This is a genomic window from Chryseotalea sp., assembly GCF_057350905.1.
The window spans coordinates 1-57,671 of sequence record NZ_JBMRCF010000012.1; the positions used below are offsets into that span (position 1 = coordinate 1).

General features: G+C 41.3%; 48 protein-coding genes, 1 tRNA gene and 1 pseudogene (1 of these 50 running past the window's edge). 32 read left to right on the plus strand and 18 right to left on the minus strand.

All coding sequences use genetic code 11. The annotated features are described in order from the left end of the window. The 7 genes and pseudogenes from ACO1XM_RS15395 to ACO1XM_RS15425 all read left to right on the plus strand — a co-directional run. Positions 1–199 (plus strand): annotated as a pseudogene (locus tag ACO1XM_RS15395) (hypothetical protein); the annotation flags it as partial. Next, positions 196–1,092, plus strand: a complete 897-nt coding sequence (locus tag ACO1XM_RS15400) for a hypothetical protein (protein ID WP_486230564.1) — start codon at positions 196–198, stop codon at positions 1,090–1,092. The pseudogene ACO1XM_RS15395 and the gene ACO1XM_RS15400, both read left to right, overlap by 4 nt. Further along, the gene (locus ACO1XM_RS15405; protein ID WP_486230566.1) at positions 1,079–2,473 is read left to right on the plus strand and encodes a hypothetical protein; all 1,395 of its coding nucleotides are present in this window, start codon (positions 1,079–1,081) and stop codon (positions 2,471–2,473) included. Before ACO1XM_RS15400 ends, ACO1XM_RS15405 begins: the two co-directional genes overlap by 14 nt. A gap of 35 nt (positions 2,474–2,508) precedes the next feature. Continuing rightward, entirely contained in the window at positions 2,509–3,831 is a 1,323-nt protein-coding gene (locus tag ACO1XM_RS15410; RefSeq protein ID WP_486230568.1) for a hypothetical protein, read from the plus strand. Next, positions 3,828–5,045: a hypothetical protein gene (locus tag ACO1XM_RS15415; RefSeq protein WP_486230570.1), complete on the plus strand. Its 1,218-nt coding sequence runs from the start codon at positions 3,828–3,830 to the stop codon at positions 5,043–5,045. The genes ACO1XM_RS15410 and ACO1XM_RS15415 overlap by 4 nt, the downstream gene beginning before the upstream one ends. A 13-nt stretch (positions 5,046–5,058) precedes the next feature. After that, positions 5,059–8,319, plus strand: coding sequence for an RHS repeat protein (locus tag ACO1XM_RS15420; protein WP_486230572.1), 3,261 nt, complete (start codon positions 5,059–5,061; stop codon positions 8,317–8,319). A gap of 22 nt (positions 8,320–8,341) precedes the next feature. Next, a complete protein-coding gene (locus ACO1XM_RS15425) occupies positions 8,342–13,759 on the plus strand; it encodes a DUF6443 domain-containing protein (protein WP_486230574.1) in 5,418 nt (1,805 codons plus the stop codon). Between the two features lie 881 nt (positions 13,760–14,640). Here ACO1XM_RS15425 and ACO1XM_RS15430 read toward each other — a convergent pair. Next, positions 14,641–14,714, minus strand: a tRNA-Ile gene (locus tag ACO1XM_RS15430). Positions 14,715–15,150: 436 nt separating this feature from the next. Here ACO1XM_RS15430 and ACO1XM_RS15435 point away from each other — a divergent pair. Together ACO1XM_RS15435 and ACO1XM_RS15440 are read left to right on the plus strand one after the other, a co-directional pair. Further along, positions 15,151–15,549, plus strand: a complete 399-nt coding sequence (locus tag ACO1XM_RS15435) for a hypothetical protein (RefSeq protein ID WP_486230576.1) — start codon at positions 15,151–15,153, stop codon at positions 15,547–15,549. Positions 15,550–15,617: 68 nt separating this feature from the next. Beyond that, on the plus strand, positions 15,618–16,331 hold the full coding sequence (locus ACO1XM_RS15440; RefSeq protein ID WP_486230578.1) for a GNAT family N-acetyltransferase: 714 nt from the start codon (positions 15,618–15,620) through the stop codon (positions 16,329–16,331). A gap of 7 nt (positions 16,332–16,338) precedes the next feature. Here ACO1XM_RS15440 and ACO1XM_RS15445 read toward each other — a convergent pair whose 3' ends face one another. From ACO1XM_RS15445 to ACO1XM_RS15465, 5 genes are all read right to left on the minus strand, one after another. Further along, positions 16,339–16,782, minus strand: a complete 444-nt coding sequence (locus tag ACO1XM_RS15445) for a DUF2214 family protein (protein ID WP_486230580.1) — start codon at positions 16,780–16,782, stop codon at positions 16,339–16,341. A gap of 142 nt (positions 16,783–16,924) precedes the next feature. Continuing rightward, positions 16,925–17,242, minus strand: coding sequence for a DMT family transporter (locus ACO1XM_RS15450; RefSeq protein WP_486230583.1), 318 nt, complete (start codon positions 17,240–17,242; stop codon positions 16,925–16,927). A gap of 36 nt (positions 17,243–17,278) precedes the next feature. Further along, on the minus strand, positions 17,279–18,265 hold the full coding sequence (locus ACO1XM_RS15455) for a cation diffusion facilitator family transporter (protein WP_486230585.1): 987 nt from the start codon (positions 18,263–18,265) through the stop codon (positions 17,279–17,281). Continuing rightward, entirely contained in the window at positions 18,265–19,242 is a 978-nt protein-coding gene (locus ACO1XM_RS15460; RefSeq protein WP_486230587.1) for an SMP-30/gluconolactonase/LRE family protein, read from the minus strand. Before ACO1XM_RS15460 ends, ACO1XM_RS15455 begins: the two co-directional genes overlap by 1 nt. Next, entirely contained in the window at positions 19,243–19,491 is a 249-nt protein-coding gene (locus ACO1XM_RS15465; RefSeq protein ID WP_486230589.1) for a CBU_0592 family membrane protein, read from the minus strand. It abuts the gene before it with no gap. Between the two features lie 39 nt (positions 19,492–19,530). On the opposite strand from ACO1XM_RS15465, the gene ACO1XM_RS15470 reads away from it, so the two are divergent. Further along, the gene (locus tag ACO1XM_RS15470; RefSeq protein WP_486230591.1) at positions 19,531–21,261 is read left to right on the plus strand and encodes a M3 family oligoendopeptidase; all 1,731 of its coding nucleotides are present in this window, start codon (positions 19,531–19,533) and stop codon (positions 21,259–21,261) included. Between the two features lie 192 nt (positions 21,262–21,453). On the opposite strand, the gene ACO1XM_RS15475 is transcribed toward ACO1XM_RS15470, so the two are convergent. The 4 genes from ACO1XM_RS15475 to ACO1XM_RS15490 all read right to left on the minus strand — a co-directional run bounded on the left by ACO1XM_RS15475 (position 21,454) and on the right by ACO1XM_RS15490 (position 24,761). Next, complete coding sequence (locus ACO1XM_RS15475) at positions 21,454–21,894, minus strand: MarR family transcriptional regulator (protein WP_486230593.1); 441 nt, start codon at positions 21,892–21,894, stop codon at positions 21,454–21,456. Between the two features lie 64 nt (positions 21,895–21,958). Beyond that, positions 21,959–22,534, minus strand: coding sequence for a YceI family protein (locus ACO1XM_RS15480; protein ID WP_486230595.1), 576 nt, complete (start codon positions 22,532–22,534; stop codon positions 21,959–21,961). 143 nt (positions 22,535–22,677) lie between these two features. Further along, the gene (locus tag ACO1XM_RS15485) at positions 22,678–23,376 is read right to left on the minus strand and encodes a tRNA1(Val) (adenine(37)-N6)-methyltransferase (protein WP_486230596.1); all 699 of its coding nucleotides are present in this window, start codon (positions 23,374–23,376) and stop codon (positions 22,678–22,680) included. Beyond that, positions 23,376–24,761 carry a serine hydrolase domain-containing protein gene (locus ACO1XM_RS15490; protein ID WP_486230597.1) on the minus strand — a complete coding sequence of 462 codons (1,386 nt, stop codon included), beginning with the start codon at positions 24,759–24,761 and terminating at the stop codon, positions 23,376–23,378. Before ACO1XM_RS15490 ends, ACO1XM_RS15485 begins: the two co-directional genes overlap by 1 nt. Before the next feature lie 35 nt (positions 24,762–24,796). Between ACO1XM_RS15490 and ACO1XM_RS15495 the strand changes: the two genes are divergently transcribed. Together ACO1XM_RS15495 and ACO1XM_RS15500 are read left to right on the plus strand one after the other, a co-directional pair. Continuing rightward, positions 24,797–25,591: a M23 family metallopeptidase gene (locus ACO1XM_RS15495; protein WP_486230599.1), complete on the plus strand. Its 795-nt coding sequence runs from the start codon at positions 24,797–24,799 to the stop codon at positions 25,589–25,591. Next, the gene (locus ACO1XM_RS15500; RefSeq protein ID WP_486230601.1) at positions 25,551–26,360 is read left to right on the plus strand and encodes a TIGR02757 family protein; all 810 of its coding nucleotides are present in this window, start codon (positions 25,551–25,553) and stop codon (positions 26,358–26,360) included. Before ACO1XM_RS15495 ends, ACO1XM_RS15500 begins: the two co-directional genes overlap by 41 nt. 112 nt (positions 26,361–26,472) lie before the next feature. Here the strand turns inward: ACO1XM_RS15500 and ACO1XM_RS15505 are convergent, their stop codons facing one another. Next, positions 26,473–27,492 (minus strand): cyanophycinase, encoded by a 1,020-nt coding sequence (locus ACO1XM_RS15505; RefSeq protein ID WP_486230603.1) that lies wholly within the window; start codon positions 27,490–27,492, stop codon positions 26,473–26,475. Beyond that, complete coding sequence (locus tag ACO1XM_RS15510) at positions 27,489–28,058, minus strand: hypothetical protein (protein ID WP_486230605.1); 570 nt, start codon at positions 28,056–28,058, stop codon at positions 27,489–27,491. Before ACO1XM_RS15510 ends, ACO1XM_RS15505 begins: the two co-directional genes overlap by 4 nt. Positions 28,059–28,194: 136 nt before the next feature. Between ACO1XM_RS15510 and ACO1XM_RS15515 the strand changes: the two genes are divergently transcribed. The 20 genes from ACO1XM_RS15515 (at position 28,195) to ACO1XM_RS15610 (ending at position 50,528) form a co-directional block, all read left to right on the plus strand. Beyond that, entirely contained in the window at positions 28,195–29,496 is a 1,302-nt protein-coding gene (locus ACO1XM_RS15515) for a cytochrome c3 family protein (RefSeq protein ID WP_486230607.1), read from the plus strand. Positions 29,497–29,536: 40 nt separating this feature from the next. Beyond that, entirely contained in the window at positions 29,537–32,635 is a 3,099-nt protein-coding gene (locus ACO1XM_RS15520; RefSeq protein ID WP_486230609.1) for a TAT-variant-translocated molybdopterin oxidoreductase, read from the plus strand. A 37-nt stretch (positions 32,636–32,672) separates the two neighbouring features. Next, positions 32,673–34,079, plus strand: coding sequence for an NrfD/PsrC family molybdoenzyme membrane anchor subunit (gene nrfD / locus ACO1XM_RS15525; protein WP_486230611.1), 1,407 nt, complete (start codon positions 32,673–32,675; stop codon positions 34,077–34,079). Between the two features lie 9 nt (positions 34,080–34,088). Next, positions 34,089–34,619 carry a DUF3341 domain-containing protein gene (locus tag ACO1XM_RS15530; RefSeq protein ID WP_486230613.1) on the plus strand — a complete coding sequence of 177 codons (531 nt, stop codon included), beginning with the start codon at positions 34,089–34,091 and terminating at the stop codon, positions 34,617–34,619. A 16-nt stretch (positions 34,620–34,635) separates the two neighbouring features. Further along, on the plus strand, positions 34,636–35,271 hold the full coding sequence (locus tag ACO1XM_RS15535) for a c-type cytochrome (protein WP_486230615.1): 636 nt from the start codon (positions 34,636–34,638) through the stop codon (positions 35,269–35,271). Between the two features lie 30 nt (positions 35,272–35,301). Beyond that, a complete protein-coding gene (locus tag ACO1XM_RS15540) occupies positions 35,302–36,654 on the plus strand; it encodes a quinol:cytochrome C oxidoreductase (RefSeq protein ID WP_486230617.1) in 1,353 nt (450 codons plus the stop codon). 12 nt (positions 36,655–36,666) lie between these two features. Continuing rightward, a complete protein-coding gene (locus ACO1XM_RS15545) occupies positions 36,667–37,758 on the plus strand; it encodes a cytochrome c oxidase subunit II (RefSeq protein WP_486230619.1) in 1,092 nt (363 codons plus the stop codon). Positions 37,759–37,772: 14 nt separating this feature from the next. Then, positions 37,773–39,656, plus strand: a complete 1,884-nt coding sequence (locus ACO1XM_RS15550) for a cytochrome c oxidase subunit I (protein WP_486230621.1) — start codon at positions 37,773–37,775, stop codon at positions 39,654–39,656. A gap of 64 nt (positions 39,657–39,720) precedes the next feature. Beyond that, complete coding sequence (locus ACO1XM_RS15555; RefSeq protein WP_486230623.1) at positions 39,721–40,761, plus strand: COX15/CtaA family protein; 1,041 nt, start codon at positions 39,721–39,723, stop codon at positions 40,759–40,761. Next, positions 40,739–41,629 carry a heme o synthase gene (gene cyoE / locus ACO1XM_RS15560; RefSeq protein ID WP_486230625.1) on the plus strand — a complete coding sequence of 297 codons (891 nt, stop codon included), beginning with the start codon at positions 40,739–40,741 and terminating at the stop codon, positions 41,627–41,629. The genes ACO1XM_RS15555 and cyoE overlap by 23 nt, the downstream gene beginning before the upstream one ends. A 65-nt stretch (positions 41,630–41,694) precedes the next feature. After that, complete coding sequence (locus ACO1XM_RS15565) at positions 41,695–42,276, plus strand: cytochrome c oxidase subunit 3 (protein WP_486230628.1); 582 nt, start codon at positions 41,695–41,697, stop codon at positions 42,274–42,276. A gap of 17 nt (positions 42,277–42,293) precedes the next feature. Beyond that, a complete protein-coding gene (locus tag ACO1XM_RS15570) occupies positions 42,294–43,031 on the plus strand; it encodes a cytochrome c oxidase subunit 3 (protein ID WP_486230630.1) in 738 nt (245 codons plus the stop codon). 22 nt (positions 43,032–43,053) lie between these two features. Beyond that, on the plus strand, positions 43,054–43,404 hold the full coding sequence (locus ACO1XM_RS15575) for a cytochrome C oxidase subunit IV family protein (protein ID WP_486230632.1): 351 nt from the start codon (positions 43,054–43,056) through the stop codon (positions 43,402–43,404). Positions 43,405–43,476: 72 nt separating this feature from the next. After that, positions 43,477–44,022, plus strand: a complete 546-nt coding sequence (locus ACO1XM_RS15580; protein WP_486230634.1) for a hypothetical protein — start codon at positions 43,477–43,479, stop codon at positions 44,020–44,022. Between the two features lie 4 nt (positions 44,023–44,026). Next, positions 44,027–44,539, plus strand: a complete 513-nt coding sequence (locus tag ACO1XM_RS15585; RefSeq protein WP_486230636.1) for a DUF420 domain-containing protein — start codon at positions 44,027–44,029, stop codon at positions 44,537–44,539. 10 nt (positions 44,540–44,549) lie between these two features. Further along, positions 44,550–44,804 carry a hypothetical protein gene (locus tag ACO1XM_RS15590; RefSeq protein WP_486230638.1) on the plus strand — a complete coding sequence of 85 codons (255 nt, stop codon included), beginning with the start codon at positions 44,550–44,552 and terminating at the stop codon, positions 44,802–44,804. 25 nt (positions 44,805–44,829) lie between these two features. Further along, a complete protein-coding gene (locus ACO1XM_RS15595; protein WP_486230640.1) occupies positions 44,830–45,141 on the plus strand; it encodes a DUF983 domain-containing protein in 312 nt (103 codons plus the stop codon). 29 nt (positions 45,142–45,170) lie between these two features. Beyond that, on the plus strand, positions 45,171–48,773 hold the full coding sequence (locus tag ACO1XM_RS15600; RefSeq protein WP_486230642.1) for an ATP-binding protein: 3,603 nt from the start codon (positions 45,171–45,173) through the stop codon (positions 48,771–48,773). Between the two features lie 23 nt (positions 48,774–48,796). Continuing rightward, a complete protein-coding gene (locus ACO1XM_RS15605) occupies positions 48,797–49,426 on the plus strand; it encodes an HAD family hydrolase (RefSeq protein WP_486230644.1) in 630 nt (209 codons plus the stop codon). Then, positions 49,395–50,528, plus strand: coding sequence for a site-2 protease family protein (locus ACO1XM_RS15610; RefSeq protein ID WP_486230646.1), 1,134 nt, complete (start codon positions 49,395–49,397; stop codon positions 50,526–50,528). Before ACO1XM_RS15605 ends, ACO1XM_RS15610 begins: the two co-directional genes overlap by 32 nt. Before the next feature lie 181 nt (positions 50,529–50,709). Here the strand turns inward: ACO1XM_RS15610 and ACO1XM_RS15615 are convergent, their stop codons facing one another. The 6 genes from ACO1XM_RS15615 to ACO1XM_RS15640 all read right to left on the minus strand — a co-directional run. Further along, the gene (locus ACO1XM_RS15615; protein WP_486230648.1) at positions 50,710–52,455 is read right to left on the minus strand and encodes a T9SS type A sorting domain-containing protein; all 1,746 of its coding nucleotides are present in this window, start codon (positions 52,453–52,455) and stop codon (positions 50,710–50,712) included. Positions 52,456–52,672: 217 nt separating this feature from the next. Further along, positions 52,673–53,506 (minus strand): PASTA domain-containing protein, encoded by an 834-nt coding sequence (locus ACO1XM_RS15620; RefSeq protein WP_486230650.1) that lies wholly within the window; start codon positions 53,504–53,506, stop codon positions 52,673–52,675. 8 nt (positions 53,507–53,514) lie between these two features. Continuing rightward, entirely contained in the window at positions 53,515–54,597 is a 1,083-nt protein-coding gene (locus ACO1XM_RS15625; protein WP_486230652.1) for a D-alanine--D-alanine ligase family protein, read from the minus strand. A gap of 25 nt (positions 54,598–54,622) precedes the next feature. After that, positions 54,623–56,773, minus strand: coding sequence for a M43 family zinc metalloprotease (locus tag ACO1XM_RS15630; protein ID WP_486230654.1), 2,151 nt, complete (start codon positions 56,771–56,773; stop codon positions 54,623–54,625). Between the two features lie 281 nt (positions 56,774–57,054). Then, positions 57,055–57,312, minus strand: coding sequence for a NifU family protein (locus tag ACO1XM_RS15635; protein WP_486230656.1), 258 nt, complete (start codon positions 57,310–57,312; stop codon positions 57,055–57,057). Further along, a protein-coding gene (locus ACO1XM_RS15640; protein WP_486230658.1) for an Mrp/NBP35 family ATP-binding protein crosses the window boundary here: on the minus strand, positions 57,312–57,671 show its 3' portion. Its footprint extends 735 nt past the window's final position; only the last 360 of its 1,095 coding nucleotides appear in the window; its start codon lies off the right edge, out of view; the stop codon is at positions 57,312–57,314. Before ACO1XM_RS15640 ends, ACO1XM_RS15635 begins: the two co-directional genes overlap by 1 nt.

Genomic DNA, 57,671 nt, shown 5'->3' on the forward strand with positions numbered 1-57,671 from the left:
GCCCACCCTCACCGAAATAGAAAACTACATTAAAATCAACAAGCATTTACCTGAAGTGCCATCTGCCAAAGAGATGGAGACTAACGGTATTAATCTCAGTGAGATGAATATGTTGTTGCTGAAGAAGGTGGAGGAGCTGACCTTGCATTTGATTGAACAACAAAAAGAGATTAACCTATTGAAATCAAAAATAAAATGAGAGTAAAACTAACCTTGATTCTATTTGTCTTTATTACAAGCAGTACTATTGCACAATGGAATCCAAACAATCAAACAACGGGTAATATTTATTATAACGGGGGGAATGTGGGGATTGGTACGGATGTTCCAAATAGTCAACTTCATTTAACATCAAATGCTGATCATGCTTTTAAGATCAGTCGTTCGAATGGGATGTACGGTTTTCGGATTTTTAGAAATGCTCAACAAGGCATTATATTATTTCAAAATACTGACGATAGTAATAATCCCGGCACGAGAATCAGGCTAGATGAGGGAGGCGGTGGATGGAAAAATGTATTGATTAATCCTGATGGAGGTAATGTTGGTATTGGTATATTAGAACCTTCTCAAAAACTTGATATTGGTGGAAGATTAAAAATTAGATCAGATGGTTATGCTTCTGCCGGAGTTTGGTTTACTGGTAGTGACGGGGTTCAGCACGCCTTCGTAGGACAAACTGACTTAGTTGGAACAAGTCCAATAGGTTTTTTTCATAGTGGAGATTGGAGATTGCTGGTTAATAGTAATGGCTATGTAGGCATCGGCACCACCAACCCTACCCAAAAACTCACCGTCAACGGCACTGTTTACTCCACTGAAGTTAAAGTAGATGTTAACGCGGGCACCGGCCCCGACTATGTTTTCGAACCAACTTATCAATTGCCCTCACTCACCGAAATAGAAAACTATATTAAAGCCAACAAACATTTACCAGAAGTCCCCTCTGCCAAAGAGATGGAAACGAATGGCATTAATCTGAGTGAGATGAATATGTTGTTGCTGAAAAAGGTGGAGGAGTTGACCTTGCATTTAATTGAGGCAAATAAGAAGATTGAATATTTAACCAAGCGGATAGATGAAAAGAATTAGTTACTACATTCTGCTGATTATCATTACTGGCAGTTCTGCATTCAGCCAAGTGTTAACCATCCCATTAGGCACTGCTGTCCAGACTACCGCACCTGATGGGGAGGTGCATGTGAATGGTTACACAAAACTCCTGAATCCAGATGGAAGAGTATTGGAAATTACCAGAGACAATAATGATGCTTTTTTGACATTTCACGATCCTGGCGATGCCTGGTATTCTATGGGTATTGATAGATCAGATGGATTCAAATTCAAACTCAATTATGGAGGCGATTTATTTGCTGAAAACCAGTTTACCCTTACAAATGATGGTAAGTTCGGATTTGGTACAAATTCACCAACAGCTAAAATTGAAACAGGCTTAATACCAGTAAATGATCCAGCCTTTAAAACCATGGATTTTCAAATTGTTCCTGATTTGAGTGGGGGTGGATGGAATAATATTTCTCAAGCCAGTGATATCGGGCTTATTTTTAAAACTGGAAAATCATTGGTGATAGCACCACATGCACCAAGCCTTAGTGGATTACGCATTACTGCTACTGGTGATGTTGGCATTGGAACATCATCACCAGAAGGCCTTCAGGTTAGTCTCCCGCTTAGTGGAGAAACATCCAGAGCTGAGGATAATGTAAGGATAGGAGTATTGGGAAATACCCCTAGAATCATTTTAGATGATGCGGGTCATACTCCATTCCAAATAGATAATGCTGCTGGCAGATTCAGAATATTTACACCAGGAGTTGAACGATTTACAGTCACTGCAAATGGCAACGTTGGGATTGGAGGGGTGATAACTCCCACTGCCAAACTTGATATAGAAGAACCGGCTATAGAAACAGCGGCAGTAAGAATTTCTAATATTTTAATAGTGCCTAATTTAATAAACGGCAGCTATAATGGAATTTCCAGAGACGGAGATGCAGGTATTATTTTAACCAACAATCAATCATTTGTTATTGCACCTCACAAAAATGCAACAAGCGGGCTAAGAGTTAATTCCAATGGCAATGTTGGAATAGGAACTTCCAACCCCACTCAAAAACTCACTGTCAACGGCACTGTTTACTCCACCGAAGTTAAAGTAGATGTTAACGCGGGCACCGGCCCCGACTATGTATTCGAACCGACTTACCAATTGCCCTCACTTACCGAAATAGAAAACTACATCAAAGCCAACAAACATTTACCCGAAGTGCCATCTGCCAAAGAGATGGAAACGAATGGCATTAATCTGAGTGAGATGAATATGCTGTTGTTAAAGAAGGTGGAGGAGTTGACGCTCTATCTTATTGAAGTACAAAAAAATAATATTGATCAACAAAAACAACTTGCTGAGCAAAGTAAAGAAATTGAATTTTTAAAATTAAAAATAAAGTAATGAAAATAATTGTTTTAGGTGCATACCTTTTTTTTATGACCATAAGTGTTAGTGGGCAATGGAATATTAGTGGAACTCATGCTTACAATACCAATACTGGTAATGTAGGTATAGGTGAATCTGCGCCTCAAGCTAAATTAAGTGTACTTGAAAATAGTGGACTTAGTACAAGTATGGGTAGTCATAGATTATTAGCGCGATTTTCCATGACCGGAAATGTTAATCACTTAATGATAAATGAGTGGCTATATCGCGATGCAGATGGAGATGATTGGTTTACGGCAAGAGTCCATAATGGCATTTCAGTTGATGCAAGTTTCTTAACACCAGGCGTTGACACAAGAACGTGGTGGGAGAGAGATCCATACAACAACATACAATCCTGGGGACATGGCAACCAAACTTACATGACGATAAATCAAGGTAATATTGGGATTGGAGTAGGTAATCCTGGCTTTAAACTATCGATCAGCGCTGTTGAAGATCAAACGGTATTAGGAGAAAATAAGAAATCTGTTATTAGAATAATGAATGGGTTTGGCGGAGGTTTTGGAAGAAGATCTGAAATTCAATTTGGATTGTCTCAATCATCAAATGAATCCTTAGCCGTTATTGCCGCGGAATATTCTACATGGAATAGCTTTGTTGGTGGAGATTTATTATTTGCTACAACACCTAACAATTCAGCTGAAATGCTTGAGAGAATGCGGATTAATAGCAATGGAAATATTGGAATTGGTACCAGTGCTCCTGTGGCCAAGCTGACTTTAGGAACTAACACAGGAACCATAACCTCTTCAAATGGGATAGCATTAGGAGGAGACCAGAATAATATTGAATTCTTAAACTCAAGTTTTGGAGCTGGATTTGGTGCAAAGTTGTATGGACTTGATCAAGGAAATGGGTTAACTAGTTTTAGATTAGCTGTTCGTGGTAATTCAGCGACATGGACAGATGCATTGTTTGTTCATGCAGGTACTAACGGTGTTGGAGGAGGAAATACTGGATACATAGGTATAGGCACCACCAACCCCACACAAAAACTCACCATTAACGGAACAGTCTACTCCACCGAAGTTAAAGTAGATGTTAACGCGGGCACCGGCCCCGACTACGTTTTTGAACCTACTTACCAATTGCCCACCCTCACCGAAATAGAAAGCTACATCAAAGCCAATAAGCATTTACCTGAAGTGCCTTCTGCTAAAGAAATGGAAACGAATGGCATTAATCTGAGTGAGATGAATATGCTGTTGTTAAAGAAGGTGGAGGAGTTGACGTTGCATTTGATAGAGCAAAATAAAATTATTACTGCTCAAAATAATAGAATCATAACTCTTGAGGAAAAGATAAAATGAAAAAACTACTAATAACATTTTTTTTGATCACAGGATGTACGTCTTGGTTGTGTGCGCAAACAAGCTTCTATGACGTGTTGCCAGGAGATGGCAATGGTTTAAGATTTTGGTCTAGCGATAATTTTAAGATACACATGGGTACAGGAGCGGAATACATGTATGGGCCTGTTACAGATTATAGTATCAAAATCAATATGCCTAACATAGTTGGATGGGGTTGGACATGGGGTGTTCCAGGATTGACTCCTGTGGCTGCGATAAATACAAGTGGTGATATGCAAGTTTCTGGTTCATTTAAAGCTCTAACCAATGTACAAGTAGGAAATAAATTTATGGTGGGAAATGCTCTTAACAATACGCTATCGTCTGCTGGTATTGTATTGGGCGAAGATAAAAACAATCTTGAGTTTCTAAACTCAAGCTGGGGTAATGGTTACGGAGCAAAATTATATGGTACTAATGACGGTGATGGGTTAACAAGTTTTCGATTAGCTGTTCGCGGCAATTCAACAGTATGGAGTGATGCCTTATACGTGAGAGCTGCGGATAACGGTAGTGGTGGCGGTAGGCTAGGGTTTGTAGGTATAGGCACTATTGATCCAAAAGCCAGATTAGAAGTTCATGAACCAACCTCATTGGGTGAAAGTGTAGGAGATCATCAGCTTTTATTCCGGGTGAGTGGCCGTGGTCATAATACGATTATGCATAATCAATGGTTGCTTAGAGATGCACCTGGGAGTCAATGGTGGTATACCCGGTTACATGATGGAATATCTGTTGACGCTTCCTTTTTAACGCCTGGTGCTAATACGTTAACATGGTGGGAAAGAGACCCCAATGGTAATATTCAGTCATGGGGTAATGCTGATCAAACTTATTTAACAATTAACCAGGGATATGTAGGCATCGGCACCACCAACCCTGATGCTAAACTCGCGGTGAAGGGCACTGTTCATGCGGAAGAAGTAAAAGTAGACCTCAACGTGCCCGGCCCCGACTACGTTTTCGAGCCTACCTACCAATTGCCCTCCCTCACCGAAATAGAAACCTACATCAAAGCCAACAAGCATTTACCTGAAGTACCTTCTGCCAAAGAGATGGAGGCAAATGGTATTAATTTGAGTGAGATGAATATGCTGTTGTTAAAGAAGGTGGAGGAGTTGACCTTGTATGTGATTGAGTTGAAAAAAGAGGTCGAACAATTGAAAAAATGAACTATTCAAATTTATGAAAACTATAAAAAGTATTTTACTTCTCTCACTACTCTGTAGTTCCAGTTTTGCTCAAACCGCTAATACTGGAGGTATAAGCTTTCCCTCTCCCAATGCCGCTAGTTTTGGCTTGTATACAGATGTTCCAGTAAGCAAATTTACAGGCACCCCTGATATCAGTATACCTATTTATGAGATAGTACAAGGTGATTTTAAAATGCCAATTATTTTAAGCTATCATCCTTCCGCAGTTAGGGTTCATAGCCATCCTGGTTGGACAGGCCTGGGCTGGTCACTTATGGCAGGAGGGGCAATTTCAAGAACTACCTATGGTCAAATTGATGAAAGGACTCATAAGTCAAACGATCAGGGAACTGGATTTTACTCAAATTATTCAAAATTAGCTGGAAGTGATACAGATTGGCTTAGTGCATCTCGATTAACACAATATGCAAATGATTACTACCCCAGTCTAGATCCAAGGCTGGAAGCAATGCCTGACGAATTTAGTTTTAATTTTTTGGGTTACTCCGGAAAATTCTTCATGGGACATGATGGACAATGGAAAGTGGTATCAGATGATCAAATAAAAGTTGAATTTAATCCAGGATGGGGTGAAGGATTTATAAGAGAGAGTGGGTTACGAGCCAATATTCTAGATCGTATTAATGCGTATGGTGCTTATAGTACAAAGTATAATTGGTCAGATAGATACTTTAATAAATTTACATTGGTAACACCAGATGGCGTCAAATTTGAATTTGGAGGTGTTAATGCGACTGAATACTTAGTGCCTTATAAATCCCAAGAGTATGCAGGCCCTGAGCCAATTACATGGTTTTTAACAAAAATAACAATTCCCACTGGTCAGGTTATCCAGTTAAACTACGAACCAGGGGATATCATTACATCAATGTCAAAACAGTATCTTTATTCATCCTCATCAAGAGACGCTAAGCAATCAGGATGGTCAAATTTTTCAAAAAATTTTCCAATCCAATGTAGTAATTCTACAGGGCCGACTGAGATAAATGATGGTGTTATAATGTTTCCGGTTTATCTAACTTCGATTACATACCCAAAAGGGTCTATTTACTTTGATAAACAGCAAACGAATGAGTTAACTTGGCCAACAAATTTTGACATAGATGCAGGAATTGGTCAAGGAGGAACTTGGGGTGCGCTACCTGTATACTTTAAGCCACTTACTACGCCTGGTGTAACGGGTTTTGGTAATCAGCGAAAATGGTACAAACTGAATCGTATTCGTATAACAGACATGACTGTCGTTGCAAGTTCTTCATTGAAGCATTTTGAGTTTTCTTATGATGATCAACCAACCTCTCGGTTAAAACTTCTTAGCCTTAAAGAAATATCTTATGCTTCTGGCGCCCCTGTTGAAAATCCTCCGTACTTATTTACATACAACCCCAGAAAATTACCAGGTTATGATGAAATAAAAAGCAATGATCACTGGGATTTTTACAATGGCCTACCAACTTCAAATTTTTCCCTAGGTAGTTCAGCAACAGATTTTCAGCAATTTTATAAATCTCGTGAACCAGATATAAGTGGAGAGTTTCTGAAGGCAGAAATTCTTGAGCAAATTCAATACCCTACGGGAGGTGCAGTTAGTTATGAATATGAACCACACACCTTCTCTAAAGTAGTGGATAGAGAAAACCCGTCTTTTCCTGTTATTGACGTTGGCTCCAACAAGATTGCTGGCGGTCTTCGAGTTAAGCGTATATCTCATTATAATAATATTACAGATTCCAGACCTGCCCTCATCAAGGATTATTATTATGTCAGAAATTACACTTCTCAAAGCGTTGCTGAGCAACTCTCTTCCAGTGGAGTACTTGGTGGCTATCCAAAATACTATTGGGAAAATTATACAGGCAGAGATAGTGAAGGTGTGTTATTTCAATACAGTATTTTTTCTTCAGGAGCGGTAAGATCATTTGGTTACAATATCTCAGGAAGTCACATAGGATATTCTGAAGTAGTGGAGACTTCAAGAAGTACTGGAAATGCAGTGAATGGATTTACAATTTACAAATTCAGTAATTTTGATGTTGATATCTGGTCTGAATCACACCCTGATGAAATAGGGGTTTCAAGTGACCCTTCACGAAGTGTGTACTCACCTTATTCGGACAACCAATTTAAGAGAGGTAAACTGCTCAGCGAGGAAATTTATAGTTCAGATTTTAATAATCCTGTTAGACGAACAAGGTATAAATACCAAATCTCTAATTCTCAGTACGTCAGACGAGTGCTTCAAGACCCATTTGATTTGTGCACAAGCACAACCGCAGGTGCACAAACTTGTTATGTAACAGCTTTTAAAACATACATGACAAGGTATAATCTAATTTCAAAGGAGACTACAGAATATGATGGCACAGAAATGTTTTCAACTGAAACGGATTACACTTATAATACTCAAAATTTTTTGCATAGTGAAACAGTGAATAATAGTGACGGAACCTACTTAGAAAATACTTACAAGTATCCCTTAGATTTTACAACAGATCCCAATGTTACAGGCAGCGATTGGAAGGTGTTGGGATTAAATAAGCTTATTAATAGTTATATCATTAATGTGCCAATTGAGTCAATACAAAAGAAAGATGGATTACTTATAGCTGGATCATTTACAGGCTATAAAGTCTTTAACAATACTGCATTACCTCATATGAGGTGGAATATAGAGTCATCCAACGCTTTGCAAGTAGGAAGTGTAATTAGTAATGGTTCAGGACTTGATAGCGATAAATTTAATCCATCAGGCCTTCAGGGAAGTAGTGGGAATTTTACACTAAGTATTGATGAACATTATTCATCACAACCTATTGTATTTAATAAGTACGGTACTAATGGTAATTTACTCGAAGTATACAGCAATGAGAACACTGTCACTTCCTACTTATGGAGCTACATGAATACGTTTCCGGTAGCAGAAATTATAGGGGCAGATTATAATCAAGTCACGGCTGCAGCAATAGCAAATTCAATAGACTTAACTTTTACAAGTAATGATTTATTATCTGATGTGCTGCTCAGAACAAGAATGAATGCGATCCGCACTTCCTTACCAAATGCTCAAATGGTCAGCTATACCTACAACCAATATGGTATTACCTCAAAAACGGATGCTAATGGACAAATCATCTTCTATGAATACGATCAACGAGGAAGACTGGCAGCGGTAAAGGATAATGAAGGTAAGATTTTGCAGGTTTTTGATTACCATCAATCAGGTCAAAACTAGTAGTAACTATAAGACTCAAGAAATGAAAAAAATCAATATTCTATTCTTTATATTCTTACTTTTTGTAGGTGTAAGTTTTAGGTCATTCGCACAATGCGTAGCGCCATCCACTTATAGTGCCTATAATACATGTGGAAACCCTAGTGCACCTGTAACAATTGGTGCTACAAGTAATGTTAACTGTCCGCAATCAATTGCGCATAGATGGTATACCAGTGAAACAGGTAGTAATTACATTTCAGGTACAATAGTTTCAGTAGGTACTTGTGCAGTTTTTCAGACACAGGTACAAGCAACAGTTACAACTACTTATTGGGTAAGTCTTGTAATCAACGGATGTGAAAGTCCAAGATCAAAAGTAACAGCCACTATTGCAAATAATACTACACCAACTCTTAAGCTGTCGCCATCTGTTAGTTATAATGGTTCAGAATTTTCTGGGGCAGTTGTGTGTACATCAGCTGGCATTGGTAATGCTACTTTAAAAGCATCTGCCAGTCTTTATGAAAATAGTAATGTTTTAAGTAGCGTATACGAATGGTATGACAGCCCCTCAGGAGGCACTCTATTGCACACAGGTGCAACGTTCAATACAACAATTAATCAGAGCTCTACAGTTAATGGAGTGAAGACATTTTATGTTGGTGGAACACTTAAGAATGAGATTGGGTGTGGGTTTCCGATAAATCCCCGTCAAGCAATTTCAGTTAAATTAGTCGACTATCAAGATTGGACTAACCGAGTTTCTACCTTTACACCCCTGCAGGAATTCACTGATGCCAATGCAACCAAAAGCAGTACCGCAACGAAGGTAATTACTAAAACAAGCTATTACGATGGATTGGGAAGACCCGCTCAACATGTCATAAAACAAGGATCACCAACTTACAAAGACATTGTGTTGCCTGTGTTCTATGATGACTTTGGGAGAGAATCAAGAAGCTACTTACCTTTTACTTCCCCATCGGCAACTGATGGTTCTTACAGGCCTAAAATCATTGATGAGAGTGGCAACTACACAGGCATTGCAACCAACTTTTATAACAATCCTTCGGATGATATTGCTGATGATACTAAACCATATTCAGCAGCCATTTTTGAAGCCAGTCCTTTAAATAGAATTAGAAAACAAGGTGCACCAGGGCTTAACTGGCAACCGTTGCCAGGAGCTATGCAATATTCAAATTACAGCCAATCTTTTGGTTATGCTGGTTTTCTCGTTACACCCTCAGGTGGTGGGGGAAGTGTGTCCGTTCAGATAACGAATAATGTGCTAACCGTTACCTTTAGCGCAGGTTTCTCATCTTCTAAATTAAAGACGGGATATGTTCAAGTTATCCAGAGTAATTCGTATATCCACGACATTGATTTGGGACTAATTGCGATGGGGAATTATCGCGCATCAATTAAAGGCGGTTACATTTTTATTGAGTCGACTGGTTCAACAGATGCATTTGTAACAGGTTTCGGAATGACCAACTATGGGGCTAATACAACTTTTGTAATAGATTTAGTAGGGATTGACAGATCGGTGAAACATGAATTTAAGTTGAATAAGGTAAATGAAATACTCAATTGGAACTATAATGAACAAACAAAGCTGATTGAAGCAGGAACTACGGGTGCTCCAAATTATTTTCCCACGAATAAGGTATTTGTATCCAGAACATTTGACGAACACAATAAGCTTTCAATCGAATACAAAGACAATGAAGGGCGTACGCTTTTAAAACGTATGCAGATTGGAACAAATGCAACCCCCATTGATGATATAAATTTTGCAAGCACGTATTACATCTATGATGATTTCGGTAGCTTGGTTTGTGTATTACCTCCCGAAGCTACTACCAGACTAAGTAGTGAATACTTTCATGGTGGATCTGATAATACTTCAAAAGAAGCTTTTCTTAAACGATGGGCATTTCAATACAGATATGATGCAAAAAAGAGGCTTATAGTAAAATCTGTTCCAGGGGTAGAACCTGTTTTTATGGTTTATGATAATCGTAACAGGTTGGTGTTAAGTCAAGATGGCAACCAAAGGTCGCTTGCATCAAAAGAGTGGACGTTTACAAAATACGATCACTTAAACCGCCCGGTAATGACTGGCAAGTATTTTAATAATAGTGACAGGGAGGCAATGCAAAGCAATGTAAACAACTATTACGCGAATTTAACTGCAGGCAAGGCATGGTTTGAAACCTACATGGCAGGGTCAACGGGTAACGTACTTGGCTACGACAATGCATCTTTTCCTCAGGTAACGGATAATGCCAGTTATTATAGTGTTACATTCTATGACGCTTACGATGCCTTTAAAAATCCGGCAGCATACGCTTATCAACAACAGTCGCTTTCGGGGCATCCTGCTTTAAACTTTCTTAATGTAAGAGGTCTTATTGTTGCACAACTATTAAAGAATTTGACTACAGGAGAATGGATGCGATCTGTCAATTATTATGATTCAAAGTACAGACTGATTCAAAATATAAGTGACCATCAGAAGGGAGTTTTGCGACTCAGCAATACATACGATTTTAACGGAAGTATAACACACTCAATCAGAAAGTATACAATCAACAATGTTGACACCCAGATCAGAGAAAGCTTCACCTATGATCATATGAAAAGATTGCTTGTTAAAAAGCATAAGGTGAATAACGCTCAGGAAGTTGTATTGTCAGCTAATTATTATAATGAGCTAGGTCAACTGGTTAGTAAAGGACTGCATGCCGCCCAATATCCTCCTGTTGATAATGAAATAGGGGAGACAGGTATTGTGCATAGCGCGGTGATTGAAAGGAGCACTTATAATGCTGCTGAAAAAGCACTGGTTGCCACAAGCAGTGTAAGACTTACAAATGGTTTTCATGCACCTGCAGGCTCAGTCTTTAGCGCTCGAATCGGATTTACACAACAGGAAGCCGCAGATGCGATTAAACCGGAATTTAACCAGGTTGTAGATTACCGTTATAATATACAAGGTTGGCTTACGCGCATGAATAATGCTGACGTGAGTGTCTTAGCTGATGGCAATACCACGAGGGACTATTTTGGAATGGAGATGGCGTATGAAAATGCTATTAATGGGATATCAACAACCCCTACGCACAATGGTAATCTTTCAGCGATACAATGGAGTCAGGGATATGGAGCTGGAGTAAAAAAGCAAGCGTATACATTCCAGTATGATAACATGAACAGGCTGCAAAATGCTACCCATTATGAACGTACAGCCGGGATATGGCAGAACAATAACCAAGCCTTTTCAGAAAGCCAGACCTATGATTTGAATGGTAACATTAAAACATTGATACGAAAAGGTGTGAATGGCAGTAATCTTGATAACCTTGCTTATGGATACACCGGCAACAAGTTAGATTATGTGCATGATAGCCATGATGCCAACGCTGGTTTTATTAATGGAAACACAGGTAATGACGACTATAGCTACGATAGCAATGGAAATCTTATAAGAGATAAAAACAAAGGGCTTATGCTTGATGGTAACATAAGCTACAATCACCTGAATTTTGTAAAGGAAGTTGTAAAAGGTACTGAAAGGATAGTCTATACGTATAATGCTGCCGGGAAAAAGATGGCACAAGAACTCTTTGCAGGACCAACTCTGGTAAAAAGAACTGACTACATTGGAGAATTGGTGTTAGAGAATAATGCCATTACATTTATTCATCATGCTGAAGGACGGTACTTGCCCGCTACTGATGAGTACCAGTATCACCTCAAAGATCATGTAGGAAATGTGCGGTTAACGTTTACAACAAAAGAATCTGTTGAAACAACTACCGCGACCTTAGAAACATCACAAGCCAGTTCAGAACAAGGGAATTTTCTGAAATATAACGATATTCGTAAAGTGAACTCCACACTCTTTGACCATACCAATACCGGTAGCACCCAATATGCGATGCGCCTTAGTGGCTCACCACAAGAAACCTATGGGTTAGCCTACTCACTAGCGGTAATGCCGGGTGATGTAATCAGTGCAGAGGTATTTGCTAAATATGTAGACGTAAGCCAACCGGATGTAAGTACTGCTTTAGAGAATTTTATAGGAGCTATAGCAGGTGGCGCTGCAGCACCAGGTACTGTCATTGACGGTGGTGGCTACGGCAGCCCCGGAGCAGCTACTATACCTTATGGTAACTTGTTAAATAAAACGCAAGAAGAAGCAGGAGCACCTAAAGCTTACCTGAACTGGATTGTGTTTGATAAAAACTTTGTTCCCATTGCTTCCAAAAGTGGATTTGACCGGATAAGCACCGCGGCCAGAGAGAACGGCAGCCTTGCACCTGAGGGCATAGCACACGAACGACTCTTTACACCCGCTATTGAGATTACTGAACCGGGTTACGTCTACATATACTTGTCTAATGAGGAAGTTGGTATAGAAGTATACTTCGATGACTTCAGTGTCACCAATGGAACAAGTCCAATTATTAGTATGTCTGACTATTATCCTTTTGGCCATGCTTTTAATGCGCACAGTCGGGAGAACAGCCTGGAACAAAAGCACACCTTTAATGGTATTGAAGAGCAGACTGATCTTGGATTAAACTGGCTTCAAACACCTTTCAGATCTTATGACGCTACAACAGGTAGATTTTTGCAGGTTGACCCTATGGCACATATGCTAAGCGGCATATCACAATACCATTTCGGATTTAACAACCCCACACGATTTGCTGATCCGCTGGGCTTAATGGGGGAAGAAACTGTTGGGGCTGATGGTCTGACTATTTCTGAATGGATTGCCCAAAGCAGACCGGGTGGTCCTACAGTATTTGATGTAGTCTTCCGAAAAGATCGCAACCCTGAGGATAAACGAAACGATAGCCCTACGATAACGGTAGACGGAGAAGAAGTTACGGATGAAGACGATGAGGTTTTCCGATACCAGACAGGAAATGTGGTTCATGTATTTTATGCAGGTTATTTTTTGGGTGAAGAGCGTGAGCAAGATAATAGATCAAGCTTTTGGGATGTTTTTGAAAACCCATGGCTGGCCAGCGGTAAGCAATCAGACTTCTTTACAGCATCTGGAGCTACAGGAGGGTTAGGAGTTTTTTCATGGAGTGTTGAATCTTCTCTTGACATTCATTCAGCATTAGCAAAGTCAGCACGTACCAAATCCTCTTTAATTGCAGGAACAAAATTTATGAGGTATGTTGCTGGACCTATATTAGGCGGTGTTGGTATTTTGGCCTCTTCTATTGAAAGTGCATACGATGCTGATGGTTTTACATGGGGAGATGGTGCAAAAACAGCACTGGGTGTATTATTGGTTGTTGGTGCTTTTAACCCAGTTACTGGGACATTGATCGCTGCATACGCCCTTGCTGACGTTGCGGTTGGAGCCACAACTGGATTTTCGCTAACCGATAGATTAGGTACCGCTGTAGATTACTCTTTAAAGTAAAGACTAATGTTCAAAAAATTCTTTTTTGATTACTTCTATTATCGTTTGTATAAGATAAACACAAACAAGGATTACAGAAGTATTCCACCCGTTATTGTTATCAGTCTTGTTCAGACACTGTTATGCGGTGCTTTAGTTGCTGTAATAATTAGGCTGTTGTTTAGTAGAGTAGATACTATACCTTACGCCAAGGGCATTACTTATTTATTTTGTTTTATTTATTTGGTTCTTATAGTATACAATTACAAAAAATATAGTGAACAGATAGAGAAATTTGAATTAAGATGGAGCTCTGAATCCAGAAATGACAGAATAGTAAAGGGTATATTGATGTTTATTTTTATAATTTCATCAATAATTCCAATTCTTATTATTGGAATATTTACATGATCCCACACTGGTCGTAGCGTCTCGCTACGACCCTTGATGTGGCTATCTGGCATTTATTTATCAACAATTTTAATTGAATACTAACCTAAAGAAAAGTGATAATATTGAAAATTACTTTTCAATGATTAGTCGTAGCGTCTCGCTACGACCCTTGATGTGACCATGTAGTATTTAGGTTGCCCTCACTGTTCGACATCTTAGCGAAGCGATCCCGGACTACCGATGCTGCAGAACTTTCAATTTGTATTAAAGATTTTCCAAAGAACCTCAGCAACTTCTGTCTTTCGAATCAAGCCTATTTTATTTTTTACACGCATGCCGCAACAAGGATAGCAGCGGAAATCCTTTTTGCCTCGGGGCTATTACATGATGCAAAAAGATTGAAGCCACGCGAAAGGCGTGGCCCGGCCTGAGGCACGAAGGGCTGCCCGAAATACTTTAGTCGCTAAAAACAAAAAAAGCACCTACTTTCGTAAGTGCTTGATTATCAGTGGGCCTTGCTGGGATCGAACCAGCGACCACCTGATTATGAGTCAGGTGCTCTAACCGTCTGAGCTAAAGGCCCCAATAGGGCTGCAATAATAGCGGTTTTGCTCAGATTCGGCAAATCGGTAAATTATAAATTCAACATTTCAAATTCGATGTCGTTTAGTTAAGCTCCATTGATCCTCTCCTTTGGAGAGGGAAGGGTGAGCCTGCCTGCACGAAACCGTTTCGGCAGATGCTGGGCTAAATAAGAGGAAAGCTTAACTAAACGATATTGTATTTCAAATTACAGCGCCTTCCAACCCTTTGCCGCCATGGGTTGTCTATAGTGATGAAATGGCTCTGCATGTTTTGCACCTGGTGTCGTTTAGTTAAGCTTCTTATTTGCCTCACCTCTAGTCCTCTCCAAAGGAGAGGATGATTAAAGAGGCTTAACTAAACGACATTAAAAACACATGCTTTTTATAGCCGAAATGCACTTGTGCATGAGACTTTAAACCAAAAATTACAAACACATGAAAAATGCCCTGCTCTTGATTGTTTCTTTGTTTTTATTGAGTGCTTCTTGTGATGACGAAAAATTGTCTACCGTCAAAACCTGTGTGCCTGTAAAATTACTGCGCAGTATTTGTGGCACTGCTGTATTTCAAATTCAGGACAGTCGCTTTTATCACTTTGGTGAATCGGTGGGTAATGAAGCAAACGTATTTTTTGCCGTGTTAGAATGTACTTTGCCGGATGCTGTAAAGCTAGGCTCACAGGAACCTCAGCAAGAAATTTTTTACGCAGAACTTGACCCGGAGAATTTTAATGGTAACTGTGCATCGTGTTTGGCTTTGGTTAATTATGAAGGTCAAAAGCATTATCAGGTAAGATTGAGCGAGGTTTGCCACACCAACGAATCAGGCGAGTAAGCACTGCACATCCATTGTAATTCTTGCTTGCATTGCGTAGACTTGTGTGTTAAGATACAAGCCTTGTGATGCAACCCTACTACCAACGTTTGTCGCCCGCTGTACTGCCGGGTGAGCAATTGGATCAATTGCTGGCTTTGGGTTGGTACAGAATGCACCAGGATATCTTTACCACTTCGCACATTCAACTTGACCAGGTGTATCGGGTGCATTGGCTGCGGTATCCTGTTCCTGCTGTTGTACAACGGAAGAGTCATCAGCGCTTGTTGAAAAAATCAGCTGTCTTCTCGGTAACGATTAAACCTTACGAAACACCAAGCGATGAACTCACGCATCTGCATACACAATATTTAAGTGAAGTTGATTTTGAAGCGGCTGCCAGTATCCATGAAGGTTTGTTTGGGGAATTACCGGACGACCATTCCATTTTTAATACCATGCAGCTTGAATTGCGCTTTGGTCATGAGTTGGTGGCCGCAGGGTATTTCGATGTAGGTAAAACAACTGCAGCTTCTATTCTGCATTTTTTTAATCCGGCTTATGCACACTACAGTCCGGGTAAGCTTTTGATCTTGCACACCCTACATTATCTGAAGTCGATTGGTATTTTATTTTATTATCCTGGTTATGTTGTAGCGGGTAATAGTAAAATGGATTACAAACTTTTTCTGGGAAAAACCATAGCCGAATATTTTAATCCTTTAACAGTGGCCTGGGAAAAGTTTCACGATCACTTGCTGGTATACGAACCTTTTCCGTGGCCTGTAAAATCTGAAGAGTGATTTTTTCTTATCCGAAATAACCAATGCTTTTGGCCATTAAGCCAGCCAGCAATGGAATGATGAAGAGTATCAGTAACTCGATTCTCACCATCCAGACGATTAATTTGGGTATAACAATTTTATCGGCAGTGCTTTTTCTTTTGTTGATGAAGAAAACAGTAGGGTAGATGGAGAGCAAACCAACAAGGGTGAAAAGGCCGACCTTTAATAAGAAGATCCAATTGTTTGTATAAAAAGTTGTTGGCTTTCCGTGCCCTCCCAACCATAGCGTGAGGCCGGCACCGAGTAAGGTGAGGGCAGCCAAGCCATATACAGCATCAATGATGGAAAGGCGTTTAATCTCGGCTGGAGTCATTTCTTTTTTGAGCAACAAGTGCTCTGCCACCAGGGCGCTGACAATGGCGAAGATGCTGACGAAGTGAATGTAGCGAAGAAAAATTTCGAGTGTCATAGATTATTATTTTAGTGTTGTTTAGTTAAGCTTCCAAATTCATCCTCTCCTTTGGAGAGGATTGGAGGTGAGCCTGCCTGCACGTAGCCGTTATGGCAAAGTCAGGGCCAAAAAGAAAGCTTAACTAAACGACATCGTATGATTATTTAGAAACCAATTTTAAACCAATAATAGAACCGATCAGAAGCATGATAAAAAACACACGCCAAAAATCGGAAGGCTCTTTGAAAATAAAGATGCCAATGAGCACCGTGCCTACTGCACCAATGCCTGTCCATACGGCATAAGCAGTGCCGAGTGGAATGGTTTTAATAGACTCATTTAAAAAATGAAAACTGAGGGAGATGCAGATAAAGAAAGCAACGCTCCATTTCCAGTTGGTAAAATTATTGGAGAGCTTTAAACAGGTGGTGAAGCCTACTTCAAAACAACCTGCTATCATTAAATAAATCCACGACATAAAGAAAATTTCAAATTTTAAATTTCAAATTTTGAATTAATGAATCTTATGCTTTTCATTACTTACCAAATTATGTAAATCCCATTCTATTCTTTTCTCGAAAGAATGTTTACGTACCGCACATTCCTTTTTCTCACACACACGACAAGAGAAATCGAGACATCCATCGGAGTGAACAAATAACTCAAGTGAATCACCAAACTCCTGGCGTACGAGTGCTGCCAGGATATCGATCTCCTGATGTGCTTCGTGTACATTGAGATACCATGGCACAGTGAGGTGGCAATCTAGATGCAAAGTGCTGCCGTATTTAATGATGCGCACATTGTGTAAATCAATCCAGTTCTCTTTTCTGTTTTTCTCCAGCACGACTACCAGTTTTTTTAATAAGGCTTCATCGGCCTCATCCATAATACCAGCCACGGAACTTCTTACAATGGAGAAACCTGTATACAGAATAAAGAAACTGAAACCGATAGCCACCACGCTGTCGACCCACTGCCATTGTGTAAAATAGAGTAGGGCCAAACCAATAACAATGGCGAGTGTGGAGTAGGCATCCGATTGTAAATGTTTGCCGCTGGCGATGAGTGCGAGTGAATTATTTTTCTTGCCATTGTTAACACAAATTTTACCTACAATAAAATTAACAACGCCTGTTGCCGACACCAGTAAAATACCGACATCCAGTTGATGAAGAGGTACGGGATTGAAGAGGGAAACAACTGCCTGATATAAAATGGCAGTGCCCGCCAGAAATATCATGGCGCCCTCCAGACTGGCTGATATAAATTCCACTTTGCCATGACCGTAGGGATGATCTTTATCTCTGGGTCTCGCAGAAACATATAAACTATAAAGTCCGATAAAGCCCGCCACCACATTCACGATGCCTTCTAAAGCATCGGTTAAGATGGAAACGGAGTGGGTTAAGTAGTAGGCAATGAGTTTAATGAGCAGGAGGGTAATGGAGAGTATAGCCACCCACCATTGTATGCGAATATTTTGTTGGGCAGTTTGCATTACTGAAGTTGAACGCGAAGCAAATAATTATGTGAAGTAATGTAGAGAAATTTCTCTTCGGCATCCAAGGCACAATTCGCAGAGGCCATGGTGGTTTTAATCTTACCTAAGAGTTTTGCATTGGCATCAAATATCCAAATGCCTCCCGGGCCGGTGGCGAAGATGATTCCTTTTTTAGAAACTTTTAGTCCATCGGGTAAACCCTTTTCTGTTTGTGCATTAGTGGTGGCATCATAAAAAATTGTTCCATCACTTATGCTATCATCGCGCAGTGTGTATTGATACCATTTCGCTTTGGCTTTGTCTGAATTAGCCACTATAAAAGTGCTGTCGTTTACAAAAGCGATACCGTTGGGTCTTGTCAGGCTGTCGATGAGCAGACTTACCTCGCCTGACTCGTTAAGACGATAGACACCATTGAATTTTATTTCTTTGGCTTTATCATCGTCAAGGTCTGCGAGGCCGTAGGGAGGATCAGTGAAAAACAATTCCCCTGTTGCGTTGAATGCTGCATCATTCGGACTGTTGAAACGTTTATTTTCAAAATAATTGGCAAGTGTTTTAAAATCAGCACTTGGATTATTCACAGCGCTTTCCATCAGGGCCATTCTTCTGTCGCCATGCTGGCAAAGTACCAATTGCCCTTCTGCGTTTAATAAAAGTCCGTTGGAACCTTCGCCTAAATTACCTTCTTCTTCCTGCGTATAGCCTGAGGGTGATAAATACTCACGCAAACCGTCTTTTTCTGTCCATTGATAAATAATGTTCTTAGGCACATCGGAGAAAAGCAACATTTTCTCACTTTCAATCCATACGGGGCCTTCACTCCATTCAAAACCTTCGGCTAAAAATTCAACTGATGTATTTGGCTCGATAATCGCGTCAAAACTTTCATCGATTTTTTCTATGCTGCCAACATCTTTTTTGCTTTCGCAAGCCAGTAAAACAAGCAGGAGGATAAAAGGATAGGTTTTCATTTAAGCAGCTTTATGTTTAGTGAATTTGATTAAGGCAGGAATGGCAATAATAACCCAAACCACATTGAGGAAGGTACTGGCAAAGGCTTCGATATAGTAGGTATAAAGAATAAGAAAGAGACCCCCCAGAAAGTTGAGCAATAGAAAAATGATGGAGTCTGATTTTATTTTTTGGTAGCTATTCAGTCCGTAGGCCGCTACAACCATAAAAGACCCGGCCCAACCGATAATGTCAATAAGTAGTTTCACAATTTTATTTTAGATTGCAGACGTTAAAAGTAACGAAAAATGGCTGAAGTTGTAGAAGTATTGAAACGCCCTGCGCGTACGTTCTTACCAGAAGATTTTACCCTAACCACCTGGGAAAACCTGAAACCCTATTTTGATACTTTATTAAACCGCGAATTGAAATCAGTGCAGGATTTGCGCACCTGGTTTCATCACCGAAGTGAACTGGAGTCGGTAATTAGCGAGGATATGGCGTGGCGCTATATCAACATGACTTGCTACACCGATAATGAAGCGTACAGTCAGGCCTATCAGGATTTCATTGTCAATATTCAGCCACAAATTGCACCTATCGCAGATCAGCTGAATAAAAAAGCTGCAGCATCGCCTTATCTGAAAGAGATAGAACGAGAAATTGGTTACGACATCATGGTGCGCAACCTGAAGAAAGAAATTGAATTGTTCCGTGATGAAAATGTGCCACTGTTCACAGAAATCAATACAGAAACACAAAAATACGCGCAGATCTCTGGAGCCATGGCAGTGGAGGTGGATGGAAAAGAACTGACCCTGCAACAGGCAGCCGTTATCTTAATGTCAACCGACAGAAAGAAACGTGAAGAAGTGTATCATAAAATTGCACAACGCAGATTACAAGACAAGCAAATACTAGACGAACTCTTTACTAAACTAATCGGCCTACGTCATGAAGTAGCAGGCAATGCTGGTTTTAAAAATTTCCGCGATTATATGTTTAAAGCCTTGGGACGCTTTGATTACACACCCCAAGATTGTTTTAATTTTCACACCTCTATTCAGGCACAGGTTGTACCTATGTTAAATGAGCTGGCCAAAGACAGAAAAGAAAAATTAAAAGTAGATGCTTTGCGTCCCTGGGATAAAGCGGTTGACCCTGAAGGACTTGATGCCTTGAAAGTCTTTGAAAACGGCAAAGACCTGACAGATAAGACCATTGAAGTATTTAAAAGACTTGATCCCTTTTTAGGTCAGTGTCTTGCTATCATGAAAGCGATGGGGCACCTCGATTTAGAATCCAGAAAGGGTAAAGCACCTGGTGGTTATAACTATCCTTTGGCTGAAGTGGGTGTTCCTTTCATTTTTATGAACGCAACGTCAACCCTACGCGACATGGTAACCATCATGCACGAAGGTGGACATGCCATTCATAATTTCCTGACGCGCGATTTGGAGTTGAATGATTTTAAATCAACACCTTCTGAAGTAGCAGAGCTGGCTTCTATGTCGATGGAATTAATATCCATGGACCATTGGGATGTTTTCTTTAAGGATGAAGCATCTTTAAAACGAGCCAAGCGCGAACACCTGGAAGATATTATCGAGACTTTGCCTTGGGTAGCCACCATCGATAAATTTCAGCATTGGATTTACGAAAATCCGAATCATACTACTGAACAACGCAAGGCGCACTGGACAGCGATTGCAGATGCCTTTGCGGATACACATACCGATTGGCATGGTTTAGAAGAAAACAAGCATTACCTCTGGCAGAAGCAATTGCATTTATATGAAGTGCCTTTCTACTACATTGAATATGGAATGGCACAATTAGGTGCTATTGCTGTCTGGCGTAATTATAAAGCCGATAAAAAGAAGGGATTGGAAGGTTATCAAAATGCCTTGAAGCTAGGATATACAAGGTCAATACCCGAAGTGTACAAAGCAGCTAACATCCGTTTCGATTTCAGCAAAGCCTACATTCAGGAATTGATGGACTTTGTAAAAGTAGAACTGGATAAAATTGCATCGTAATATACCAGTTGAAGGCTACTGGCAACCAGCTGCTAAGTGTTGTACGCTAATAGAGCTTAAGTCGGTGCTTATTTTTGAATGAGAAACATAGACACAAGTTTCTTATAAAAAGTACATCAGATTCTCCATTTTCATTGGTGTAGAACCAGCAGTCAGAAACTAGAAGCTAGTCGCTCGCAGCTAGCAGCTTCTTTACCCTCTGCACTTATCCAGTAAATCACTTAGGTGCGTTGCTTCGTTTTCGTTTAGGGCGATCACATTGTCATCAACGGTGAAGCCGATTTTTTCGAGCAGCGCTAAACCGTCTTTAGTGATGGTTACATCGGCTGCACGTCTGTCGTTAGGGCAGGTACTTTTATTAATAAGATTTTTTTGAGCCAGACGATCTAACAAGCGAGATACATCTGAATTGCGGTCAAGCATGCGCGATTTAATTTCAGTGGCTGAAATGCTGTTGGGATACTGACCTTTTAAAATTCTCAGGATGTTAAATTGTGTGGCAGTAATGCCGTGCGGTTTGAAGAAATCCTGTTGCTTGTTTTGCAACCAGTTAGCCGTATAAATCAAATTCAAGAGCGCCTTCTGTAAAGGTGTCTTAAACTTGCTTTGCTTTATTTCTTCTTCAATTTTCATGCTTTAGTAAAATAGGCAAAGCGGAACATCGGCTTGTGCCATTCCGCTTTGCCGTAAAGCTCAATTAAGCTTTTTTATCTAATTCAATTTTGCAGCTGATCTGCACATCATCACCTACTACCATTTCGCCACCCGCTAAAGTGCTGCTCCAGCTTACACCAAAATCTTTACGGTTGATAACACCGGTTAATTTGAAACCAGCTTTCATACCACGACCTGTGTTGATAGAACCACCATAAACTACATCAAACTCAGCCTTTTTGGTTACACCTTTCATAGTGAAATCACCTTTCAGCTTGTACTTGTTGCCTTCTTTTACCAAAATACCTTTGAAAGATACTTCAGGGAATTTTTCAGCATCAAAGAAGTCAGGAGACTTCAAGTGACCATCACGCTTTTCGTTTTCAGTGTTGATAGAAGCTACTTTAGCAGTGAAGCTAACTTCGGCACCATTGAAATCGTCAGCCTTGCTAACTACAGTGGCATCAAAATCTTTGAAGGTACCTTCAGTTTCTGCTACTACCATGTGTGTAGCGCTAAAACCGATCTTTGAGTGTGACTTGTCGATGTTCCAGGTGCTTTGCGCTGAAACGGTTGCGGCTACAAATAGAGCGGCAACTACTGCGTAAATCTTTTTCATAATTTCTGTGTGTTTTGTTGGTGCAAGTATAACGTATGTTTAAACATATATGTTCTAACATATAATTATTTTTGTATAAAACACTGATAATCAGCAGATATTTATTTCTCCAGGTTCGAAATTTTAACCGATAAAGCTTATAATCACAGCTTTAAATAGAACTCGCGGGTTAGTTTTTGGTAATCCAGCGACCACTCATCATCCTGCTCGTAAAGAAGTATTTCGCCTTCTTCTGGCTTTTCTTCTTCTTGAGAAAATTCAAGCAACCACCGCTCTATAGGCTTTTCTTTTCTCGCTCTGAAGCCCCATTGCCTGCTGATGTACAAACTGAAAGTCCTGGCCAAGGCAATAAACTGCAAGCCCTCTGTGTAGGGTAAGATTACGCTCAACTTGCCGGTATCGGTTAACAAGCGTTTGCTGTACTCCAGCAGTTCACTATAAGATAAGGTTTCTGTATGCCTGGGCGCAACACGGCTGGCTACTGGGGGTTTAAAACTATTATTAAAATAAGGGGGATTGCTCACAACGTGATCGTAACGTTGCTCCGTTTCAAAATCCTGCAAGCGTGTATGGTGTACGTGTATTTTAGTTGGCCACGGATTGTGTTTTACATTCTGAGTTGCCTGACTATAATCCGGATGCGAAAACTCCAAAGCATCGATGTGAGCGTCAGCTGCACTTCGTTGCGCAAGCATCAGGGCAATCAGTCCGGAGCCTGTGCCGATGTCGAGTAATTGTTTAGCATCAGATATTTTTGCCCAGGCACCCAACAAAGTTCCATCGGTACCCACTTTATGCGCGCAGCGATTGTCTTCAATATTGAATTGTTTGAACCGAAACATTACTCATTCGGCAGAGAAGCGATGATTTCATTTACCATGCCTACCATATCAAAGCCATGATGGGAAATACCTAAACGTACAATCACCAGATCTTCTGAAGGAATCACCATCACATATTGCTCCTCAAAACCGTCAGCCCAATAAGTATCAGCCGGTAGCTCCGGGTATTTTCTGTTTTGTGGATTGCCTTTGGCTCCGGCATTCAACCACCATTGCGCACCATATTCCCCCAGGGGTGGCGTTGTAGCGGGTGTTGTGGTATACTTCACCCAACCTTCCGGTAAAATACGTTCGTCATTCCATACGCCATCATTATAATAGAGTAGACCGAAGCGTGCCCAGTCACGTGCGGTGGCAAAACTGTAAGACGAGCCTACGAAAGTACCCGATGCATCAGGTTCTATTACGGTGTTTAACATACCGATTTTGTAGAAGAGTCGTTCATATGGAAAACGATGATAAAGTGAATCCGTCAACTGTTGGCGTATCATGCGCGACATAATGTTGGTAGACGCACTGGAATATTGAAAGTGTGTATTCGGCTGTTGAACAAGCGGGCGACTGGCGGCATAGCCACCTTTATCATCGCTGTAGATAAACATCTGATGAAAATCCTGGAAAGGATTGAAGTAAGTTTCCGACCACTGCAAACCGCTGCTGGCTTGTAAAAGATTATTAAGTGTGATAACGGTACGTTCATCGTTCTTCCATTCCGGAACTGGCGCTGGATCTTCGATACGAAGCTTACCATCTTTTACTAGCAGACCAATTAGAGCATTGGTAATACTTTTGGTCATAGACCAACCCATCAATTTGCTTTGGGGCGTAATGTAATCTGCGTATTGTTCAGCAATGAGTTGTCCTTTATATAAGACAACTACCGCCAATGTATTTTTAGGTTTAGCCGGATCGGTTTCAGTCAGCGCAACTTGTAACGCTTTGTCTATGCGCGCCTGGTCAATACGCACATCAATTGAATCAGGTAAGCGATCGCCCATGGGCCAGGCCAGTGTATCGTGTGCGTAAGCTGGTGTTTGCGGCAGGCTAAATTGCTGCGCTCTTACTTGTTCTTCGCTGCGCTCTGCTAATAAGGTACAACCCAAGCCTTTTCGGTATATCGCTTTTGCTTTAGCCAATAGTACTGTGGCTGTAACTGAAGAATCGCTTGTGTTTACTTCAAGTCCGGCACTGGACAGGGTAGGAAAAACGGTGAGTTCTTTTTCCCGAACGCTTTCAACAGTTCTGCCTGAAACATACACACAGGAGCAAGCAGTTTTAGCAGCCATACCCGCCATGATAGGGGTGAAGCTGTAGATTACAACCAGCACAAGGAGTAGTAAAATACCAATCAGGGAAAGTAAAGTAACCTTAATGAACTTTTTCATATTATTTTCGTCTTACTAAGCTAAGGGAAATTTATATGAAGTATCTTATTTTTTTGATTGTACTCCTGCCCATCAGCTTAACTGCACAAGATGTTGAAGTTTTTTCTGAGAAAACAGATACAACCATAAATTTTTATGCACGCAGCCTTCACTATTGCCATTACACGGTCGAAATAAAATTCGATGTATTTGAAAACATGGAAAGCTCCATGCCTTTACCAGCCAGACTTATAATAGAACCCCTGGCCAATAAACAGTTTCTGCTTTCTGTTAAACAAAAACAAAAAGGTAAATCCTGGAGTTATAAATTTCAGTATCGCTTCGACCAGGGTAATTTATTGAACACGAAGCACGATGACAACTATCCGTACTTATTGCCATACACTTCTTCACGTCCGCACAAATTGATGCAAGGCTACTTTGGTAAGTTTTCACACATGGATACACATGCGCTTGATTTTGAAATGCCCGAAGGCACGCAGATAGTTGCTGCCAGGGAGGGCGTTGTGATTAAAACCAAACAGGATTCTAATAGGGGAGGTGCTTCACGCGATTTTATTGATCTGGGAAACTTTGTATTGATCTACCATAGTGATGGTACTTTCGGTAATTATTTTCATTTGAAACAAAACGGTGTACGCGTAAAAGTAGGGCAACAGGTAAAAAAGGGAGACCTGATCGGTTTAAGTGGTAATACCGGCTGGAGCAGTGCTCCCCATTTACATTTTGAAGTACTTTTGCCAGGCAATGGCGCTAAACAAACAGTGCCTACTAAATTTTTATTAGCCGATGGCAAAGTCGAAGCACTCAAGGAAGGCAGTTCGTATTAGTGACCTCAAGTCTTTCTTAGATGAAAAGGTTGATCAGTTTAATCAACCGGGCTTTATTGAAAATGATCCTATCAGTATACCCCATCGTTTTAGAAAGAAACAAGATATAGAGATTGCGGGCTTCTTTGCGGCTATGCTGGCCTGGGGGCAACGCATTACAGTGTTAAATAAGTGTACAGATCTGTTAAACAGGATGGATAATGCACCGCATGATTTCATGCTGAATCATACAGAACAGGATTTAAAGACTTTCACCACTTTCAAGCACAGAACTTTTAATGCAACGGATACCCTTTATTTTTTAGCCTTCCTTTCGCATCATTATAAAAAGCATCCATCGCTTGAAACACTTTTTGCGGTAGATAAAAAAGAAGAAACTATAGAGAAAGGACTTATCAATTTCCACCATACGTTTTTCAGCTTGCCCGATGCACCACACCGCACGAAGAAGCACGTACCAACACCTGAACGTAAATCCACTTGTAAACGCCTGAGTATGTATTTGCGCTGGATGGTGCGTAACGATGAGCAAGGTGTAGACTTCGGTATTTGGAAAAAGATACAGCCGGCACAACTTATTTGCCCTTGCGATTTACATGTTGAGCGTGTAGCCCGTCAGTTGAAGTTGATCAAGCGTAAACCAACCGATTGGCAAACAGCCTTAGAGCTTACAGCCAACCTGCGTAAACTCGATCCGCTGGATCCTGTTAAATATGACTTCGCCCTGTTTGGTTTAGGCATTGAAGAAGGCTGGTCTAAACTGAAGTGATGAAAAACTATCTCAAAAATAAGAGGAATCGATATTGCGAGCCTCGTGGATAGGGTTTGTGTTGAGGAAGCAATCCAGATGCCTGCTTTAAATAATCAAAGATAGATTGCTTCTAGTTGTTCTTTCTTTTTAAAACACCTCCATCCACAGACCAGTACTGATCCGCAGAGCTGGGCCATGCCGATAAGTTAAAGGCAGGATTGCCCGCTATGTTTCCCGCTACAATTTTTACAGAAAGTGCCTCCTGATTGTGATTCCATTGTAGGGGCTGTGCGTTTTCACATTTTTCAGGAGGCAGACCCCGGCTTTGTATGAAATAAGCATTACCTAATCCATAAACTACGGCATCCCCTTCTTCATTTATGCAAACAGCCGTTTTCTCATCAACACCAATACCCTTAGCGTTGCTTAGCCCAAAATCTTTGAGCAGCCTTGCCAAAAAAACCACATGTCTGCCTTCTCTGCCTCGCTGTGAATAGTGCTGGTCGGCCATTACATTATTGAGATAGGGGAGTTCGATAAAACTTTTGGAAAGGCTCACGGTAGTATGATAAGGATTTAACAAAACTTCCTCGGAAAGTGCGGAACCCTCCTTAGCATCAAATACATACTCACTTAAAACGGCACAGCCTGCACTGGTGCCACCAATCGGTATTTTCTTTTCCTCAACCAGGTATTGAATGGCTGCAGACACCTCGGTATCAGCCCAGAATTTCACATAATTACTTTGGTCACCTCCAGCAATAAACAAGGCTTCGGCTTCGCGAAGGCGTTTACCCACAGCGGGGTCGTTGGCTTTCTCGCGACTGTCCAGCAGGAATGTCTCCACAGAGTTTATGCCACCTAAATTGTAGATATAATCATTATAACCCGTTGAACCAGAAGAACGGATGATTACAAAATCGCCACCACCGCTCTTGGTAATCATCCATCGGATCGCTTCTTCAACGTCTGTGCTGCCGCCCATTAAAACAATACCGGAAGAACTTTGCGTTGTAACGTCTGCAGCCGATCCGGTCAACCCAAGGCTATGGGCAGTAAGATTTTTTTGAGGATTTACAGATTCGTCCTGAGATTGGCAGGCAGAACAGATCATCAAAACGCTGAAGGTGAGGGTTATACTTTTGTTCATCGTAGAATCAGTTCATCGGGATTTAAAATAAAACTCAGGCCCAGCAAAATCAGCATGAGTAGGGCCAGGGCTCCATGCGCTTTTTCAGGAATTTGTTTTAAGCCTAGTAAGGTAAGAAAGACAAAGGCTACAAAAAATTGTCCGAGCTGCTCCTCAATGGCGTAGTCCAGAATAAAATGATTTTGTAAGATGCTGATTACCACAAGTAAAAGCGCAGCACCAAAATATTTTCTATAGTGGTTAAGGTAGTGGTGCTTTAAATCAAGCCCTGCCTTTGACCATTTTTGCGGGAAGAGTAAATGAGCAAGTACAAACAACACAATAGGGTAGGTGATGATGAACAAAAAGAGCGGTAAAGTCCAGGTCATTTCTGCCCGTAGGCTGTACGTTATCCACCATTCTTGAATATGTAACACAAAGACAATCAGTATCCAAACACCATACGGCCAGTAGTGACTGATCATTTGCCACCGCTTGATGATGTCCGCAAGGCCTGTTAGAATAACTGTGATGCCTAAACCAAGGATGATCGAAATCAATACACTGACGTACTCAAAAGGGCTCATAAGAATTAATTTATAAAGATTCTAAATTACAATTCAGGCATTTCAACACACCAATGTAAGCGTACCTTCGCTGCCGAAAAAAACGTGAAGAATGTTTTTGGAAAGAGTTCCTAAAACGTCAAATAAATTTGAAAAAATGACTTCTGATAGTAGATTTGTGGCTTCTGCTTTAAAACCGGACACTAAACCAGACATGACAAAGCATACTCAACTTGCGACACTTAAGTTTACCTTCCTGTCGCTCCTATTAACGGTTCTTTGTTCCATTTCTTTCGCGCAAGATATCCCTGCTGATCCCGCTGCGATCAGTGCAGGTGAATCGCTATTTAACGCGAACTGTAAAACCTGTCATAGGGTTCACTCAAAGCTGGTAGGTCCTGCTTTGGCTGATGTGTACAACCGTGCCCCATCTATCGATTGGATTAAATCGTTTATTAAAAATTCTGCAGGCGTTATCGCTTCTGGCGATGAGTACGCAGTAAAACTGTATAACGAATACAACAAGACACAGATGACTGCCTTCTCCGGGTTCAAGGATGAGCAGATCATGCAGATTTTGGCCTACGTACAAGCTGAGACAATAAAGGGCCCTCCCGCTCCTGATGTACCTGTAACTACTGCTGGTGGAGGAGATGCAGGTTCAGGTATTCCATCTTCCTACCTTAATGCCATCGTTGCGGGGCTTGTGTTAATTCTTGTTCTACTGGTTGTTATCCTTGGCTTCCTGGTTTCTGCTTTAAAGCGTTTCCTCGATCAGAAAGATTTGAGCGCAGAAGACAAAGAATTGGTTCACTCACCCATTACAACAAACAGCATTTTAAAAAGCTCCGGGTTCACTTTCATTGTCATATTCTTTGTAGCGGCACTTGGATTTAAAGCCTTAATTAATGGCTTGTTCTCTGTAGGCGTTCAGCAAGGCTATGCACCGAAACAACCGATTGCTTTCTCTCACCAGATTCACGCAGGTCAATACGAAATTCAGTGTCAGTATTGCCATACAGGTGTAACCAAAGGAAAGAGTGCAACCATTCCTTCCGTGAATGTTTGTATGAACTGCCACAACCAGATTAAAGAAGGAGCGCTTTACGGAACTGCTGAACTCAGCAAAATCCAGGCTGCTTATGATAATAATACCCCTATACAGTGGGTTAGAATTCACAACCTGCCTGACCTGGCTTATTTCAACCACGCACAACACGTTAATGTAGGTGGTATTGAATGTCAGACTTGCCACGGTCCAATACAAGAAATGGAAGTTGTTCGTCAGCACTCATTATTAACCATGGGCTGGTGTATCGACTGTCACAGAAAAACAGATGTAAACTCTAAGGGCAACGCTTATTACGATAAACTGGTAGAACTTCACAACAAGTCGAGCAAGAGCGCGATGAAGGTGGAAGACATTGGTGGTTTGGAATGTGCTAAGTGTCACTATTAATAGCTGAAAATCAACTTACTACGATCGCGATAATAAACGTATGAAGGAAAATACGAAGGTATACTGGAAAGGATTGGAGCAGTTAACAAACTCTCCTGATTTCGTACAAAATGCGCACAAGGAATTTGCCGAAGCGCCTCCGGAAGAAAACTTAGATCATTCTCGCAGGGACTTCCTGAAGATGATGGGTTTTGGTGTGTCAGCAGTGGCTTTGGCTGCCTGCGAAGCACCTATCCGCAAAGCTATCCCCTATGTTAATAAACCTGTTGATTTAGATCCAAGCGTGGCTAACTACTATGCTTCTACTTATATTAACGGTGGCGACTACTGTTCTATTGTGGTGAAAACACGAGAAGGTCGTCCTATTAAAGTAGATGGTAATGCTTTATCAAGTGTAACCAAGGGTGGAACAAGTGCTCAAGTGGAGGCATCTGTGCTTTCTCTATACGATAACGATCGTTTGCGCGCACCTAAAGCTGCTGGTAAAAACACAACATGGGAAGATCTTGACAAAGCCATTGTAGCTAAGTTGACTGAAATCAACGCAGCGGGTGGTCAGATCAGAATTGTAAGCAATACTGTGTTAAGCCCAAGCACAAAAGCGGCTATCGATAAGTTCAAAGCGAAGTATCCTACAACACAACATATTCAATACGATCAAAACTCTCATTTCGGTATTGCGAAAGCGAACGAAGAATCATTTGGCACTGCCATGATTCCTTCTTACGACTTCAGCAAGGCAAAAGTGATTGTGAGCGTAGCGGCTGATTTCCTGAATGCATGGGGATCTCCAATTGAAAACACCAAGCAGTATGCACTAACCCGCGATGCCGGTGAAGGTAAGAACGACATCTCTCGTCACTACCAGTTCGAATCTAATCTTTCTGTGACGGGTGCAAACGCAGATTACCGCTCACAAATCAAACCTTCTGAAGAAGGCGCTGTAGTAGTTGCTTTATATAATGAGATTGCAAGTCTTGCAGGTCGCGCAACAGTAAGTGGTGGTGTTGAGAAAAATTATTTGAAAAAAGCTGCACAGGAACTTTGGGCTAACAGAGGCAAAGCCTTGGTAGTAGCAGGTTCTAATGATAAAGCTATTCAGGTTTTAGTAAACGGAATCAACGATATGTTAGGAAGCTATGGTGTTACCATCCTTCCTCATCTGCCTGTTTATTTCCGTCAGGGTGATGATACTGCCATGGCCAACTTCGTTAGCGAAGTGGAAGGTGGCAAAGTAGCCGGTGTTATTTTCTTTAACTGTAACCCGGTGTACGATCATCCAATGGGTGATAAGATCGGTGCCGCTTTAAAGAATGTTAGCTTAAGCTTATCAACTTCTTACAAAGAAGATGAGACAGCTTCTATGACAGCTTTCTTGGCCCCAGATCATCATTACCTGGAAGCATGGAACGATGCTGAACCAAAGAAAAATCACTTCAGCTTAGCACAACCTGCTATTACACCAATCTTCAAAACACGTGCAGCTCAGGAGAGCTTCATGGTGTGGGCTGGCGAAAGCAATGTTGACTATTTTGAATTCGTAAAAAATAACTGGAAGAACCGTTTCTTCAAGGGCGGTAATTTCCAAAGCTTCTGGGATAAGTGCTTGTACGATGGTGTACTTGAAATGCCGGTTGAAGCAGCTTCAGTATCATTTGCAGGCAACGTGTCTGCAGCAGCAAGCGCGATTGCAGCCAACTATAAATCAGGTGCAGCTTTCGAATTGGCTATCTATGAAAATGGAACAGTCGGCAATGGTTCTCAGGCAAACAATCCTTTATTACAGGAATTACCTGAGCCTATCACCAAAGCAGTGTGGGATCATTATGTATTGATCTCTCAAAAAGATGCAGCGGCAGCAGGCATAACCAATCCTGAAAGCAAAACACGCTATGCCAACGTAACGGCTAATGGTAAAACTGTAAAATTACCGGTGTTGATTCAACCAGGTCTGGCACAAGGTGTATTAGCCGTAGCCATTGGTTATGGTCGTACCAAGGCTGGTAAAGTAGCTGATGGTATCGGAGAGAACGTATATCCTATGGTTAGCATGACCAACGGATCGTTGAACTTCAGTGCAGCTGAGGCTAAGTTTGAATTACTAAACGAAGATTACCAGATCGCGCAGACACAAACGCACCATACTTACATGGGTCGTCAGACTGTTATCCGCGAGTTTGTTTCAAATGATGTTAAGGAGAATCCTGAAATATTAACAAAGTCATTTGCACCTAAAGTAGCTACCTGGTTAGATGAAGATCATCAGGTGAAGCCGGGTGAACTTTCTATGTGGAAAGGTCACGATTACAAGAACCACCATTGGGGTATGGCCATTGACCTGAACACATGTACAGGTTGTGCTGCCTGCGTTGTGGCTTGTAACGTAGAAAATAACGTAGCCCTTGTTGGCCGCGAAGAAGTAATCAACCGCAGAGAAATGCATTGGTTACGTATCGACCGCTACTATAGCAGCGATGCAGAGGTAACAGACTGGAAAGGTTTGGAAGATGCTTCAGACAATCCTGAAGTGGTGTTCCAGCCGATGTTGTGTCAGCATTGTAACAACGCACCTTGCGAAACAGTATGCCCTGTTGCAGCTACTACACACAGCTCAGAAGGTTTGAACCAGATGACATATAACCGTTGTATCGGTACACGTTACTGCGCAAACAACTGTCCTTATAAAGTAAGACGTTTCAACTGGTTTAAGTACCATGATAACAAGCAGTTTGAGAAATCAAACGTTGCTCAAACTTCAGACATCGGTAAAATGGTGTTGAATCCTGATGTAACCGTTCGCTCACGTGGTGTGATGGAGAAATGTTCATTCTGTGTTCAGAAGATCCAGGCAGGTAAATTAACTGCGAAGAGAGAGAGACGTGAACTGCAGGATGGTGAAGTAACCACGGCATGTCAGACATCTTGCTCTACAGGCGCTATCACTTTCGGTGATATGAATAACCCTGAAAGCAAAATTTCTAAACTGTTGAAGTTACGTCCTGCAAATCCTGACAAGCCTTACGGCATTGATAAGATTGCAGATAACCCACGTGCCTATACAGTGCTGGAAGAAATTGGTGTGAAGCCAAACATCTTCTACCTGAGCAAGATCAGAAATAAAGATTCAGCGAAAGCTTAATAAACGATTAACACATAACGACTAACGATAACGAAATATGCAGGTAGTTTCAGGAGTACGCGACCCGCTGGTAACCGGTGGTAAAACCGTACACGATGTTTCTCACGATATATCCAGGCATGTAGAAAATCCTCCGGCTAAATCTTGGTATCTGGCCATGGCCATTTCCCTTGCGGTTTTTGGTTATGGATTTTACTGCGTATGCATGGTACTTTGGAACGGTATCGGTATGTGGGGTTTGAACAAAACTGTAGGTTGGGCCTGGGACATCACTAACTTCGTGTGGTGGGTTGGTATTGGTCACGCAGGTACATTGATCTCCGCTATTCTTTTATTGTTCCGCCAAAAGTGGAGAATGTCCATCAACCGCGCTGCAGAAGCGATGACAATCTTTGCCGTTATTTGCGCGGCTACTTTCCCGCTTATTCACATGGGCCGCCTTTGGTTAGGTTTCTATTGGGCACTTCCTCTGCCAAATACATTTGGTTCACTTTGGGTTAACTTTAACTCACCGCTCTTATGGGATGTATTCGCGATCTCAACATACTTCACTGTATCATTGGTATTCTGGTACATTGGTTTAATTCCTGACTTCGCAGTGATTCGTGACCGTGCGCAGGTAGCAGGTAACAAAGTACGTGCAGCGGTTTACAACGCCCTTAGCTTCGGCTGGGAAGGTGGTGCTAAAACGTGGATGCGCTACGAATCTGTTGCCTTGATCCTTGCTGGTTTGTCAACACCACTGGTATTGTCAGTACACACAATCGTATCATTCGACTTCGCGACTTCTATCATTCCTGGATGGCACACTACGATCTTCCCGCCTTACTTCGTTGCGGGTGCGATCTTCTCAGGTTTTGCCATGGTATTGACCCTGCTTTTAATTACGCGTAAAGTATTTAAGCTAGAAGATTACATTACCATTTACCACATTGAGTTGATGAACATCGTTATTATCGTAACGGGTTCTATTGTAGGCGTGGCCTACATCACTGAGTTATTTATCTCCTGGTATTCAGGTGTTGAATATGAAGGCTATGCTTTCTTCAACCGTGTGCAAGGTCCATATGCATGGGCTTACTGGTCAATGATGACTTGTAACGTAATATCTCCGCAGCTTTTCTGGTTCAGAAAAATCAGAACAAGTTTGGTAGCAACCTTTGTCTTATCAATTGTGGTGAACATCGGTATGTGGTTCGAGCGTTTCGTAATTATTGTTACCTCAATCCACAGAGATTACATTCCTTCAAGCTGGACAATGTTCCATCCTACGATGTATGATATCGGTGAATACCTTTTCACCTTCGGATTATTCTTTACAGCCTTCTTATTGTTTGCCAAGTTCTTCCCGGTAATCAACATGGCTGAAGTGAAAAGCATTGTGAAGCACAACTCAGAAAATGTTGGTGCCGATAAAAAAGTATCAGAAAAACAACACGCATAATCAGATAGCATGGACGCAAATAAGAATTTTGTTGTAGGCATTTTTGATGATGAGGATATCCTACTCGAAGGTGTAGAGAAGGTGAGAGGCAACGGAGTGAAAATTCACGAAGTATATTCTCCATTCCCTGTTCACGGTTTAGATGAAGTACTCGGTTATAAGAGAAGCCGTCTGCCCATGGCCGCTTTCATTTTTGGTATGATAGGCACCTCGCTCGCGCTAACAATGCAAATCTGGATGCTTGGTTACGACTGGCCTATGATTATTGGTGGTAAGAATTTCGCTTCTCTGCCGCCATTCATTCCCGTTACTTTCGAATTAACTGTACTGCTAGCCGCCTTGGGTATGGTAGCAACTTTTATGATCGTAAGCGACATGAAGCCATACAAGTGGCCGCGTCAGTTTGATCTGCGCAGCACTGACGACAAGCACGTGATGGCGATTGACCTTGCCTTGAATGCAGGTAAGAGTAAAGAAGACATTAAGCGTATTTTGAAAGAAGCAGGTGCTTCTGAAGCAAACGATAAGAATTTTGAATAACCGTTTAGATACTGATATGAACATTGTAAAAAGTGTAATCGTGTGTTTAGGTGCCTCAGTTGTATTGGCAGCGTGTAGCGCTGGCGGTAACAATCAGGGAGTTGAATATGCACCTAACATGTACCACTCAGTAGCCTACGAACCATACAGCCAGATCACAGATCCTGGTGCTGGTCGTTGGTTAACTTCTATAGAGTATGCTGACGGTCATGCCGAATTCTTTAATAGCAATACGCTTAACGTATCAGCTATGGGCGTTTTCATGAACATGAGAACACCTCCGGCCAACACAGTGCCAAGAAATAAAAATGGCTGGTTGCCTTACCGTATTCCTAAAGACAGCCTTGAGCTGGCAGCTAAAAGATTGAAAAATCCTTTAGACTCAACCGCGCAAGTGCTTGCACAAGGTAAAGTATTATACGAAACCTATTGCCAGCATTGCCACGGTGCCAAAGGTGCCGGTGATGGTAAAGTAGCAGATAAATATGCAGGTGTTGCCAACCTAAAAGGCGATGCTTACAAGAACATTACAGAGGGTCATATCTTCCACGTAATCACAAATGGCAAAGGCCTGATGTGGGCACATGGTTCTCAGATGAGTGCCGAAGAGCGCTGGATGATTGCCAAATATGTAAAAGTATTGCAAAAGTAATTTTTGAATAACCGATCAACTCAATAGACAATGGGTCATCACATAGCAGTAGAAGCCGAGCAGTACGTTTTTAAACCAGAAACGAAGCGCAAACTATTCATCCTGATAGGGGTGGGCTTAGTTTTGTTTGTGCTCGGTCTTATCATGGCCATGAACAGTGGTCACGCAGGCCACGGTGAAGGTCATGCCTCTTCCGAAATTTCAACCTCTTTAGTAGCCAGTGCAGAAGCAGCGGCTGAACCTGCCGCAGGCGAAGAACACCACGGTAGCCCTACCTGGTTAAAGCGTTTGTATACGTCTTTGTGGATGAACAACATCTACTTTGTAGGTTTGGGTATCATAGGTTTATTCTTTGTGTGTATTCAGTATGCTGCACAAGCAGGCTGGTCATCCGGTATGCAACGAGTGGCGATGGCCATGGGGCGCTGGATCCCTATCGCTGGTATTCTTACCCTCATTTTGTTCTTTTTGGTAAAAGGTGATCTTTTCCATTGGACACACCATGATGTGTACGAAGGTGAGGCCGCTGACAAGATCTTAACTAAAAAAGCACCTTACTTCTTCTGGCCTTTACACGCAGGAGCCTTCCCGCTTTTCTACATCGTCAGAATGGTATTGTTCTTTGGTATGTGGTACATGTTCTTCCTGGCCATCAAAAAGAGAATGGTAGCAGAGGATTTGAACGCAGATACGCAACACTGGTACAAATCAAGAAGCACTTCAGCATGGTTCCTTGTATTCTTCGCTGTAAGTTCATCAGTAGCTGCCTGGGATTGGGTAATGAGTATTGACGCACACTGGTTCAGTACCATGTTCGGTTGGTATGTATTTGCCAGCTGGTGGGTTACAGGTTTGGCATTTCTAGCCTTTACTGTAGCCAGTCTGAAAAACGCTGGTTACCTTAAAGTGGTTAATGCTAATCACTTACACGACTTAGGTAAATTCTGTTTTGCTTTCTCTATCTTCTGGACATACATCTGGTTCAGCCAGTTCATGTTGATTTATTATGCCAACATCCCTGAAGAAACAGTTTACTTCATTGAACGTATGCGCACCAGTCCTTATAGCTGGATATTTTATACCAACCTTCTCTTAAACTTTGTATTGCCATTCTTGTTATTAATGACAAGAGATGCAAAGAGACAAATCTCTATGTTAAGAGTGGTGACTCCCATTATCATGATTGGACACTGGTTTGATTTTTATAATATGATTACACCGGGTGTAATGAAATATGAAGGAGCCATCGGGTTCCTAGAAATAGGATTGTTCATGGTATTCTTAGGTGCTTTCTTGCTGGTTGTGTTGAATGGCTTAACCAAGCTTCCGCTGATCGGAAAGAATCACCCTATGTTACAGGAAAGTTTACATCACCATATTTAATAGTATACGTTTATGATGAGTTTGATAATTGGGATTGGGGTAGTACTGGTGCTAACCATCTTCTACCTGATTTTCAGGGTAAGCAGATTAGTTGGTATTGCGAAGGGTAAACAGCAAGATGAAGTAAGTAAGAACAATGGCGTGCACGGCAACCTATTCATGATTTTCATGATTGGTGGTCTAGCAGCATTTTTCTGGTATTCATGGGCTCATTTTGATGAGTACACCTTACCGGTAGCTTCTATACACGGTGCGGAAACAGACATGTTGTTCTGGGTTTCCATGGCAGTAGTTGTGGCGGCTTTCGTCATCATTACCATTATCATGTTTGTATTTACGTATCAGTATAAATATGACGAGAACAGAAAAGCAAAATTCTATCCTGATAACCATTACCTTGAATTAGCCTGGACAATCATTCCTGCCATAGTATTGGCCTTGTTGATCTTCACCGGTTTAAAATCATGGAACGAAATCACAGCACCTGCATCTGCAGAAGCGGAGGTAGTAGAATTAGTAGGCCAGCAATTTGCCTGGACTGCCCGCTACCCAGGTACTAAAGACAACCAGTTAGGTACAGTTAATTACAGACTCATTGATAACTTCGGAAATGAATTTGGTTTAGACCTGAATGATAAAAACTCTTTCGATGATTTTAAATCATTAGAGTTACACATTCCTGCAGGCAAAGAAATCTTATTAAAGATCAGAGCGAAGGATGTATTGCACAGCGTTTTCTTGCCACACTTCCGTGTGAAGATGGATGCAGTACCGGGTATGCCTACTCATTTTAAGTTTACGGCTACTAAAACAACTGCTCAGATGAGAGAAGAAACAGGTAATCCTAACTTCAACTACGAGATGGCATGTACTGAAATTTGCGGTCGCGGTCACTTCTCCATGAAGATGGCAGTGGTGGTTCATTCTCAGGAAGAATTTGAAACCTGGAAAAAATCTCAGGAAGCATGGTTGAAGCAAAATCCTTCATACCTAGATAAAGTACCTGCCGGTTTGCGTGAAGCAGCCATGATCAGTGCAGGTATTCCCGTGGAGTCATTAAGTACCTCTGCGCAAAGTGTTAATCAGGCAATCAGTGTGAATTAAGATAGATAAGGAACATGGCAACAACAGACATTCACGTACACAGTGCTGTTCACGGACATGATGATCATGGTCACGACCACGAGCACGAACACCATGAAGGTAATTTCTGGACAAAGTATATATTCAGCGAAGATCATAAAGTAATTGCTAAGCAGTTTTTGATCACTGGTATTTTCTGGGCCTTATTAGGCGGTACACTATCAGTAATCTTCCGTCTTCAGTTAGGCTTTCCTGACATGAACCTGGACTGGTTGAAACCAGTATTGGGTGGTTGGATTACACCAGAAGGTAAACTGGATCCTGAATTTTATTTAGCCCTGGTAACCATGCACGGTACCATCATGGTATTCTTCGTGTTAACTGCCGGCTTAAGCGGTACCTTCTCTAACTTCCTTATTCCATTGCAAATTGGTGCCCGCGACATGGCATCAGGTTTCATGAACATGCTTTCATACTGGTTCTTCTTTGTATCCAGCGTGATCATGTTTACATCGCTTTTCCTGCAAGACGGACCTGCCGGTGGTGGTTGGGTAATTTATCCTCCATTAAGCGCCTTGCCTCAAGCCATTAAAGGTTCTGGTATGGGTATGACTTTGTGGTTAGTATCCATGGCATTGTTTATTGTTAGTTCACTGTTAGGAGGTATCAACTACATCACTACAGTAATTAACATGCGTACAAAAGGTATGTCCTTTACGCGCATGCCATTAACAATCTGGGCATTCTTCTTTACTGCCATAATCGGTTTATTATCATTCCCTGTATTGTTCTCTGCTGCCTTGTTATTGATTTTTGACCGCAGCTTTGGAACAAGCTTCTTCTTATCCGACATCTATATTGCCGGTGAAGCATTGCCTAATGTGGGTGGTAGCCCTATTTTATTCCAGCACTTATTCTGGTTCTTAGGTCACCCTGAAGTATACATTGTATTGCTTCCTGCTTTGGGTCTGTCATCTGAAATTATTGCTACAAACGCCCGCAAACCGATCTTCGGTTACAAGGCCATGATTGGTTCGATGTTATTCATTGGTATTCTATCCTTTATCGTATGGGCTCACCACATGTTTGTAACGGGTATGAATCCTTTCTTAGGATCAATCTTTATGTTGTTGACTTTAATTATCGCAGTGCCTTCTGCAGTGAAGATCTTCAACTATGTAACTACGCTGTGGCAAGGTAATATCCGCTTTACACCAGCGATGTTATTCTCTATAGGTCTTGTTTCGTTCTTCTTAACAGGTGGTATTACAGGGGTATTCCTTGGTAACTCTGCTTTGGATATTCAATTACACGATACCTATTTCGTTGTGGCTCACTTCCACCTGGTAATGGGTAGTGCTTCCTTCTTTGGTATGATGGCCGGTGTTTACCACTGGTTCCCTAAAATGTTCGGTCGCATGATGGATGAACGTTTAGGTCATATCCATTTCTGGATCACTTTCGTAGGTGTATACCTGGTGTTCTTCCCTATGCATTACATTGGTATTGCAGGTTTCCCAAGACGCTATTACACATGGACAAACTTTGAAACTTTTAGTGGCTTCACAGATTTGAACATGCTGGTAAGTGTGGCAGCCGTGGCAACATTGGCAGCACAATTCATCTTCTTGTTTAACTTCTTCTACAGTATTTTCAGAGGTCGTGTGGCAAGTGCTAACCCTTGGAAATCGAATACATTAGAATGGACTACACCTGTAAACGTTGGGCATGGTAACTGGCCTGGTGCTATTCCTAATGTGTACCGTTGGCCTTACGATTACAGCAAGCCTGGTGCGAAGGAAGATTACATTCCACAACACATACCATTCTCTGAAACACCTGAGTCTAATTTACCTGGTGAAAACGATCAGATAAAACTTGAGTCTTCAGATGGTTCTATTACCCCTGATAAACATTAGTCTTTAATATGAAATCAAAATTCGAGGTTCAGCGTTAAACGTTGAACCTTGATTTTTTATAGCCATGAGGTTTTTTAGAAAACTTACCCTTCTTACACTGGTTGCCGTCTACCTTTTGATCATGGTAGGAGGGATCGTACGCAGCACAGGCTCAGGTATGGGCTGCCCCGATTGGCCCAAGTGTTTTGGTTCATGGGTACCACCCACAACTGTTGAGCAACTTCCAGCGAACTACAAAGAAGTTTACGCAGCCCATCGTGAAAAGAAAAATGTACGTTTTGCTAATTATTTAGAAAAGCTGGGCATGACACAAACAGCTGAAAAGATTCTGAATGATAAATCCATTTTATTAGAAGCTGATTTCAACGCTACTAAAACCTGGGTCGAGTATATAAACCGCATTATTGGAGTAATTATAGGGCTGTTAATCTTTGCTGTATTTATCGCTTCTATAAAATTCTGGAAGTGGGATAAAAAAATTACCCTGCTTGGCTTTGCAACCTTTTTTCTGGTTGGTTTCCAGGGCTGGATCGGTTCATTTGTGGTATCTACCAATTTAACACCCTGGACAGTAACGGTGCACATGTTGCTGGCGTTGGTTATTGTCGCCTTATTGGTTTACCTCTATTTTGAAAGTGATAAGGATAAGCAAATAAGAAATGTGCCTTATGGTTTGTCTTTATTGATCCTTTGCATCATTTTGTTGCTGGTACAAATTGTGTTGGGAACGCAGGTGCGCGAAGCCATTGATGTGGCAGCAGCAGCATTGCTACCCCGGTCTTCGTGGATAGAGGCTTCCTGGGCCTCTTTTGTGATACACCGTACTTTCTCCTGGCTCATTGTAGTGGCCCATGTAGTATTACTTTGGAAATTACTGAAAAGTGAGGGCTCAAAAATTTTACCATACTCATTGGCTGTGTTAATTTTGACCACGATTTTATCAGGTATCGGAATGGCCTATTTTGCGATTCCAGCCTTTTTACAACCTGTTCATTTAACCGTTGCATCGATTACAGTTGGTCTGCAATTTTTATTGGCACTACAACTGAACAGTGGAAGGAGTGAGATGTTAATTAACCAGCATGTTGACACAAGAAGTACATAGTTCATCATTGATAGGCATAAAGGCAAAAGCATACTTTGAGTTGCTTAAGTTCAGGCTGTCTGCACTGGTCGCATTCTCTTGTGCCTTTGGTTATGTGCTGGCTTCTCCGCAACTCAGCTGGATCAATTTAATGTGGGTATTCTTTGGTGGCTTTATGCTGTCGGGTGCTTCTGTCACCGTTAACCAGATCATAGAAAAAGACCTGGATAAGTTAATGACCAGAACGCAGAACAGACCCTTGCCAACGAATAGGCTATCGGTAAATGAAGCGCTTTACTTTTCAATTGTTTGTTTTATAGTGGGTGTTGTGGTGCTATACCTTACCACCAATTTGCTCACTACCTCTTTATCTATTCTATCCATGGTGTTATACAGTTTTGTGTATACGCCTTTAAAGCGAGTAGGCCCTATTGCAGTTTTTGTAGGAGCCATTCCGGGTGCACTGCCACCACTCCTAGGATGGACAGCCGCCACCGGTAGCATCTCGCATGAAGCTTTGATTATTTTCGGTATACAGTTTATCTGGCAGTTTCCACATTTCTGGGCTATCGCATGGGTAGCGGATGATGATTATAAAAAAGCCGGTTTTAAGCTTTTGCCTTCTGGCGGTCAGCGTGATTTTAACACAGCGATCCAGATTGTGATTTACACCTTGTTCCTGATTCCATTGGGTTTATTACCGGCCAAGTTTGGTATTACGGGTATTAACTCTGCAATTGTGGCAACGGTTTGTGGTGTACTGTTTTTAGCACAAACATTTTATTTATTGAAAGAGGGCGACAGAAATGCGGCCTTGCGCATCATGTTCGGCTCATTCTTGTATTTGCCTATTGTGCAGATTGCTTATTTGATGGATAAAATAAATTAATTCAAAATTTCAAATTTCAAATTTTGAATTTGAAATTTTGAATGTGGAATTTGAAATAGAAAAATATGTCAGAGTTGAAGATTGTAGAGGAGGCTAAGAAGCCATTGTCGATGAATCCCAAAAAGTTCGCTTTGTGGTTATTCATTGTGAGTGTTTGTATGATTTTCGCCTCGCTTACCAGTGCTTACATTGTGAGGCAGGCGGAGGGGAACTGGCAGGTATTTGATTTACCACCTTTATTCTGGGTAAGTTCTATATTGATTTTAGTAAGCAGTGTTACCATGCACTGGGCTTATATGGCTGCTAAGAAAGATAACCTGGAAATGGTAAAAGTGGGGATGAGCCTGACTACCGTTTTGGGTATAGCTTTTTTGGTTACACAAGTGATGGCCTGGAATGAGCTAGTAGCAAATAACGTCTATTTCACAGGCGGAAACCCCTCAGCATCTTTTGTTTATGTGCTTTCGGGCATGCACGGTTTGCACATTGTGGGGGGCGTTGTTTTCCTGCTGATCACCCTGGTGGCGACTTTCCGTTTTCAGGTACATTCAAAAAACCTTAATTTGATAGAAATGTGCACCACTTTTTGGCATTTTTTGGATGCACTTTGGCTATATTTGTTCTTATTTCTTTTATTTAACCGATAGACTTTAAACCTTTAACCATGGCAAGTACTTCTGCAACAGCCACAGCCTCTTGGGATGGCGGTTCATCCCCGATGAATGCCAGTTATGGCAAACTGATGATGTGGTTTTTCCTTCTATCAGATGCTTTTACCTTCTCCGCCCTTCTTATCACTTATGGCCTTGTGCGTTCTTCGCATGTTGCTTATGAGGGTGCAGTAAATGCATTCACTTTCTCACAGACGTACTGGCCTGTGCCAGAAAAAGTTTTTGAAGCGGTGCCTTTCCTGCATGGCATGGAGTTACCGTTGGTGTTCGTAGGTATCATGACTTTCATTTTGATCATGAGCTCTGTAACCATGGTATTGGCTGTTGAGGCTGGTCACCGCATGGACAGAGTAGCTGTTGAGAAATGGATGCTTTGGACAATCTTGGGTGGTCTTACTTTCCTTGGCTGTCAGGCATGGGAGTGGAGTCACTTCATTCATGGAACAGATGCAGGTGGTGTATTAAGAGATGGTACTACCTTCTTTGGTGCTAACCTCGCGCTTAACCAATATGGTCCGCCAGACTTTGCAGCTTTCTTCTTCTTCATTACAGGTTTTCACGGCTTCCACGTATTCAGTGGTGTTTGCTTGAACTTCCTGGTGTACTATAATACCGTAATGGGTGTGTACGACAGAAGAGGCCATTATGAAATGGTTGAGAAAGTAGGTTTGTACTGGCACTTTGTAGACTTGGTGTGGGTATTTGTGTTTACCTTCTTCTACCTTGTATAATTTGAAATAGTAAATTTAAAATTTGAAATTGAACGATATGGCTCACCACCACGCAGAACCTCAAATAACAGTACTACCACCAGATACAGCAAAGATCAAGAAGCTTTGGATGACTGCGTTGATCTTGCTTGTAATTACTGTGCTTGAATTTATTGTGGCCTTCACTATTCCACATGAATACAAAGACTTACGTGTTTGGATCTTCATTACCATGACAATTGTAAAGGCTGCCTACATCGTGGGTGAGTTTATGCACTTGCGTTATGAAGCCAAGTTTTTACTTTGGTCAATTCTGGTTCCTATTATTTTTATCGTTTGGATGTTGGTGGCTTTCATTTATGAAGGCGTTGCTATCGCAGACGGAAAATTATAATAGTTCCATACCAACATTGAAAAGGCTTGGGATTATCCTGAGCCTTTTTTATTGATATCGTGTTATTCTCTTATGAAGATCAAACAACTCATTATTCTCGCAGCAGCATTTGTGCTTCCCATCAGTATTTTTATTTTTCTGAAGACGATGGGTAAAAATGAGTTCGCTGTGGAACCCTTTTATCAGCAGGGTGTTATTGAAGTATCTAGTGAATGCGGACCGCAATATCAAACACCCTATACTGTTCAACAAACTGTTTTAGCGGATGTCAACTGGAATGTAAATGACAGCCTGACGCTCTACATTTTTAATGCAGAAAAAGAAATGACAGGTGAGGTGAGCAGAAGAATGGAAGATAAATTGGTGACGCATGAATTTCGTGCCTACGTGTTAACTTCTGACTCCAGTGCGGTGTCAAAACCATATTTTTTGCCAGTACTGTTAAAAGATGTCGTCACACTTGATCAGTTAAAAGAATGTATGTTCATTATAGAACCAGGTAAGAATGCCGTATTAGTAGATAGACAAAAACGCATCCGTGGTTATTATGATTTAAGTGATCGGGAAGAATTGGACAGATTAGCAGTAGAATTAACCATTATATTAAAGAAGTACTAGATTTATGAATAAGCAGTTAGTAAATCGCTTAATTACTGTTGTTTCAATCGTTATTCCGGTTGTAGTTGCCATTTTGTTCAGGGTAAAAATCGATGGATATGATTTTACATTTTTGCCCCCTATTTACGCAAGTATAAATGCAATCACAGCTGTACTCCTCATAGCTGCACTTTGGGCAATTAAGAATGGGAGACGTACACTCCATGAATTCTTAATGAAAACTTGTATAGGCTTGTCTTTATTGTTTCTGGTGATGTATATAGCCTATCACATGACGAGCGACCCTACGAGTTTTGGCGGTGAGGGTGTAATTCGCTATGTATACTATTTTATATTGATAACACACATTGTACTTTCTATCGGGGTAGTGCCACTGGTTTTATTTACTTATGCCCGAGCCTTTAACGAGGAGTTTGACAGACATAAAAAGCTGGCGCGTATTACTTTTCCGATTTGGTTGTATGTAGCCATAACAGGTGTTGTTGTTTATTTGATGATCAGTCCTTATTATGTTTAATCCAAGTAATATGAAAAAGTTAGTCACACTTATCTTACTACTGGTTTTATCTGCCGGGGAAATAATGGCGCAATGTGCCATGTGCAGAACTCAACTTGAAAACAATGTGAGCAATGGAGAACCCGGCATCGCAGCGGGCATAAACGTAGGTATACTTTACCTGTTGGTCATGCCCTATTTGGCCATCATGATATTAGGTTATTTTTGGTACAAATCCAGTAAGAACAATGCAAGTAAGCTTGGTGAGCGCGCTATTGCACGCTAAATGTCCGAAGTGCCGTCAAGGTGATATGTTTGTTCATTCATTGACGAACATTACCAGGTTTAATCAGATGCATGAGACTTGTCCGGTGTGTAGTGAAAGACTTGAACCAGAACCTGGTTTTTATCAAGGCGCCATGTATGTGGGTTATGCCTTAAGTGTGGCTGTAACAGCCTTCGTTTTTATATTGGTTTTTGTATTAGATATTGAATCCATGTGGTTGCCTGTCATTATTGTTGCAGCCATTATGGTGTTGTTAATACCTGTAAACTATCGTTATTCAAGGGTGCTCTACCTATATATGTTTGGAGGTATTCACTACAGAGAAAAAACCGATTAGTTTTCTTAATTTAAGGGAAATCTGATGCATTGAAAAACCGAGTATTACTTCTGGTTTCTTTCCTCTCGCTGGCAATAGGTATTTACCTGTTGTACAGCCATCGTCAACCTGTTGATAGTGTTTATTTAACAGAAGTCATTAATAAGAAAGTCGCGAAGCAACTGGAATTACTCGAAAATGAAGCTGCGACTTTTCAAAATGCCGATTCAACGTGTAACTTCTATTCAAAGAGCCGCTTCCCTCTTTTTATTTATAAAAACAAGAAACTGGTTTGCTGGACAGATAATGCTGTCATTCCCCCGTTAAGTTTATTATCTGATAAACGGTCGGTACAACTTGTTAAAATAGCCCGGGGCAATTTCCTGTTGTACCAGGAACCAATCGGAGCAGACAGGCAACTGATGTCGTTGATAGTATTGACGAGAGATTTCCCGATTCAAAATGATTTCCTCAGCAACATTTGGAACGATGAGATACTACCAAGTGCCAAAGTGAACATACTTGAGCCGCTCTCTAATTTGGGTATCCCCGTGAGTTATAAAGGTGCGATGCTTTTCAGGTTAAGTTTTCTGCAATCAGATGTGTCAGTAAATGCGAGTGGTAATCTTTGGGCAGTCTCACTTATCTTTTTGGCTCTTATTGGTTTTTCATTCCTGTTTATCTCCTGGCTTTACCGAACACAATCCTTTGCCAGGGCCAGTGTACTGAGCGCGATCGCATTAATTTTTGTTCGTCTTGTTTTATTACTCACCAATTTCCCCAGGGCTTTTAGTAGTTCAGAAATTTTTTCAGCACAACGTTTTGCTTCCTCTACACTGAACCCCTCCTTGGGTGATCTATTGTTAAATGTTTGGCTCATTTTGTTCTTGGCAATCATCGTTTTCAGGTATTGGCAAAAAGAAGGTTCAAACTTTAAGTTCAAGGAGCTATCACCGCTGCGCTTGGTGCTGTTGGTTATTGCAGCTTTTCTGCTGTTTAGCATTTGGCATTATCCGGTGCAGACGCTGCAAACCATAGTACACAACTCCAGTATTGAGTTTGCCATCACTTCTTCATTAGATACTTCGCTCATCAGAATATTATCGTTTGTAGCCATTCTGCTGGCATGGACAACAGCGTTTCTGCTGAATCATGTTTTCATCAGTTTTATTACAGGCGCCAGTGGAAAACATGCGCATAGAATATTATTGGCAGGCACTTTTCTTTTTGGATTTATCAACTACTGGGAGGCACAACCTTATCTGGGTACCATCATCATCACCTGGTCAGTGGTGTTAATGATGCAATACGCCAGATTTTCCGGAAGTCTTGAGCGAATTCAATACAAAACTTTTGGTTATTTCTTTTTGGTATTGTTTGGTTTAGTGCTCAATGTGGCTGTTCGTATTTATTATCTGGATAAGGAGCAGCATATTGAAAATCAAGTGCGTTTTGCTGAAAGCTATCTGGTGGACAGAGATAGTTTTGGTGAGTTTCTGTTAAATGATTTAACACCCAAGATCAAACAAGATGGATTTATTCAAACCCGCCTGGTGAGCCCGTTTTTAAGCAAGCTACCCATTCAGCAAAAAATCAGGCAAGTATATTTCTCCAGTTACTTCAATAAATACGACATTAACATACAATTGTTTAATTCAGCTGGCGATAATCTGACTGGATATTCTTCAGCTTCTTTTTCGGATATCATAAAATCTTTAGATGAGAATGCCAGTAGAACGGAGTACGAAGGTTTATATCGATTAAGCAACAAGAACAAAGACATTGCACAACAATATGTGTTGATCATTAAAATTGACAGAGGTGTTTTGGTGAGTGGATATGTTTTAATTGAGCTATCCTTAAAACGCATTCTACCGCAAAACGCTTACCCAGAGTTGTTGGTCGACAACCGTTTCAGGGAATCATTGAAACCCAATGATCTTGCGTATGCCAGCTTTGCTTTGAATAAAGTGCAGGCCAGTGCAGGTGATTTTAATTATGAACGTGATTTTGATAAAAAGATTTTAGGCGAACCGGCACTGTATTCCACAGGTGTAGTCAGTGATGGGTATCAACATTATGCGGTGGAGGGCAGTGATAACATAGTCATTGTCGTGTCATCTAAATTAATGACCTATAAAGGCTTTCTGGCCAATGTGTCGTTCTATTTAATATTAGGATTGTTTTTAATACTGCTGTTTGTTTTATGGTTAGGGATCAGTAATCTCCTGAAAAGGAAGCAGGTCTTTTATGCCGCACGCATACAGCTTTTTATTACACTCTCCTTTTTTGTGCCCTTACTGGTGGTAAGCATCATCACCCTGCGTATGCTCAACGAATCTTCGCAAGATCAGTTGAATAATACCTATTTAAACAGGGCTGCTTTTATAGCGGAGCAATTGGACGACTTCACCAACAGAAAAGATTCCTTGCGCGGTTCACTGACCAATCAAGAGTATGTAACAGAATTGGCGAGGCTGGCGAATGCGGAGTTAACCTTGTACAACAGTGAAGGCATGCTGCAAGCAACTAGCCAGAATTCTGTTTTTGACAATCAACTTATGGCACCCATAGCGCATCCCTTGGCTATGCAAAAAGTACGGGATGGAGAAAAAATATTTGTGTTGGAGGACAAGATCGGCCACCTATCTTATTTCATCGCCTATGCCAGCCTGGGTGCTGATCAATCGCTCTTGGCTATTCCATATTATCAGTCCGCAACTTCTGTTGAATCTGTGCAGATTGAGGCCTTGTCTGAAATACTGGTGATCTTTGGTATTGTCTTTTTACTGCTACTTCTTTTCTCTTTTCTCATTTCTCGTTGGCTTACTTTTCCGATAGAGTTTATTACCAATACCCTGCAACGCACAAGTTTAGCGCGATCCAATGAACCGATTAACTGGAAATCGAATGACGAAATTGGTTTAATGGTAAACTCATACAATGACATGCTGCGTAATTTGTCGGAGAGCAAGCTTGAGTTAGAACGCATGCAACGGGAACAAGCCTGGCGGGAGATAGCACAACAGGTAGCCCATGAAATTAAAAATCCGCTTACCCCAATGAAGTTGACACTGCAGCGGATGAGCAGAAATTTATCGCAACAGGATTTAAATGCCGATAAAATTTCTGCCTCAGTTAGTTCTTTACTGGAGCAAGTAGAATTACTGAATACAATAGCCAGTTCCTTCAGTTCCTTTGCCAAGATGCCGGCAGCAGTGGTTGATGTAGTAGATGTACAAAAACTGATTCTACAATCTGCAGAGCTTTATAAACAGGAGATTGAGATCATTCAGAAAAATCAAGGCGAGCCAATGCTGGCGAAGGCTGATCCTGTTATCTTGCTTTCTGTATTTTCTAACCTTATTCTGAATGCGATACAAGCCAAGGCAGAGGAGAGAGAAATAGAGCTGACGATAGAAACCGGGATTGAAAATGGCTTTTGGAGAATTCAGTTTATAGACAATGGGAAGGGTATTGAGGATGAAAAACGTGAAAAGATTTTTATACCACATTTTACGACAAAAGAAACAGGCTCTGGTTTGGGACTTGCCATAGCCAGACAAGCCTTAGAACAAATGGGAGGTTCTATTTCCTTTACATCAGTGCTGGATCAAGGTTCAACATTTATTATTTTATTACCTGTGGCCTGAATCTAAATTTACATAAATAAGATATGCCGATTACTTCAACAATCAATGCAGTTATTTTCGATTTGGGTGGTGTTATCATCAATCTTTCACCGGTAAAGACCTACAAGGCGTTTAGTGAAATGTCGGGAAGATCCTTAGCAGAGATTGAAGAAATGGCCAAGACCAGCCGTGAGTTTAGTTTATACGAAACCGGGCATTTGAGTGATGAGGAGTTTAGAATTTTCTTGAGAACTGGTTTGTCGGTTGATGTTGATGATGCACTATTAGATGAGGCATGGAATGCTATGTTGCTGGACATTCCACCACAGCGCCTGCAAACTTTATTGCGGTTAAAAACTAATTACAAAACTTTTTTGTTAAGCAATACCAATGCAATTCACCTGAAGGCATTCAACAAGATTTTGAGCGCGGTGAGCGGAGAGGAAAATTTTGAGCGTTACTTTAAGAAGGATTATTATTCGCATGAGATGGGTTTGAGAAAACCTGATCCAACTATTTTTGAGTATGTGATAAGAGAACAACAGCTTAATCCGGCTGAAACTATCTTCTTAGACGATTCAAGTATTAATTTAACAGGCGCTGCCCAAACGGGTTTGCACATTCATCACGTAACGAATGCAGATGAACTTTTTAAGGAATTGGATAAATACTAACAGAGAGGCTGTGCGCATAACAGGTCAGGCGCTTTTGTTTCTGGCTACTTTTGTGACTACGACCTTAGCAGGAACGCGTTGGGTGGATCCAACACTTTTATCGATTAATGATGTGACTTGGCAAGGTTTTTTAAATGGATTGCCATTCTCCATTTCATTTCTGAGTATCCTTACGGTACATGAATTTGGGCATTACTTCACCGCCCGCCATCATGGTGTAAAAAGTTCATTGCCTTATTACATTCCCATACCACCTTTCCCATTATCTATTGGAACGATGGGTGCTATTATCCGCTTAAGGCAACGAGTCTATTCAAATATTCAAAACTTTGATATTGGATTGGCGGGTCCTTTGGCTGGTTTCATTCTAGCCTTAGGTATATTATTTTACGGCTTCACTAATCTTCCACCCAAGGAATATATTTATGAGATTCATCCTGATTATATTGAATATGGTGAGAACTACGCTGATTATGTTTACAAACAGAGTGAAGATAGACTAGATATTGTCGTGGGGGATAATCTACTTTTTCTTTTTTTTAAGAAGTTTGTTGCTGATCCTGAACGTATCCCCAATCCACATGAGCTTATTCATTATCCTATTCTTTTTGCTGGGTTTCTTGCTTTAGTATTTACAAGTCTTAATCTACTTCCCATCGGGCAACTTGATGGTGGGCATATACTTTACGGATTAGTGGGTTATAAGCAACACAAGAAAATAGCGACAATTGTGTTTTTCCTATTGCTATTTTATTCAGGATTGGGGATAATCAACCCAACTGATTCGTGGAAAACTATAATAGCAGCTTTGGTGCTATACCCCATTTTTCTTTATGCTACTCTTAAAGGATTAAAAATGAGTCATCGACAAACACTCATTTATATTTTTGTCTTAATAAGTATCCAAATTTCGGTTTCATGGATATTCCCTAGTATTAATGGCTATTGGGGCTGGATGCTTTTTGCTTTTGTGATTGGCAGATTTCTGGGGATAGATCATCCACCTTGTCTGATTGAAATTCCTTTAGACCGCAATAGAAAAATACTGGGCTGGGTGGCGCTGATAATTTTTGTGCTATCCTTTACACCGGCACCTTTGTAACCAGAAGCCATCTCAAAAATACTTCGAGCCTAAAAAATCGCATCATTGCGAGGCATTGGGTTGAAATGTGCGGTAGATTGACGAAGCAATCTATTTATGATTATTTAAAGCAAGCATCTAGCTTGTTTCTCCCGATAAAATCGGGATCGCATTAACGAGTCTTCTTATTTTTGATATAGTCTTAGTGAAGCAGAATCTTTTTTACAATAATTTCATTGCCAGCTTTCATCTTCACTAAGGCCAGACCTTGCACATGTTGCGTTAAGCTTACCTGCGTGTCCTCAAAGGTGTGTTGCGTTGTGAAATTTATTTCCTGTCCGTTGATTGTGTAAATCGACATCACATCAACTATACCCTTGATGAAGAAAGCATTCGTTGCAGGATTAGGATACAGCTCAAGACTACTTAACCGCTCAGGTAAGGAAGTTGTTATCTCTCCTTTACCAAATACAGGCCTGATCATCGGGCTGCCACTCACATTCGAAGATGGCGTCCATCCACCATTTGAGTTAACAAATAGCTTGTCTGTATTGTCAGCTGATTTATCTAAACCAATACTAACGGTGCCATTAGCAGGTTGACGCCAGCCAATATAAAAGGTTTGCGGTACCAGTACAGCATTGCGTAGTGGTATTTTGTGAAAAACATTGAGGCCCGGTCTTTTTATAGAAATAACTTCTTCACCGATCAGTGTTCCTGGTCTTCCGGCATTATCATCAAAAATGAGTAAGTCAACAATGGTGCTGAGTTGCCCTGTTAATTGCGGAAAATAAATGTACATACCCGTGAGTGTATCGGCTTCTGATCCCAGCTTAGTAAAACCATAGGCAGCTTCATTACCTGTTTGTGCAAGCCCCAATGAGTATTCAGCAATACCATCATCATAGGCATAATAATCGCTGATGGTATAATCTGTTTGAAGTGTATCATTTACACGAAAGTCGATAGGTGCGTAAATGAGGTCATCATAATCAGCATTGTCGTCTGGCGGTACAACATAAATCGAAATGTTATCACTGGAGGTTAAAATTGTTTTAAGGGTTACAATGGTAGAGTCAGCTTGCCTGTCAAAGAAAACATTGTCGTTAAGATCAGGAAGGTTTACCAGCGGCACATCAATTTTGCCAAAGGCTGTAATAAAAAGTCCTGCAGGGGCATCTAATGCCATATTGTGTTCTGTAAAGGATTGCCCGAAATAGTTTTTGGTAGTGAGGTAGGTAAACTGGTCTAGGGGAGTGCCTTCATTTTTTTGTGTAGTCAGTAAAAATGTTGGTGTATTGATTACTTCGTTGCCATACAGGTGTTGCTGCGGTACAGCGTGGTATGCTCCAAACAAGGCAGTATGACCAGATCCTATTGCCCTGTCAGGAAATGAGAAGTCTGTTGCAAAGCGATTTTGATTCAGGTAGACATAATCAACAGCCCAGGTATCAAAAGGGCCGGAGCTTCGGCCAAACCGGGAGATGCGAAACTGAAAATTGTTATGGAAGAATGCTTCACTGCTGATTTGCTTAATGTAATCTAAAAAGATGGTAGGATCAGGATTTTCAGTAACACGAATAAAATCCTGGGTAATCCATTGCCCCTGATCATTCAAAAAATCTACTTGTAGAAAATCGCTGGGATCGGGTGCTTCCCCATTGGCTTTCCATTGGTATTGAAAACTGAGGTATACACTGTTCCGCTTGGCGGGAAGTACTTCAGCCAGCATGAGTTTACGCGATAACAATACGTCAGTAATACTGTTGGTGGTCAGGTCAGTTTCGAAAGGCGTACCATTTGCTCTTGTGCCGTCCATGATGGCAGCACCCTGTGTAGGTGGGCGTATGGCAAAACCATTCATGATGCTCACATCTTCTTTCTGTGCCCACAGTGTATCTCGACTGCTACCGGCAAAAGAGAAGTCGTCCCAAAAGGGAAGTTTCATGGCACCTAAGTCTTGTGTCCGGCTACCTTGGTGAGTTGTTTCTTCTGCCCTGTGAGTGTGCGGATAAATATTGAATTGAGCCGAAGCGTGGATGCAAAAAAAATTAAAAAGAACAAAGACCAAGGAGTACGGCACAGCATGAACTGTTCTATGCCTTGAACCAGACCAGAAGGTTTGAGGGGCAGAACATGACTTGGCGTGCGACATCAAGATTGGTTTATAATTTATTCAGATCGATTTGATCCTCACCTTCATCTGTTTCGTCTTCTTCAGGAACTTCGGTTCCTTTTTTACCAACCCAAACATCAATAACATCTCCAGCCCTCATTTTGGTTTGCGGAACAGGCGACTGCTTCAAAATAACGATGGGGCCATTGTCGACAGTATCACCCACAACAATTATTTCTCCTATGTGCAGGTTTGATCCGAAGATTGGAATTTTGGCATCTTCCAGTGTATAACCCACCACATTAGGCGTTGGTATTTCGTTGCTGCCTCCGTCCTCTACCACCAGGTCAATCACCGAACCTTTGGGTACGCGTGTACCAGGCTCAATTTTCTGACCTTTAAAGCGCATTTCTTTCACCAGATTAAGAAAGGGGCCTCTCACCAATTGAATGCGCCCGCGTTTCAGTTCACTGCCACGCATCACAGCTTCTGCGTTAATCAGCGAGCCATCAACAAGATTGGGGAGGGGCACTGACGGTGGTGTAACGCGGTTGATCGTAATCAGAATGTTTCTGTTTTCTTTCACCTTGACACCGGGAGCCGGGTATTGCTTTAAAACAGTTAAGGGTTCATAATCTGCTGAGTAGGAGGAGTCATTGATGGCATAGCGCAGATTTCTGTCGAGCAGAAATTTTTCCAGTTCTGTGATCTGCATGCCCTGTACGTCAGGTACTGTAATACTCTCGCCATGGTTAGTAGATGAAGGCAGGTAGATATAGAAGTAAGAAATACCAATGGTAAAGAAGATAAGCGTTGCGATAACCAGGCTGAACACTAAGCCTCCCATGGTGCCGGGTCTGTATTTCTTAAAAGGATTTTGCATAGCTATGATTAGAATTTTAATGCTGATGAAAAGCTTCGTTCGATTCTCTTGCCTTTGTCGTAGCGTTCCTGAGCAATAATGAGTAAGGTCGTGATAAGTTCACTGAACCCAATGCCACGTTCTTTCCACATCATGGGATACATGCTGGAGTTGGTGAAGCCTGGAATGGTATTGATTTCATTTACATACACTTTATTGCCAGCCAGAAATAAATCAACACGTGCAAAATCTTCGCAACGTAAAGCCAGGAAAGCTTTAACAGAAAGTGTTCTGATTTTTTCAGCAACAGCTTTAGTTAATTTTGCAGGCACTTCAATGCGCACCGCATCAGGGTCTACATACTTGGCATCGAAAGTATAAAACTCATATTTTTTACTGATGACAATTTCCCCCGGCATACTGGCCTGGGGTGGGTTGTTGCCCAGGATGGCACATTCAACTTCTCTGGCTTTAATAAATTCTTCCACAATGATTTCATCATCGTATTTGAATGCATCTTCCAGGGCCTTCACAAGGTCAGAAGGTTTTTTTACTTTGTTAACACCTACAGACGAACCGAGGTTAGCAGCTTTTACCATAAAGGGCGTTCCTAACTTCTTCTTGATGTCGGCAAACTTAATGTTCTCTTTTTCTGTGAAGTGAAAAGTCATGTACTTGGCTACCGGTAATTTGGCAGACTCTAACACACGCTTGGCCACAATCTTATTCATGGAGAGTGAAGAACCCAATACACCTGTGCCGACCATGGGCAAATCCAAAGCTTTAATCATGCCCTGAATGCTGCCATCTTCTCCGTCTGTGCCATGCAGCACTGGGAATATAATATCTACATTAAAACGCTCTTCATTGCCAGCAATGACGAAACCTGGTTTCTGTGCATCGAGTAATATGCTCAGGGCTTTTTCTTCTTCTATGTTTTTGCTTACACCTTTTGTAAGAAACCATTTTCCGTTCTTGCTGATACCAACGGCTATGGCTTCAAATTTATCTTTATCGATAAACTCATAAATATTTTTGGCGGAATTGATAGACACACCATGCTCCACAGAGCGGCCGCCATAGAGAATAACTACTTTCTTTTTTTCTGTCATAAAATCAAAGGGCTAAGATAAGCAATCATCTACCTTCTATGAACACTTTTTGGCTATAGTATTGGTTATCGGCTTTAATTTGCACGACATAAATACCGGTATTAACATCACTTAGTGGGAGGGTGTACGTTTGATTCAGTGTATTAACGGCTACGTTTTTCACAACAGTCTTTCCGGTAATGTCATAAATTGAAAAAACAACGGTTTGCTTATCCTCTACATTGAAAGTTAAATTCAAACCGCCATTCTGACCGGGGTAAATGGCAACTAAATCGTTAAGTGGAATTTTTGGTGAGGCTTGCCCGGCATAAAGTTCTATGTTGTCCAGGTATAAGGGATCGTCCAGGTAGGCGCTGGCTTTAATGGCTAGCCTTATGGAGGATTCATTGGCAAGATTGTTCAGGTTGATCAGCTGACTGTCCCAATTATCTTCGTTGATCACGCTGGTGGTGTTGGTTGTGCCCTGAAACGTAAAGGAGGTTAGTGACACGTAACTAAGGCCGCAATCAGTGCTATATACGATTTCACCATTTACGTCATTGTTCACACCGATGCGATGCGACCAGTCAAAACGAAGATTAGCTTCGGTGAGGTTACTGAAATCGAGGTTGGGACTCACTAACCAGGTAGTGGATTGCTGGTTGAAGTCGAGTGATTGGAAAACCAAGGACTGATTATAAAATGTTGTTGTCTTGCTCCAGTTATCACCGTCTTCCGGATTGATGGCAGTCCATTTTTCATTGAACAAACCTTCAAATCTTTCCCGCGTAGGCATCTGGTCAACCAGGTCATCAATCACAAAGGATTTTGTTAAACTGTTATCATTTGGATTGCTGTCTTCCGCACCATTGGGCAGGTTTAGCGTAACGTTTAAATCGTATGCGCCCTCGCTTACCAATAGAGGGATGCTGATTTCGCCATAGCTGAATATTGGAACAGGGCTAAATATTTGCTGTACGTTGGTAGCGGTACCACCATTTAACTGATAAGACAGCTGAACGAAAGTAAGTGGATCGCTGCCCAGGTTTTGAAAACGAATTGTGAGTGCATTTTCTGTAGCACAGCTGACAGGCCATGGAGAAATAATTTCGCGTAAGGCTACGTTTTGCTGCCCCCCGGGGGGAGCAATTAATCCAAGCGAAGTAAGCAGGGACTTTCTGCGCGGCACATTATCATCGGTAAGAATAATTTCCATGCGTGCTACCTGCCCTGCTGTAAAAAGATTCATGCATGCATCGTTAGTATAGTCCATGAAGTTCTGAAACATCTTTGTATTAGAGCAGGAGGTTTGCGGATGTGAAGGGCATCCATTGGTGTCATCATTTTGTTTGGGTGTGTCGGCTACATAATCTGTGGTGGTACCACAGCTGGAGTCATCGCCCCAGATATGACGCAGACCAAAGTAATGGCCAACTTCGTGTGTAAGGGTTCTTCCTCTGTTAAACCTGGAAAGAAGATTGAAATTTCCGTCCTCAATACTACCGAAGGCATCATGGGCAACAGCCACACCATCGGTGGAAGCAATTTCATTTTGGTATTCTTCAAGTCCTTGCAAATCAGAAATAGGAAACTGTGCATAGCCGATGTTTGCGTCCGTCATCCGGCATACCCAGATATTCAGATAATCTTCCGTAGGCCAGATGCTTTCAGACTTGAGTAAAACTTCTTCCTCAAAAATATAACCGCTTTTTGATCCTTGTTTTCTGACAATGCCATTGGTGGCTTGTCCATCTGGTGATTGACGCGCCAACACAAATTCTATGTCGAGGCCTCCTGCAAGGGGTTGAAATATGGCAGGTGTCTGGTTGGCATCGCTGTTGAGTCTTTTAAAGTCTTCGTTCAGCACACGTATCTGTGAAAATACCTGTTCATCGGGAATATTGGTGCCAATACCTACAGGCTCACCGTTGTGAATGATGTGTACGACAACGGGAATTTGATAAGGACCAGTATGTGTACGTTGTTGTCCGTTAGCTTGTAAGCGAGTGATTGTTTTGTCTTGTATTGCTTTTTCAAAGACATCACGCTTTTCCTGCTTTTTTATTCTGTCGAAAAGTGCCTTGGTCTGTTCTGTGGTGGCGCAACGTATTTGTGCCTGCAGTTTACCGGAGGGTTGAAATGCTAACAGAAGCCAGCATAAAAAGGAGAAAGAAAAACAACGTAGGTTCAACGACATCTAGCCTGGGTTTGCAGCATGAATCATTCAAAGATAAGAAGTGTAACCATAAGGTGAGTCATCAAAAGCACTAGTTTGTAGTAGCAATTGGGTTTGTTATAAAAGTAGTTTTGTGGGTAAAAAATACAATGTCGTTTAGTTAAGCCTCCTTAGTCATCCTCTCCTTTGGAGAGGACTGGAGGTGAGGCCAATAAAGAGACTTAACTAAACGACATTGGCAAAAAAAATACCGGACTAAATCCGGCATTTTCTAACGTAAAATCTTATTGAATATTGCCTTATTAACGGTTAATGGGGGTAAGGTTAATTACTTCTATTTTAAGAATTTCGGGCACAGCTTTTTTTATCGCTTCTTCAACCCCGGCCTTGAAAGTCATGGTACTCATAGGGCAGGAGCCACAGGCGCCCACAAACTCGAGTTTTAAAGTATTGTCGCTGGTGAGCTCGTGTATTTTTACATTACCACCATCTGCCTCCAAATAAGGTCTTATGCCATCCAGGGATGCTTCAATTCTTTGGGTGAGTTCGACTGTATTCATTAAACCGTTATTTCAACTTTTTTTGTCTGGGTAAAATTAGCATTTCTTATGGCAATATGGCGTGCTAATGTTTCTGCCAGGTTAGTAAATGCTGTGGCTGTAATCCCCTCCTTCATCACCGCAGGCAAGCCACTGTCTCCACTTTCGCGAATACTTTGCACCAGGGGTATCTGACCAAGAAAAGGAACATCGAATTTTTCCGATAAGTTCAGGCCTCCATCCTTACCAAAGATGTAGTATTTATTATTTGGCAGTTCTTCGGGTGTAAAATAAGCCATGTTTTCTACCACACCCAGTACAGGTACGTTAATTTGAGGTTGCTTAAACATCGCAAGACCTTTTTGAGCATCAGCCAGGGC

Bases quoted from the DNA above. Each gene is read 5' to 3' on its own strand.
- ACO1XM_RS15400 (WP_486230564.1), top strand. From the start codon at position 196: ATGAGAGTAAAACTAACCTTGATTCTATTTGTCTTTATTACAAGCAGT.
- ACO1XM_RS15405 (WP_486230566.1), top strand. From the start codon at position 1,079: ATGAAAAGAATTAGTTACTACATTCTGCTGATTATCATTACTGGCAGT.
- ACO1XM_RS15410 (WP_486230568.1), top strand. From the start codon at position 2,509: ATGACCATAAGTGTTAGTGGGCAATGGAATATTAGTGGAACTCATGCT.
- ACO1XM_RS15415 (WP_486230570.1), top strand. From the start codon at position 3,828: ATGAAAAAACTACTAATAACATTTTTTTTGATCACAGGATGTACGTCT.
- ACO1XM_RS15420 (WP_486230572.1), top strand. From the start codon at position 5,059: ATGAAAACTATAAAAAGTATTTTACTTCTCTCACTACTCTGTAGTTCC.
- ACO1XM_RS15425 (WP_486230574.1), top strand. From the start codon at position 8,342: ATGAAAAAAATCAATATTCTATTCTTTATATTCTTACTTTTTGTAGGT.
- ACO1XM_RS15435 (WP_486230576.1), top strand. From the start codon at position 15,151: ATGAAAAATGCCCTGCTCTTGATTGTTTCTTTGTTTTTATTGAGTGCT.
- ACO1XM_RS15440 (WP_486230578.1), top strand. From the start codon at position 15,618: ATGCAACCCTACTACCAACGTTTGTCGCCCGCTGTACTGCCGGGTGAG.
- ACO1XM_RS15445 (WP_486230580.1), bottom strand. From the start codon at position 16,782: ATGACACTCGAAATTTTTCTTCGCTACATTCACTTCGTCAGCATCTTC.
- ACO1XM_RS15450 (WP_486230583.1), bottom strand. From the start codon at position 17,242: ATGTCGTGGATTTATTTAATGATAGCAGGTTGTTTTGAAGTAGGCTTC.
- ACO1XM_RS15455 (WP_486230585.1), bottom strand. From the start codon at position 18,265: ATGCAAACTGCCCAACAAAATATTCGCATACAATGGTGGGTGGCTATA.
- ACO1XM_RS15460 (WP_486230587.1), bottom strand. From the start codon at position 19,242: ATGAAAACCTATCCTTTTATCCTCCTGCTTGTTTTACTGGCTTGCGAA.
- ACO1XM_RS15470 (WP_486230591.1), top strand. From the start codon at position 19,531: ATGGCTGAAGTTGTAGAAGTATTGAAACGCCCTGCGCGTACGTTCTTA.
- ACO1XM_RS15475 (WP_486230593.1), bottom strand. From the start codon at position 21,894: ATGAAAATTGAAGAAGAAATAAAGCAAAGCAAGTTTAAGACACCTTTA.
- ACO1XM_RS15480 (WP_486230595.1), bottom strand. From the start codon at position 22,534: ATGAAAAAGATTTACGCAGTAGTTGCCGCTCTATTTGTAGCCGCAACC.
- ACO1XM_RS15485 (WP_486230596.1), bottom strand. From the start codon at position 23,376: ATGTTTCGGTTCAAACAATTCAATATTGAAGACAATCGCTGCGCGCAT.
- ACO1XM_RS15490 (WP_486230597.1), bottom strand. From the start codon at position 24,761: ATGAAAAAGTTCATTAAGGTTACTTTACTTTCCCTGATTGGTATTTTA.
- ACO1XM_RS15495 (WP_486230599.1), top strand. From the start codon at position 24,797: ATGAAGTATCTTATTTTTTTGATTGTACTCCTGCCCATCAGCTTAACT.
- ACO1XM_RS15500 (WP_486230601.1), top strand. From the start codon at position 25,551: ATGGCAAAGTCGAAGCACTCAAGGAAGGCAGTTCGTATTAGTGACCTC.
- ACO1XM_RS15505 (WP_486230603.1), bottom strand. From the start codon at position 27,492: ATGAACAAAAGTATAACCCTCACCTTCAGCGTTTTGATGATCTGTTCT.
- ACO1XM_RS15510 (WP_486230605.1), bottom strand. From the start codon at position 28,058: ATGAGCCCTTTTGAGTACGTCAGTGTATTGATTTCGATCATCCTTGGT.
- ACO1XM_RS15515 (WP_486230607.1), top strand. From the start codon at position 28,195: ATGACTTCTGATAGTAGATTTGTGGCTTCTGCTTTAAAACCGGACACT.
- ACO1XM_RS15520 (WP_486230609.1), top strand. From the start codon at position 29,537: ATGAAGGAAAATACGAAGGTATACTGGAAAGGATTGGAGCAGTTAACA.
- nrfD (WP_486230611.1), top strand. From the start codon at position 32,673: ATGCAGGTAGTTTCAGGAGTACGCGACCCGCTGGTAACCGGTGGTAAA.
- ACO1XM_RS15530 (WP_486230613.1), top strand. From the start codon at position 34,089: ATGGACGCAAATAAGAATTTTGTTGTAGGCATTTTTGATGATGAGGAT.
- ACO1XM_RS15535 (WP_486230615.1), top strand. From the start codon at position 34,636: ATGAACATTGTAAAAAGTGTAATCGTGTGTTTAGGTGCCTCAGTTGTA.
- ACO1XM_RS15540 (WP_486230617.1), top strand. From the start codon at position 35,302: ATGGGTCATCACATAGCAGTAGAAGCCGAGCAGTACGTTTTTAAACCA.
- ACO1XM_RS15545 (WP_486230619.1), top strand. From the start codon at position 36,667: ATGATGAGTTTGATAATTGGGATTGGGGTAGTACTGGTGCTAACCATC.
- ACO1XM_RS15550 (WP_486230621.1), top strand. From the start codon at position 37,773: ATGGCAACAACAGACATTCACGTACACAGTGCTGTTCACGGACATGAT.
- ACO1XM_RS15555 (WP_486230623.1), top strand. From the start codon at position 39,721: ATGAGGTTTTTTAGAAAACTTACCCTTCTTACACTGGTTGCCGTCTAC.
- cyoE (WP_486230625.1), top strand. From the start codon at position 40,739: ATGTTGACACAAGAAGTACATAGTTCATCATTGATAGGCATAAAGGCA.
- ACO1XM_RS15565 (WP_486230628.1), top strand. From the start codon at position 41,695: ATGTCAGAGTTGAAGATTGTAGAGGAGGCTAAGAAGCCATTGTCGATG.
- ACO1XM_RS15570 (WP_486230630.1), top strand. From the start codon at position 42,294: ATGGCAAGTACTTCTGCAACAGCCACAGCCTCTTGGGATGGCGGTTCA.
- ACO1XM_RS15580 (WP_486230634.1), top strand. From the start codon at position 43,477: ATGAAGATCAAACAACTCATTATTCTCGCAGCAGCATTTGTGCTTCCC.
- ACO1XM_RS15585 (WP_486230636.1), top strand. From the start codon at position 44,027: ATGAATAAGCAGTTAGTAAATCGCTTAATTACTGTTGTTTCAATCGTT.
- ACO1XM_RS15590 (WP_486230638.1), top strand. From the start codon at position 44,550: ATGAAAAAGTTAGTCACACTTATCTTACTACTGGTTTTATCTGCCGGG.
- ACO1XM_RS15595 (WP_486230640.1), top strand. From the start codon at position 44,830: ATGTTTGTTCATTCATTGACGAACATTACCAGGTTTAATCAGATGCAT.
- ACO1XM_RS15605 (WP_486230644.1), top strand. From the start codon at position 48,797: ATGCCGATTACTTCAACAATCAATGCAGTTATTTTCGATTTGGGTGGT.
- ACO1XM_RS15610 (WP_486230646.1), top strand. From the start codon at position 49,395: ATGAACTTTTTAAGGAATTGGATAAATACTAACAGAGAGGCTGTGCGC.
- ACO1XM_RS15615 (WP_486230648.1), bottom strand. From the start codon at position 52,455: ATGAAACTTCCCTTTTGGGACGACTTCTCTTTTGCCGGTAGCAGTCGA.
- ACO1XM_RS15620 (WP_486230650.1), bottom strand. From the start codon at position 53,506: ATGCAAAATCCTTTTAAGAAATACAGACCCGGCACCATGGGAGGCTTA.
- ACO1XM_RS15625 (WP_486230652.1), bottom strand. From the start codon at position 54,597: ATGACAGAAAAAAAGAAAGTAGTTATTCTCTATGGCGGCCGCTCTGTG.
- ACO1XM_RS15630 (WP_486230654.1), bottom strand. From the start codon at position 56,773: ATGTCGTTGAACCTACGTTGTTTTTCTTTCTCCTTTTTATGCTGGCTT.
- ACO1XM_RS15635 (WP_486230656.1), bottom strand. From the start codon at position 57,312: ATGAATACAGTCGAACTCACCCAAAGAATTGAAGCATCCCTGGATGGC.